This window comes from Mycobacterium sp. (genome assembly GCF_039583785.1).
In the GTDB taxonomy this organism is placed as follows: domain Bacteria; phylum Actinomycetota; class Actinomycetes; order Mycobacteriales; family Mycobacteriaceae; genus Mycobacterium.
Map to the genome: position 1 here is coordinate 1 of NZ_JAVKSG010000005.1, position 57,671 is coordinate 57,671.

41 protein-coding genes and 4 pseudogenes (1 of these 45 running past the window's edge) are annotated in these 57,671 nt (G+C 66.7%); 14 read left to right on the forward strand and 31 right to left on the reverse strand.

Annotated features, from left to right (window positions below; all coding sequences use genetic code 11):
- Nucleotides 1-508: 508 nt before the first annotated feature.
- The 4 genes and pseudogenes from ABDV69_RS03890 to ABDV69_RS03905 form a co-directional block, all read left to right on the forward strand.
- A pseudogene (locus ABDV69_RS03890) lies at nt 509-721 on the forward strand (IS110 family transposase); the annotation flags it as partial.
- 779 nt (nt 722-1,500) lie between these two features.
- Nucleotides 1,501-2,187 carry a reverse transcriptase N-terminal domain-containing protein gene (locus ABDV69_RS03895; protein ID WP_343572020.1) on the forward strand — a complete coding sequence of 229 codons (687 nt, stop codon included), beginning with the start codon at nt 1,501-1,503 and terminating at the stop codon, nt 2,185-2,187.
- Nucleotides 2,169-3,200 carry a group II intron maturase-specific domain-containing protein gene (locus ABDV69_RS03900; protein WP_343572021.1) on the forward strand — a complete coding sequence of 344 codons (1,032 nt, stop codon included), beginning with the start codon at nt 2,169-2,171 and terminating at the stop codon, nt 3,198-3,200. The genes ABDV69_RS03895 and ABDV69_RS03900 overlap by 19 nt, the downstream gene beginning before the upstream one ends.
- A gap of 86 nt (nt 3,201-3,286) precedes the next feature.
- Nucleotides 3,287-4,321, forward strand: a pseudogene (locus tag ABDV69_RS03905) (IS110 family transposase); the annotation flags it as partial.
- Between the two features lie 47 nt (nt 4,322-4,368).
- Here the strand turns inward: ABDV69_RS03905 and uvrA are convergent.
- From uvrA to ABDV69_RS03925, 4 genes are all read right to left on the reverse strand, one after another.
- The gene (gene uvrA / locus ABDV69_RS03910) at nt 4,369-7,287 is read right to left on the reverse strand and encodes an excinuclease ABC subunit UvrA (RefSeq protein ID WP_343572022.1); all 2,919 of its coding nucleotides are present in this window, start codon (nt 7,285-7,287) and stop codon (nt 4,369-4,371) included.
- Nucleotides 7,288-7,397: 110 nt separating this feature from the next.
- Nucleotides 7,398-7,793 carry a type II toxin-antitoxin system VapC family toxin gene (locus ABDV69_RS03915; protein WP_343572023.1) on the reverse strand — a complete coding sequence of 132 codons (396 nt, stop codon included), beginning with the start codon at nt 7,791-7,793 and terminating at the stop codon, nt 7,398-7,400.
- Nucleotides 7,790-8,035 (reverse strand): type II toxin-antitoxin system VapB family antitoxin, encoded by a 246-nt coding sequence (locus ABDV69_RS03920; RefSeq protein ID WP_343572024.1) that lies wholly within the window; start codon nt 8,033-8,035, stop codon nt 7,790-7,792. The genes ABDV69_RS03915 and ABDV69_RS03920 overlap by 4 nt, the downstream gene beginning before the upstream one ends.
- Before the next feature lie 61 nt (nt 8,036-8,096).
- On the reverse strand, nt 8,097-9,086 hold the full coding sequence (locus ABDV69_RS03925) for a hypothetical protein (protein WP_343572025.1): 990 nt from the start codon (nt 9,084-9,086) through the stop codon (nt 8,097-8,099).
- A gap of 152 nt (nt 9,087-9,238) precedes the next feature.
- Between ABDV69_RS03925 and ABDV69_RS03930 the strand changes: the two genes are divergently transcribed.
- Entirely contained in the window at nt 9,239-11,818 is a 2,580-nt protein-coding gene (locus tag ABDV69_RS03930) for an SEC-C domain-containing protein (protein WP_343572026.1), read from the forward strand.
- A gap of 15 nt (nt 11,819-11,833) precedes the next feature.
- On the opposite strand, the gene ABDV69_RS03935 is transcribed toward ABDV69_RS03930, so the two are convergent.
- From ABDV69_RS03935 to ABDV69_RS03960, 6 genes are all read right to left on the reverse strand, one after another.
- Entirely contained in the window at nt 11,834-12,130 is a 297-nt protein-coding gene (locus ABDV69_RS03935) for a hypothetical protein (RefSeq protein ID WP_343572027.1), read from the reverse strand.
- A gap of 122 nt (nt 12,131-12,252) precedes the next feature.
- Entirely contained in the window at nt 12,253-12,597 is a 345-nt protein-coding gene (locus ABDV69_RS03940; RefSeq protein WP_343572028.1) for a type II toxin-antitoxin system PemK/MazF family toxin, read from the reverse strand.
- On the reverse strand, nt 12,591-12,839 hold the full coding sequence (locus tag ABDV69_RS03945) for a ribbon-helix-helix protein, CopG family (RefSeq protein WP_343572029.1): 249 nt from the start codon (nt 12,837-12,839) through the stop codon (nt 12,591-12,593). Before ABDV69_RS03945 ends, ABDV69_RS03940 begins: the two co-directional genes overlap by 7 nt.
- 381 nt (nt 12,840-13,220) lie before the next feature.
- Nucleotides 13,221-14,666: a multicopper oxidase domain-containing protein gene (locus tag ABDV69_RS03950; RefSeq protein WP_343572096.1), complete on the reverse strand. Its 1,446-nt coding sequence runs from the start codon at nt 14,664-14,666 to the stop codon at nt 13,221-13,223.
- Between the two features lie 13 nt (nt 14,667-14,679).
- A complete protein-coding gene (locus ABDV69_RS03955; RefSeq protein WP_343572030.1) occupies nt 14,680-15,204 on the reverse strand; it encodes a DoxX family protein in 525 nt (174 codons plus the stop codon).
- Nucleotides 15,205-15,226: 22 nt separating this feature from the next.
- Entirely contained in the window at nt 15,227-16,507 is a 1,281-nt protein-coding gene (locus ABDV69_RS03960; RefSeq protein WP_343572031.1) for an amino acid permease, read from the reverse strand.
- Between the two features lie 72 nt (nt 16,508-16,579).
- Between ABDV69_RS03960 and ABDV69_RS03965 the strand changes: the two genes are divergently transcribed.
- Nucleotides 16,580-17,323: an ArsR family transcriptional regulator gene (locus ABDV69_RS03965; protein WP_343572032.1), complete on the forward strand. Its 744-nt coding sequence runs from the start codon at nt 16,580-16,582 to the stop codon at nt 17,321-17,323.
- On the opposite strand, the pseudogene ABDV69_RS03970 reads toward ABDV69_RS03965, so the two are convergent.
- Both ABDV69_RS03970 and ABDV69_RS03975 read right to left on the reverse strand, forming a co-directional pair.
- Nucleotides 17,294-17,623, reverse strand: a pseudogene (locus ABDV69_RS03970) (hypothetical protein); the annotation flags it as partial. The gene ABDV69_RS03965 and the pseudogene ABDV69_RS03970 overlap by 30 nt on opposite strands.
- 281 nt (nt 17,624-17,904) lie before the next feature.
- Complete coding sequence (locus ABDV69_RS03975; RefSeq protein WP_343572033.1) at nt 17,905-18,636, reverse strand: DUF5642 family protein; 732 nt, start codon at nt 18,634-18,636, stop codon at nt 17,905-17,907.
- Between the two features lie 244 nt (nt 18,637-18,880).
- On the opposite strand from ABDV69_RS03975, the gene ABDV69_RS03980 reads away from it, so the two are divergent.
- Entirely contained in the window at nt 18,881-20,245 is a 1,365-nt protein-coding gene (locus ABDV69_RS03980; RefSeq protein WP_343572034.1) for a sensor domain-containing protein, read from the forward strand.
- Nucleotides 20,246-20,254: 9 nt separating this feature from the next.
- Here ABDV69_RS03980 and ugpC read toward each other — a convergent pair whose 3' ends face one another.
- The 6 genes and pseudogenes from ugpC to ABDV69_RS04010 form a co-directional block, all read right to left on the reverse strand.
- Nucleotides 20,255-21,325, reverse strand: a complete 1,071-nt coding sequence (ugpC, locus tag ABDV69_RS03985; protein WP_343572035.1) for a sn-glycerol-3-phosphate ABC transporter ATP-binding protein UgpC — start codon at nt 21,323-21,325, stop codon at nt 20,255-20,257.
- Between the two features lie 3 nt (nt 21,326-21,328).
- Complete coding sequence (locus tag ABDV69_RS03990) at nt 21,329-22,171, reverse strand: carbohydrate ABC transporter permease (protein WP_343572036.1); 843 nt, start codon at nt 22,169-22,171, stop codon at nt 21,329-21,331.
- Nucleotides 22,162-23,073, reverse strand: a complete 912-nt coding sequence (locus ABDV69_RS03995; protein WP_343572097.1) for a sugar ABC transporter permease — start codon at nt 23,071-23,073, stop codon at nt 22,162-22,164. Before ABDV69_RS03995 ends, ABDV69_RS03990 begins: the two co-directional genes overlap by 10 nt.
- A 26-nt stretch (nt 23,074-23,099) precedes the next feature.
- Entirely contained in the window at nt 23,100-24,425 is a 1,326-nt protein-coding gene (locus ABDV69_RS04000) for a sugar ABC transporter substrate-binding protein (protein ID WP_343572098.1), read from the reverse strand.
- 145 nt (nt 24,426-24,570) lie between these two features.
- Nucleotides 24,571-24,657 (reverse strand): annotated as a pseudogene (locus tag ABDV69_RS04005) (hypothetical protein); the annotation flags it as partial.
- Nucleotides 24,658-24,665: 8 nt separating this feature from the next.
- Nucleotides 24,666-25,226: an isochorismatase family protein gene (locus ABDV69_RS04010; RefSeq protein WP_343572037.1), complete on the reverse strand. Its 561-nt coding sequence runs from the start codon at nt 25,224-25,226 to the stop codon at nt 24,666-24,668.
- A 212-nt stretch (nt 25,227-25,438) separates the two neighbouring features.
- On the opposite strand from ABDV69_RS04010, the gene ABDV69_RS04015 reads away from it, so the two are divergent.
- The 3 genes from ABDV69_RS04015 to ABDV69_RS04025 are packed head-to-tail and all read left to right on the forward strand — an operon-like array spanning nt 25,439 to nt 28,498.
- Nucleotides 25,439-26,710: a glycosyltransferase family 4 protein gene (locus tag ABDV69_RS04015; RefSeq protein ID WP_343572099.1), complete on the forward strand. Its 1,272-nt coding sequence runs from the start codon at nt 25,439-25,441 to the stop codon at nt 26,708-26,710.
- On the forward strand, nt 26,704-27,435 hold the full coding sequence (locus ABDV69_RS04020) for a class I SAM-dependent methyltransferase (RefSeq protein ID WP_343572038.1): 732 nt from the start codon (nt 26,704-26,706) through the stop codon (nt 27,433-27,435). Before ABDV69_RS04015 ends, ABDV69_RS04020 begins: the two co-directional genes overlap by 7 nt.
- Nucleotides 27,422-28,498 carry a prenyltransferase gene (locus ABDV69_RS04025; protein WP_343572039.1) on the forward strand — a complete coding sequence of 359 codons (1,077 nt, stop codon included), beginning with the start codon at nt 27,422-27,424 and terminating at the stop codon, nt 28,496-28,498. The genes ABDV69_RS04020 and ABDV69_RS04025 overlap by 14 nt, the downstream gene beginning before the upstream one ends.
- Here ABDV69_RS04025 and ABDV69_RS04030 read toward each other — a convergent pair.
- Nucleotides 28,495-29,172: a class I SAM-dependent methyltransferase gene (locus tag ABDV69_RS04030; RefSeq protein ID WP_343572040.1), complete on the reverse strand. Its 678-nt coding sequence runs from the start codon at nt 29,170-29,172 to the stop codon at nt 28,495-28,497. The genes ABDV69_RS04025 and ABDV69_RS04030 overlap by 4 nt on opposite strands.
- 61 nt (nt 29,173-29,233) lie before the next feature.
- Here ABDV69_RS04030 and ABDV69_RS04035 point away from each other — a divergent pair, with 61 nt between their 5' ends.
- A complete protein-coding gene (locus ABDV69_RS04035; RefSeq protein WP_343572041.1) occupies nt 29,234-29,830 on the forward strand; it encodes a TetR family transcriptional regulator in 597 nt (198 codons plus the stop codon).
- 73 nt (nt 29,831-29,903) lie between these two features.
- A complete protein-coding gene (locus ABDV69_RS04040; RefSeq protein WP_343572042.1) occupies nt 29,904-30,722 on the forward strand; it encodes a DoxX family protein in 819 nt (272 codons plus the stop codon).
- A gap of 45 nt (nt 30,723-30,767) precedes the next feature.
- Here the strand turns inward: ABDV69_RS04040 and ABDV69_RS04045 are convergent, their stop codons facing one another.
- The 6 genes from ABDV69_RS04045 to ABDV69_RS04070 all read right to left on the reverse strand — a co-directional run bounded on the left by ABDV69_RS04045 (nt 30,768) and on the right by ABDV69_RS04070 (nt 50,452).
- Complete coding sequence (locus ABDV69_RS04045; protein ID WP_343572100.1) at nt 30,768-31,241, reverse strand: gluconokinase; 474 nt, start codon at nt 31,239-31,241, stop codon at nt 30,768-30,770.
- Nucleotides 31,242-31,287: 46 nt separating this feature from the next.
- Complete coding sequence (locus tag ABDV69_RS04050; RefSeq protein ID WP_343572043.1) at nt 31,288-33,291, reverse strand: phosphotransferase; 2,004 nt, start codon at nt 33,289-33,291, stop codon at nt 31,288-31,290.
- A 27-nt stretch (nt 33,292-33,318) separates the two neighbouring features.
- A complete protein-coding gene (locus tag ABDV69_RS04055) occupies nt 33,319-34,824 on the reverse strand; it encodes a carboxylesterase/lipase family protein (RefSeq protein ID WP_343572044.1) in 1,506 nt (501 codons plus the stop codon).
- 19 nt (nt 34,825-34,843) lie between these two features.
- Entirely contained in the window at nt 34,844-37,459 is a 2,616-nt protein-coding gene (locus tag ABDV69_RS04060; protein ID WP_343572045.1) for an NAD-dependent epimerase/dehydratase family protein, read from the reverse strand.
- Nucleotides 37,460-37,462: 3 nt separating this feature from the next.
- Nucleotides 37,463-49,879 carry a type I polyketide synthase gene (locus ABDV69_RS04065; RefSeq protein WP_343572046.1) on the reverse strand — a complete coding sequence of 4,139 codons (12,417 nt, stop codon included), beginning with the start codon at nt 49,877-49,879 and terminating at the stop codon, nt 37,463-37,465.
- Nucleotides 49,880-50,113: 234 nt separating this feature from the next.
- Complete coding sequence (locus tag ABDV69_RS04070; RefSeq protein ID WP_343572047.1) at nt 50,114-50,452, reverse strand: hypothetical protein; 339 nt, start codon at nt 50,450-50,452, stop codon at nt 50,114-50,116.
- Nucleotides 50,453-50,595: 143 nt separating this feature from the next.
- Between ABDV69_RS04070 and ABDV69_RS04075 the strand changes: the two genes are divergently transcribed.
- On the forward strand, nt 50,596-50,934 hold the full coding sequence (locus ABDV69_RS04075; RefSeq protein WP_343572048.1) for an RNA polymerase-binding protein RbpA: 339 nt from the start codon (nt 50,596-50,598) through the stop codon (nt 50,932-50,934).
- 3 nt (nt 50,935-50,937) lie between these two features.
- Here ABDV69_RS04075 and ABDV69_RS04080 read toward each other — a convergent pair whose 3' ends face one another.
- From ABDV69_RS04080 to ABDV69_RS04095, 4 genes are read right to left on the reverse strand one after another with little or no spacing between them, the layout of a single operon-like run.
- Nucleotides 50,938-51,726 carry a polyprenol monophosphomannose synthase gene (locus ABDV69_RS04080; protein WP_343572049.1) on the reverse strand — a complete coding sequence of 263 codons (789 nt, stop codon included), beginning with the start codon at nt 51,724-51,726 and terminating at the stop codon, nt 50,938-50,940.
- Complete coding sequence (gene lnt, locus ABDV69_RS04085; protein WP_343572050.1) at nt 51,723-53,876, reverse strand: apolipoprotein N-acyltransferase; 2,154 nt, start codon at nt 53,874-53,876, stop codon at nt 51,723-51,725. The genes ABDV69_RS04080 and lnt overlap by 4 nt, the downstream gene beginning before the upstream one ends.
- Complete coding sequence (locus ABDV69_RS04090) at nt 53,869-55,473, reverse strand: amidohydrolase (RefSeq protein WP_343572051.1); 1,605 nt, start codon at nt 55,471-55,473, stop codon at nt 53,869-53,871. Before ABDV69_RS04090 ends, lnt begins: the two co-directional genes overlap by 8 nt.
- 22 nt (nt 55,474-55,495) lie before the next feature.
- Entirely contained in the window at nt 55,496-55,969 is a 474-nt protein-coding gene (locus ABDV69_RS04095; RefSeq protein ID WP_343572052.1) for an FxsA family protein, read from the reverse strand.
- Nucleotides 55,970-56,035: 66 nt separating this feature from the next.
- Between ABDV69_RS04095 and ABDV69_RS04100 the strand changes: the two genes are divergently transcribed.
- The gene (locus ABDV69_RS04100) at nt 56,036-56,731 is read left to right on the forward strand and encodes a dienelactone hydrolase family protein (protein WP_343572053.1); all 696 of its coding nucleotides are present in this window, start codon (nt 56,036-56,038) and stop codon (nt 56,729-56,731) included.
- 1 nt (nt 56,732) lies between these two features.
- Here the strand turns inward: ABDV69_RS04100 and ABDV69_RS04105 are convergent, their stop codons facing one another.
- The gene (locus tag ABDV69_RS04105; RefSeq protein WP_343572054.1) at nt 56,733-57,113 is read right to left on the reverse strand and encodes a PPOX class F420-dependent oxidoreductase; all 381 of its coding nucleotides are present in this window, start codon (nt 57,111-57,113) and stop codon (nt 56,733-56,735) included.
- Between the two features lie 401 nt (nt 57,114-57,514).
- A protein-coding gene (locus ABDV69_RS04110; protein WP_343572101.1) for a PIN domain-containing protein crosses the window boundary here: on the reverse strand, nt 57,515-57,671 show its final stretch. The gene runs 260 nt beyond the window's last position; 157 of the gene's 417 nt are visible here — the last part of the coding sequence; the start codon falls outside the window, past its right edge — the gene reads right to left on this strand; it ends in the stop codon at nt 57,515-57,517.

Below are 57,671 nucleotides of genomic sequence, written 5' to 3' on the forward strand. Positions count from 1 at the left end.
TGTTCGTCGAACTCCACCGAGACCACCTGCCACGGCACCGCCAGGCCCAGCGCCGCCCCGAACATCGCGTTCAAATCGAGCCCGTCCAGCAGACCCACCATCCCGTAGACCGCCCCCGGCAACACCACCAGGAATCAGCCCGCAGAATGCCTGAAGATCAGCTATACAGCCCACACCAAAACGGCGAGGAGCCGAAAATCGAGGCTAGCTTCTCAGGGGCTGCGCCCCGCCGTGGTGGACGAAAATGTGCCGGTGCTCGCTGGTTGGGTTCGCGGTTGTGTCAGCGGCGGCCCGGGGTGATGCTGATGGTGTGTTTCGGTCGACCCCGGTCGCTCTATGTTGCCATGTGAGCCCGCAGGCTAGCTTGGGGTGGAGGGCACATCTTTGTCCACGGGAACCGTGGAATGTTGCCTTCGAGCACGAGTGTCAGATTCCTGTTTCACTTCCGCCCTCCCCGAAACACCCTCCACAACAACGAGTTACGGTACATCGGATGAGGTGATGGGTGATGGATGTGGTGCACCCGCGGTGCGCGGGGATCGACTGCTCGAAGAAGGACGCCAAGGTCTGCATCCGAGTGCAAGGCCATGGCCGGCGGACCACCACGGCGACGGTGACGACGTGGGGGGCGATGACCAGCCAGATCCTGGCGTTACGTGAGCACCTGATCGCAGCCAAGGTGACCTGTGTGATCATCGAGTCCACCAGCGATTACGTGCGACATGAGGGTGCATGAGTGAAGTAGGAGGCACCGTTTGGAGGTTCGGTTGATGCCGTAGGTGTAGTACTCGGGCCAGTGCGTAAGGGCCTGTCTCCGCCTCGGCGTGCTCTGTGGGTGACTGCGGGGTGCGAAGCCCGGGGTTCAAAGCCGAAGCGGTTCCCGTTCCATCCGGGAGCCGTGGGCGAGGAGAAGACCGGCGGGAAGCGGGGTCGCTTCCCGGCTCCGGGGCGACATCCAGTTGTCCTGGGGTGATGGGTGAACGCGAGTGAACCCCTGATGACGCCTCGTGAAGGTGACCCCCGCCGATGGGATGTGTCAGCGGGGCCGTAGGGACTGGACGCTGGAAAGCGTCGGGTGCCGGCCGGAGGGTAATCGCCGGTCGGGAGCGCACCATCGTCCCCGGGGCAAAGGGGGCACCCTGCCCGGTCGAATCTTGTTCATGCGCAACATGACAACCCGGTTGGGGTCCGGCGGCCGGTGTCGCCGGTAGGCCAACCGTGAGGAAGGCGCAACTCCCCAGCGGGCGCAGGATGACCCAAGAAGCCAACGCCGACACGCCGAAAGGCGACGGGAAACCGCCAACCCCACGATCTGGCCCCTCCGCCGGATGGCTGGCGCATAACCGGTCGGATACGGGCGTGCTGCCCGGCCCGAAAGGGAGCTGACGTGGGTCGGGTGAGCCTGTGAAGACCAGACGATCGGAGACTCCAGAACCGATGGACAAGTTAGACACCGTGACGGTGAACGGACCTGAGGACGAGATCAGCGACTGGGACGCCGTGGACTGGCGCCGGGTCGAAGACGACGTACGGAGGCTGCGGCAACGAATCTTCACGGCGATGCAGGCGGGGGACCACAAGCGGGTCCGCAATCTGCAGAAACTGATGCTGGGTTCCCGCGCGAACGCTCTGCTGAGTGTGCGGCGGGTCACCGAGCTCAACGCTGGCCGCAAGACGGCCGGGGTCGACGGCAGGGTCGTGCTCGCGGGATGGGAAAAGGCCGAGATGGCCACCTGGCTGCAGCGCGACACCGCCACACGGCGGCCCCGACCGGTCAAGCGGGTGTTCATTCCGAAGAGCAACGGAAAACGGCGCGGCCTCGGGATTCCCGTGATTGCCGATCGGGCGCTGCAAGCGCTCACGGTCAACGCGTTAGAACCCGAATGGGAGGCCCGGTTCGAGTCCCGATCGTATGGGTTTCGGCCGGGTCGTAGCTGTCAGGACGCGATGCAGGCGATCTTCGTGACCGCTCGCGGCGCGACCTGCAAACGCCTGTGGGCGCTAGACGCCGACTTGGCCGCCGCGTTCGACCGCATCGATCATGCCCATCTTCTCGCGCAGCTCGGCTCGTTCCCCGCGAAGGGAATGATCGCGGCCTGGCTACGAGCGGGGGTGATCGATCAAGGTCGGCTCGCGCCGACCGAGGAAGGCAGCCCACAAGGCGGGTTATGTTCAGCCCGTTGCTGATGAACGTTGCCCTGCACGGAATGGAACAGGCCGCCGGAGTCCGCTACATCCGCACCGGCACCAACGCCGGCACGGCGCGGCCGGGCTCCCCAGTTTTGATCAGGTACGCCGATGACCTGCTAGCCCTGTGCCACTCGCGGGAACAGACCGAACAGGTCAAAGCGCAGCTCACGCAGTGGCTGCGACCTCGGGGTCTGGTCTTCAACGAGGACAAGACCCGCATCGTGCACCTCAATGATGGGGTGGACTTTCTGGGGTTCAACATTCGCCGCTACCGCAACAAGCTGCTGATCAAGCCGAGCAAGGCGGCCGTGAAACGGATCCGGGCACGGCTGACCGCCGAGATGCGGGCACTGCGGGGCCATAACGCCCAGATGGTGCTCATCCGGCTCAACCCGATCATTCGGGGGTGGTCGGCCTACTACCGGCACTGTGTGTCGGCCCGGGTGTTCAACGCGCTGGACAATCATGTGTGGAAGCTCACCGATAAGTGGGCGAGGTTTACCCATCCGCACAAGGGACGACGTTGGATCGTGTCCCGCTACTTCGGTGCGTTCAACCGGTCTCGGCGTGACCGCTGGGTATTCGGTGACCGCGATAGCGGCGCCTACCTGGTCAAATTCGCTTGGACGGCGATCACCCGGCACACCCTGGTCAAGGGCTGGGCGTCCCCGGACGATCCCGCTCTAGCCGACTACTGGGCGGTCCGGCGCCGCCGCGGGAGACCCCCGCTGGACCGGACCCGGTCGTGGTTGATCGGCAAGCAGCGCGGGCGTTGCCCGCTCTGCGGTCAGCTGCTGCTGCACGCTGAGGTCGAGCCGCGACATCCCGACGAGTGGGAGCAGTGGATCACTGCTACCGCCAAGGCGATCCGCCGTCAGGCGATCGTCGTTGATTCGGGGTCAGAGTCAAGGGGTTACACCGCGTTCCGTCTCATACACACGCACTGCCGAAGCCGTCACCCAGACCGCATCGGCGTGCACCAGCACTCTGCAGTCGTCTCGACTGAATAGCCTTCGGGCTTGCTTGAGCCGGTTGCCTGGAAAGCGGGCACGGCCGGTTCTTAGGGGGCTCCGGCGACGCGCCGGAGCTACCCGACTGGAAGCCGTTCTACTACCTGCTCGACGACGAACTCGACGTCGTGCTGGTCAACGCCGCGTCGGTGCGCAACCTACCGGGCCGCAAGACCGATGTCTCCGATGCCGCGTGGCTGGCCGACCTGGGCGCCCACGGGCTGGTGAAGGCGTCGTTCGTGCCTCCGGCTCCGATCCGGGCGTTGCGGGATCTGACGCGCACTCGCACCGTGATCACCCGAGAACGCACCCGGGAGGTGCAGCGGTTGGAGAAGCTTCTTGAAGACGCCGGGATCAAGTTGTCTTCAGTGGCCTCCGACATCACCGGTGTCTCCGGGCGGGCCATGCTGGAGGCGCTGATCGCCGGGCAACGCGATCCCGCGGTGCTCGCCGATCTGGCTCAGCGTCGGATGCGGTCGAAGATTCCCGCGCTGACCGATGCACTACAGGGCCGCTTCAACGATCACCATGGGTTCATGGCGCGACTGTTCCTGGACCGCATCGACGCCCACACCGCCGACATCGCTCGACTCGATGAGCGGATCGAGGAGGCGATGGAACCTTTTCGCCCGGCCCGGGACCTGCTGATGAGCATCCCGGGATTCTCCCGAATCGTGGCTGAAGTATTCCTCGCCGAAACTGGCGCCGACATGAGCGTCTTCCCCACCGACGGACACCTGGCATCCTGGGCCGGAGTCTCGCCTGGTTCCAACGAATCCGCCGGCCGAGTGAAGTTGACCAAGACCCGACCAGGAAACCGCTACCTCAAGGGCGTCCTCGGAATCGCCGCGCTCTCGGCGGCCCGATCCAAGAACACCTACTTTTCGGCCAAGTACAAACGCATCGCCACCCGACGTGGCCCGATGCGGGCCATCGTCGCCGTCGAACACGCCATGATCATCGCCGCCTACAACATGCTCACCAACGGCGACTTCTACCGCGACCCCGGCGCCGACTACTACACCGTCCGCCAACCCGCCCGCACCAAAGCACGGGCGATCGACCAACTCGAATCCCTCGGCTACCGAGTCACCCTGGAACCACTCACCCAGACGGCCTAGCCCACCCAAGTAGCCGGGTCACCCGTTGTGGTCACCTAATTTTCATGTCAGGCGCTGACGTTGCGGCGCTTGGTCACTCGCTTCGCGCTGCGGGCCGCGGGCTTGCCGGTGTCGGCGAGAATTTCCGCGAGGAACTTGCCGGTGTAGCTCTCCGGCACCGCGATGACCTGCTCCGGGGCGCCTTGGGCGACGATGGTGCCGCCCCCGGCGCCGCCCTCGGGGCCCATGTCGATGATCCAGTCCGAGGTCTTGATCACGTCCAGGTTGTGCTCGATCACGATCACCGTATTACCTTTGTCGACAAGCCCATTGATGACATCCAGCAGTTTGCGGATGTCTTCGAAGTGCAGGCCGGTGGTGGGCTCGTCGAGGATGTAGACGGTGCGCCCGGTGGAGCGTTTCTGTAATTCCGAGGCCAGCTTCACCCGCTGCGCTTCACCGCCGGACAGCGTCGGTGCCGGCTGGCCCAGCCGCACGTACCCGAGGCCGACGTCGACCAGCGTCCGAAGGTAGCGGTGGATGCCGGTGATCGGCTGAAAGAATTCCGCGGCCTCCTCGATCGACATGTCGAGGACTTCGGAGATGGTCTTGCCTTTGTAATGCACCTCGAGGGTTTCGCGGTTGTAGCGGGCGCCGTTGCACACCTCGCAGGGCACGTACACGTCCGGCAGGAAGTTCATCTCGATCTTGATGGTGCCGTCGCCGGTGCAGGCTTCGCAGCGACCGCCCTTGACGTTGAACGAGAATCGGCCCGGCTGATAACCGCGCACCTTGGCCTCGGTGGTCGCCGCGAACAGGGTGCGAATCTTGTCGAAGACACCGGTGTAGGTGGCCGGGTTGGACCGCGGGGTGCGCCCGATCGGTGACTGGTCGACCCGCACCAGCTTGTCGACATGGTCCAGCCCGGTGACCCGGGTGTGCCGGCCCGGGACATGCCGCGCGCCGTTGAGCCGGTTGGCTAGCACCGCGGCCAGGATGTCGTTGACCAGTGTCGACTTGCCGGAACCCGAGACGCCCGTCACCGACGTCAGCACGCCGAGCGGGAACGTCACATCGATGCCGCGCAGGTTGTGCTCGTTGGCGCCCACCACCGTGAGCTGCCGCTTCTTGTCCACGGGACGCCGAATCGTTGGCGCCGCAATGCTTTCCTTGCCGGAGAGGTACGCCCCGGTGATCGAATCCTTGTTCTTGAGCAGGTCGGCATAGGTGCCGCTGTGCACGATGTGTCCACCATGCTCGCCGGCGCCGGGGCCGATGTCGACGACCCAATCGGCATGCGCGATGGTGTCCTCGTCGTGCTCGACCACGATCAGCGTGTTGCCCAAATTCCGCAAGCGGGTGAGGGTTTCGATGAGACGACGGTTGTCGCGCTGGTGCAGGCCGATGGACGGCTCGTCGAGCACGTACAGCACACCGACCAGTCCGGAGCCGATCTGGGTGGCGAGCCGGATCCGTTGCGCCTCACCGCCGGACAGCGTGCCCGCCGCTCGCGACAGCGACAGGTACTCCAGACCGACGTCGAGCAAGAAGCCCAGCCGCGACTGGACTTCCTTGAGCACCTGCCCCGCGATCGCCTGTTCGCGTGCACCGAGGGTGAGGCCGTTCAAGAAGTCTGAGCAGTCCGCGATCGACAGCTCGCAGACCTCGGCGATGGACTTCGCGCCGCGCTCACCGGCGGCCAAGGTGACGGCCAGGATCTCGGGCTTGAGTCGCGTCCCGTTGCACACCGGGCACGGGACGTCCCGCATGAAGCCCTCGTAGCGCTCCTTCATCAGCTCCGATTCAGTCTGATCCAGCTTGCGCTCCAGAAACGCCAGCACGCCTTCGAAGTCGGCGTAGTAGGACCGGGTGCGGCCGTAGCGGTTGCGGTAGCGGACATGCACCTGCTCGTCGCAGCCCTCCAGAATCGCCTTGCGTGCCTTGGCCGGAAGCTTGCGCCACGGCGTGTCGACATCGAACGCCATCGCCTCGCCCAGGCTGGCCAGCATCCGGGTGAAGTACTCCGAGGTGTGGCCCATCGACCAGGGCGCCACCGCGCCCTCGGCCAACGTCCGATCCGGATCGGGCACCACCAGTTCGGGGTCGACCTCTTTGCGGATTCCCAGCCCGACGCACTCCGGGCAGGCGCCGTACGGCGAGTTGAACGAGAACGACCGCGGCTCCAGGTCGTCGACGGCCAGTGCGTGCCCGTTGGGGCAGGCCAGCTTCTCGGAGAACCGCTGCTCACGGTTGTGAGCGTCGTGCTCCTGATCGACGAACTCCAGCACCACGATCCCGTCGGCCAGGTTCAGCGCGGTCTCCACCGAATCCGTGAGCCGCTGCTTGGCGCCGGCCTTGACGGTCAGGCGGTCCACCACCACCTCGATGTCGTGCTTCTCCTGCTTCTTCAGCTTCGGCGGATCGGTGAGCGAATGGACCACCCCGTCGACCCGGACCCGGCTGTAGCCCTGCGCGTTGAGCTTCTCGAACAGGTCGGCGAACTCGCCCTTGCGGGTGCGGACTACCGGGGCGAGCACCTGGAAGCGGGTGCCCTCGGGCATCACCAGCACCTGGTCGACGATCTGCTGCGGCGTCTGCCGGGCAATCCGCTCGCCGCAGACCGGGCAGTGCGGTGTGCCGGCCCGGGCATACAGCAGACGCAGGTAGTCATAGACCTCGGTGATGGTTCCGACGGTCGAGCGCGGGTTGCGGTTGGTGGACTTCTGATCGATCGACACCGCCGGCGACAGGCCCTCGATGAAGTCGACGTCCGGCTTGTCCATCTGCCCGAGGAACTGGCGGGCGTAGGCCGACAGCGACTCGACGTAACGCCGTTGACCCTCGGCAAAGATCGTGTCGAACGCCAGCGACGACTTTCCCGAGCCCGACAGCCCGGTGAACACGATCAACGCGTCGCGTGGCAAATCAAGATCGACACTGCGCAGATTGTGCTCACGCGCACCCTTGACGATCAGGCGATCAGCCACGCTGCCCCTTTCCTTGCCTCGAAGCGGTCACTGCGCACGGCGCATCCCATGCTATGTGCCCACACCGACAAGCAGTGCCGGAGCCGTAGCGCGGCTCTAGCCAATCACCATTAGTCCAGCGCCGTTTGGACGCCGGTGTGCCCAAAGTCGTTGCCTTTCCATAGCAGCGGCTCGCGTCGGTCGATCGCCAGCGCGTAGGAGATGCAATCGCCGAAGTTCAAACCCGCGGGGTGGCCGCTGCCTTTGCCGAAATCCGCGTACGCCCGGCGGGCCAGGCGTGCCTGATGCTCGGTCACCGGCTCGATGATGAACTCGGCTTCTGCGATGAGTTCGTCCAGGCCTCTGCTGATGACCGGGTCGCGCTGGGAGTCCAGGACTATCCCGCATTCGAGGTAGCTGACTGCAGACAGCCTGCGCGCATCGGCAGTGGCGATGGCCTCGGCATAGACCGCGGCGTCGTCCTCTTCCCTCAGAATCGCGATGATCGCCGACGTGTCGACGATCACGCCGGCAGGCCTCGCTCGTCATACAGCAGCGCAGCGTGGTCGAGCCGATTGGCCTCCGGGCTCATCCGGCTCGCGGTCTTATGGCCGATGGCCAAGAGCCGGGTGGTGAGTTCGTCGCTCTGCAGTCTGGCCAGACGCTCGTTCACCGCAGTCGCCACCGCCTGGGCTTGAGATTCACCGGTGATCTTCGCGATCTGCTTGACCGCCTGGTGCACGGACGGATCTTTGATGTTCAGCGCCACATTGGTACCTTTCTACCCCGGCTATGGTACCATCATCGCAGAACACGGCCGGCCACGGCGATCAGGCTGATTCAGCATGGTCTTCGCGCACCAGATCGCACGCCGCGACGAAACGTCCCCACTCCGCGCTGCGTGGACGAATCGCGCAATCGCTCACAGCATCGTCGCTGACCACCAGACCGGGCCCAACAGGGGCCAACAGCTCGGCGAGTTTGACAATTTGGCCTGCCGGACTTTCCGTGAAGCGCTGATGCACCCTGTCGAAGATCCATTTCCGGGCGCTGTCGATACCGGCGGCCAAATCCAACTCGGGAAGCCGCAGAGCCCCCTCGCATCGAATCAGCTGTTCCTCGAAGCGATCTTCCCAGCACTCGGTATGCCACCCGCTCCATACGTCGGGAAGGGCCTGGAAAACGCCCATGGTGTCGGCTGTTTGCCAGGCTCCTAACGTCTTTCGGGACACATCAATATGAACGCCGCCCTCAGGGATCTTGCCCAGCGTCAACCTTGTGACACCACGGCCTGGCAGCATATTGAGCAAAGCAGGCCCGTGCCATGCCTTACTGAGGTGCCACCACAGCGGCCACAGCCGAAGTCGTCCCTCGGCGTCGGCGACGGAAACCAAATGGCACAAAGCGTTTCGATCCCGGGACAGTCGCACCGCTGGCCTCCTGTCCCAGGTGCGGGGCGGCAACTCGGCGCCGACATATCCGGCGAGTTCAGCGGTTCCGTCGTACGCCCAGCCGACCGAGTAATCGCGCCATACCGTGGCGAGCGCACTCATCAGGGCCCGGCGTTCACACATCTGAACCATCAGTTCTTCGCCGAAGAACAACACCCGGCGACGATCGAGGTCCACCACCGCGCCGCCGTCGGCCCAGAGCGGGTCGACCCACTGGTCCTTGGCGCACCGTCGAAGCGACTGTGCGTACCGCAGCGCGAACTCCGGGCCGGCGATCAGCGCGTCCAGCATGCGACAGCCCGCCCAATGCGAGTAGTAGAGCTGCCAATCCTGATCTTTGACGATGACGAAGTTCGCTCTGTTTCCCATATCCGCCCCTTGACACGCGTTGACGCAGTCTGAAGATCTCGCGTCGCTTGGCCACAGTCTGCGTCGAGGGTCCGACACGAGCGGTTCATCAGCGAGCCCAGGCTCGTGGCCGACGTCGCGGCCCGGACTTGGCCCGGCATAGGGTGCTCATCGTGGCGCAACCGATCGATCCGATGCGGACCCTGGCGACGATCCTGGCCGAACACGGACCCTTGCACGAGGGCGACATCGCACGTCTGTTGCAGGATGCCGGCGTGACCGATCCGGACGCCGTCCTGGGCACGCTGCGCCTGGAAATCGATTGCCGCGCAGCACAATTAGATGACGACCGATGGGTGTGGCTGCCTGCGCTGCTGGCCGGGCGGGTGTTCACCCACCGGCTCGGCGCGAACGAGGCGGCCTACGACCTGCTCGCGGTGACCCCGGACCTGGACCCGATCGCCACGCTCTGCGAGCACGAACAGTACGGCCGGCTCGCCGACGGGTCGGCGGTGCAGATCGCGTTGGCCGGGTTCGACGACGAGCTGCTCGAACAGCGTGACATCCCGGACGTCGCGGTCGACCCGGGCGGGGCTCTGCTGCTGGAGCCGGGCACGCTGGCCGCGTTGGGAGCCGCAGCGGGCGACCTGCTCGGGGTGCGGCTGACCGCCGACGGCCTCGCGTTCGAGCTGATCGGCGCAGCCATGCCCGGTGCGGACGCCGGCTTCGGCGCCCGGCTGGCGGACCTGCTCGACCCCGACCAGCCGAGGTTCTTCGCCGAGGCGGTCTGGACCGTGTGCGTCGCGGATCCGGCGGTGTTCACCGAGCCGCTGGCGCCACTGTGCGAGATCGCCGACCACCACGGTCTGGCGCGTCACGGCGAGTGGCTGGCGCCCGCCGGGTTCGACTTCGACGGGTGGCGCTTCGACCGCGGGTGCGCGGTGCTGGCCCAGCGCCACGATCTCGACCCCGACGACGCATTCGCGCTGTACACCCTGATCAAGCTGCACGAGCGGATGGCACTGCTGCTGCTTGGTACCGACGCCGACGAACTGCCGCAGGACATGGTGCCCGAAGCCGACGAGGACGCGACGAATCCCGGGATCAACCCGATCCTCGAGCTGGGCGGTGAGCTCGGCGGCGCGATGGCCGACCCGATGCTGGCGCGGCTGCTGGTGGCCGAGACCGTCGACACCGACCCCGACGGGGCGGCCGCGCTGGGCCTGTTCGCGGAGACGTTGGAGCCGAAGGTGCCCCGGGCGGCGCGGGTGGCCTTGCGTTGGCTGCGCGCCGTCGCCCACGAGCGAACCGGCGATATCGACGCGGCCGAACGCGAGCTGCTGGCGGCCGAGTCGATGAATACCGACTGGCCGCTGCCGCTGCTCGATTTGGCCCGGATCGCCTCCGATCGCGGCGACGCCGAACGCGGGCTGGCGCTACTGCGCCGCGCCGGCGCCGACCCCGACCACCCGCTGGTGGAGCTGTTGGAGCGGCACCGCGCCCAGCCGCGCCGCGACCTGGGCCGCAACGAGGCGTGCTGGTGCGGGTCGGGCCGCAAATACAAGAAATGCCACCTCGGCCGCGAGGAACTGCCGCTGGCCGAGCGGGTGAATTGGTTGTACGCGAAGGCGTGCCACCACACGTTGGCCAGCGGCTGGACCGACCTGCTGGCCGAGGTGAGCTATGAACGCTCCCGGTATGCCGACCCCGACGACGGAGACGACGCGCTGGCCGCGGCGCTGGCCGATCCGCTGGTGCTGGATGCGGTGCTGTTCGAGGGCGGCGCGTTCGAGGAGTTCCTCGAGGTGCGCGGTTCGCTGCTGCCCGACGACGAGCGGCTGCTGGCCCAGCAATGGCTGCTGATGGAACGGTCGGTGTTAGAGGTCGAGCAGGTGCGGCCCGGCCAGGGTGTGACCGTGCGCGACGTGCGCACCGGCGACACCCACGAGGTGGTCGAGCGGACGGCCAGCCGTCAACTCCAACCCAGGCAACTGGTGTGCGCCCGCGTGTTGCCCACCGGGGACGCCATGGTGTTCTTCGGCGGTATCGAACCGGTCGCGCTGCACGAGCGTGACCCGCTGATCGAGCTGCTCGACGACGAACCCGACCCGGTGACGCTGGTGGCGCAGCTGACCCGCCGGTTCGCGCCGCCGACGCTGGTCAACACCGAGGGCGAATCGCTGGCGATCTGCGGGGCCGGCGTGCGCATCGGCGACCCGGCCGGGATCGCGGGCGCGCTCGACGAGGCCTACGACCGGGTCGACGGCGAGGAGCCGCCGCAGTGGTTCGAGCACGTCATCACCGACGGCCTGCAACGGATCCGCGCCACCCTGGTCCTCGACGGCGACACGCTGCGCATCGAGGCCAACAGCGAACAGCGGATGGATCGCGTGCTCACCACGCTGGCACGCCTCGACCCGGCGATGACGGTGCTCGACGACGAGCGTCGCCCCGTGCGCGACGCCCGCGAGGCGGCTGCGCTGGCCACACAGCTGCCGATGACCGGCGCGGGCGCGCTCGATCCCGACGACCCCGAGGTGGCCGGCTTGCTCGGCGAGTTCATCCGCGAGTACGAAACCCGCTGGCTCGACGAGCCCATCCCCGCGCTCGACGGGAATACACCGCGCCAAGCCGCCGATGACCCCACCCGGCGCGGCGACCTGCTCACACTGCTGGACAGCTTTCCCGCCGGCGCGGCCGCCCGCGGCGGTATGGACGCCGACCGGCTGCGCGCCGCGCTCGGTCTGCGGTAGCCGACCGGGCGGCGTTCACGCCGGAAGCGTCGCGCCGATCTCGACGGCGAACTCGCGGAATTGGTCGTGGCCGGACTGTTCGGCGAAGCCTTCCCAGGTGTCGGCAACGCGCAGCATGCGCGCGAGCACGACGGCCAGCGAGGGTTCCTGCATCGCGACGGGGCCGTCACCGTAGCGGGTCCAGCCGTGCCGGGACTCCCACCGAATCGACTGCGGTACAGCGGTTTCGGCGAACGCCTGAAACCCCTGGCGTTGCCACGTCGAGGTCCACAACGCCGCCGCCACCATCCGCTCTACCCGGCCAAACGTCACAGCCGCGGCAGGCTCCGCTACCGTCGAACACGCACCGTGACCAGTTGACTATTGCGAGTTGCACTGGGCTACATAATAATTGGAGGTATAACCCATCGCAGCGATCTCGACTGCCATGGTGGTCAGACGTCCAGAACGCGACGGAGTCCACGGTCGACCTCGTGCAGCAGGCTCGACGGTACATCGCCAACTCGCTCAGTGAGGTCAGTCTTGTTGAGCGTGACGAGCGCCGTGACGTTGACAACCGAATCACGTGGGAGCCCTGTCACGGCCGCGGGTAAGAACACGTTGCCAGGCATCGTCGCCAGTGCCGTGTTTGAGGTGATTACCGCGGCGAGCACAGTGGCGAGGCGACTGGCGTTGTACGGATCGGCCTGGACTACCAGCACCGGACGCCGCTTGGCGGGGCGGCTAGCGGATGGTTGTCCGAGGTCAGCCCAGTAGATATCAGCGCGGCTGATCACCACTCATCGTCCAGGGCATTCAACATCCGGCACCCGGTCGCCACGGCGTCGGCAGCCGCCTCGTCGGTGTCATCGAGGCGCGCTAGGGCATTGTCGATCTGGCCAGTCAGCGATTGGGCATCTAACTCGTCTAGGTAACGCTGCGCAGCTCGGGTGAAGAACTCAGACCGACTCATGCCAAGATCGCTGGCACGCCGGCAGACCAGGTCGAACGTGTCGTCAGGGAGGGAAATAGCGGTTTTCACGAGGTTAGTATAACCCGGTATAACCAGAGCGGACGCAGCTGATGTGGCCACCTCGAGCAACCTTGTCGCGACACACACGGCAGGCCCGGGTCCGATGCACAACGCGCACCTGTCGAGCACGCCCCGTCTGAACCGTTCCGGGCTGGTTCGTGAGACTGGCTGCCCTGGTTCGTGAGACTGGCTGCCCCGGTGAGCAGTGGCTGCGTCGCGATTTACAGCCCGAATTGCTGCAAGGGCAGCGGGTGCTGGTCCAAGACGGCCCTGGCGTTGATTCGCTGCGGGCTACTCGATCAACCAAACACTCCCAGCCTATCCGGACAGCGGTTCCGGCTTCTGCTCGGCGAACTGGGTGTGTCGCTGGCGGGTCAGCAGATGGCGCGGCTACGTCGTGTTGAACAAGGTCATGAAGCCGTAGTCCATGTGCAGTTGTTGGTGGCAGTGCAGCAGGGAAAGGTCCAATTGGTCTGCGGTGATGTCGAATTCGAGGCTTTGGTAGCCGCCGAGCATGACAACGTCTTTGTGCAGTCCTGCGGTGGGGGTTCCGGCGATGTGGGTGATTTCGAAGGTGTGCCGATGCAGGTGGATCGGGTGGATGTCGTCGGTGGCGTTGCTCAGCCGGAACCGGTAGCGACGACCATGAGCGAGGTCGAATTGTGCTGTGCGGGAGTTCATGTCGAAGGCTTTCCCGTTGAGTGTCCAGACGTCGAAGCCGTCCTGCTCGGCGTTGCGTTTCTCGATGAGCAGCTCGATCGTCTGGGCGGGGGCTGTCGTGGTGGCGCCGGGTTGAGTGAAGAGGCGGTAGTCCCAGGTGAATTTCGGGGGCGGCGCCCATCGGGGTTCGCCTCTGCGGCCAGCGTATTCGACGACTATGCCCATGCCGTTGCCGCGGTCGTCGTCGGATACGTCGCCCAGTATCCAGACGCCGGGGTTGCTCATGTGCACGATCGCAGAGATCCGCTCGGCGGTACCGAGCCAAAGCACCGGAACCGGAGCGGGTTTGGGCACCGGATTGCCGTCGAGAGCCACGACGGTGAACGTGTGCCCGGGCAAGGCCAGGCTGCGGTTCTCGGTGGCGCTGCCGTTGAGCACATGCAGCAACACCCGTTCACCTTCGGCGACTTTGATGGGGTCGCCGTGGCCGAGCATGCGGCCGTTGACCGCGAACGCCTCGTAGCCGACCTCAAAGCCGTGCGGCTTGCCCGCGGCCAGGGAGGCGGCCATCGCTTTCTCGCCCTTGTCGCGCAGCTCGGGAATGGGGTCTCCGGCCAGGAAGCCACCGGCCATGTCCCCGGCGGCGCTGAAGGACGGCTCGAATTCCTTGAGGGTCAGAAAGATTTCCTGATCGTAGTCGCCAGGATTGCGTTTGGGTTCGATGTACACCGGACCGACCTGCCCGGTGTATTGGCCCAGGCTCAGATCAGAGCCGGGCACGACGTGGGTGTGGTAGAAGCGAAACCCCGATGGCCCGGGGGTGAGCGTGATGCGCCGCATCCCGTGCGGGGGAATGTAGGGGGTGCCTTCCTCGGCTGAGCCGTCGATGTCCGCGGGCAGGGTTTGGCCGTGCCAGTGCAGCTGTTCGGGTGTGCCGGTGTCGTTGTGGACGTCAATGGTGACCGGTTTACCTTCAGTGAAACGCAGCAGGGGCCCCGGGAACTGCCCGTTGTACAGAGTGGTTGACACCACCTTGTCCGGGGCCAGCTCCACCAGCCCCGGGCCGATCCGCAGCGTGTAATCAGCAGGGCCACTGGCATTCTGGCGACTACATGCGGCCAATAGCGACCCGGCGCCACCGGTGGCCAGGGCGGCACCAGCGGCGCTCCAGGTCAGGAATCGGCGCCGGTCAATGTCCACGTGTTGCTGCCTCCTGGCCTGTCGCGGAGTCGGTTGGGGCAAAACCGTCGGTGAGGTAGTGGTCCAGCGACCAGGTTCCGCCGCCAATCAACAGCAGGAAGATGGCGCCGCACAGTTGGGCGATGTCCAGGCGGGCCTCGTGCAGGAAATCCCAGCAGCCGTGTTCACTCTTGAACAGGGCCGAGCCTGCCCACAGGATCGGTAATTTCGTGATCAGCAGCGCCCCGGTGATGTTCACGATCATCGGCGCCGCCGCCACCCGGGTCAGCAGCCCGGCCAGAATCAGCACGCCGCAGCCGATCTCGAACACGCCACCAAGGACTGCGAAGAACTCCGGTGCCGGGATACCCGCTTTCCTGAACCGGCCCACCCCGAGCGAGTCGGGGCGCAGGAACTTCAGCACGCCCTCACCGGCGAACACCAGCCCGACATAGAAGCGGATCAACACCGTTGCCGCCGGTGCGTTAGTGCGGCACACCCGGTGCCACCACGCCGCGGTCGTCGACGTGGTCATCAACGAAACTTCCTGTCGATCATCACTTTTCCACCGGCTCGAGGTGGGGACGGCGGATGGCGTAGGCGGCAGCGCCGGCTGTCAGGACGGCCGCTCCGGCCAGGATCGAGGCGACCGGCAGCGCGAACGCAATCACGATGCAGCCCACCAGACCGACAACGGGGATCATGCGCGGCGGCCGTCCCTCGTCTGCGTTCAATGTCCAGGCCGAGGCGTTGGCGACCGCGTAGTACACCAGCACCGCGAACGAGGAAAACCCGATCGCACCGCGCACATCGGCCGCCGCCGCCAGCGCCGCCACGACCACACCGACCACCAGCTCGGCACGGTAAGGCACCCCGAACCGCGGATGCACCACCGCCAGAGCGGGCGGCAGATGCCGATCTCGGGCCATCGCGAACGTGGTCCGAGACACCCCGAGAATCAGCGCAAGCAGCGATCCGATCGCCGCCACCACCGCACCGGCCCGCACGATCGGGGCCAGCCAGCCTGCCCCGGCCACCTGCACGATCTGTACCAAGGGGTCCACCGCCACGGAAAGCCGCCGCGGGCCAAGCGCCCCTAGGGCCGCCATGGCGACCAGGGTGTATACCACCAACGTGATCGCCAGCGCGAGGGGAATGGCCCGCGGGATGGTGCGGGCCGGGTCACGGACCTCTTCACCCAGCGTGGCGATACGCGCGTATCCGGCGAACGCGAAAAACAACAGCCCCGCCGCCTGCAACACCCCGAACACCGAACCACCAAACACGCCCAGTCCCGAAACGTCAACGCCGGTGCTGCCCCAGGCGGTCACCACGACCGCGGTCAGCACCACCAATACCACCGCCACGATCAGCCTCGTGAGCCACGCCGACTTCTGTACCCCGAGATAGTTGACGGCGGTCAGTGCCACCACCGCGGCCACCGCGACCACGTGCGCGTGCGCGGGCCAGGCGTACACGCCGACGGTCAGCGCCATCGCCGCACACGAGGCGGTCTTGCCGACCACGAACCCCCACCCGGCCAGGTACCCCCAGAACGGGCCCAGGCGCTCCCGCCCGTAGACATAGGTGCCGCCGGAAGCCGGATAGACCGCCGCCAGCCGCGCCGACGAGGTGGCATTGCAGTAGGCGATGACCGCCGCCACCGCCAACCCAACCAGCAGCCCGGCCCCGGCCGCCTTGGCGGCGGGGGCCAACGCCACGAATATGCCGGCCCCGATCATCGAACCCAGCCCGATCATCACCGCATCGAACACACCCAACTCGCGGCGCAACCCGGCAGCCACGGCTGGATTCGGCTCGACTGGTTCGTCGGACATCTCAATCCTCATCGGCACACGACGCTCGATATCGATCAACTGAATTTGATGGATATCCCGTATTCTCTGATCATGACAGCGCCATGTCAATCAGTGCCCGCCTTCATCCAGCTCGCGGCCCACCCGCTGCGGTGGCAGCTGATCACCGAACTCGCCGGCAGCGACTACCGAGTCCGCGAGCTGGCCGCCCGCACCGGTCAGCCCCAGAACGTGATCTCCTATCACCTGCGGATGCTGCGCGACAGCGACCTGATCACGCGCACCCGCAGCAGCCACGACGGCCGCGACAGCTACTACCATCTCGACCTGCAACACTGCGCCGAGCAGCTCGCCGCGGCAGGCCCTTCCCTGCACCCGGCACTGCACATGAAGCTCTCTTCGTCGGCAGGTCGGCCCGATCCGGGCGTATCAGTGCTGTTCGTGTGCACCGGCAACAGTGCTCGCTCGGCAATCGCCGAAGCACTCCTACGTCATCACACCGGGGGACGACTCCAGGTCACCAGCGCCGGGACCCGACCCCGAAACCGCATGCACCCCAACACCACCCGCGTGCTACGCCACCAATACGGCATCGACATCGAAGGGCAACAACCACGCCACATCAACGACATCGACACCACAGACTTCACCTACGTAATCACCCTGTGCGACAAAGCCCGTGAAAGCTGCCCAGACTTCGCCGACCACCCCGGCCGCATCCACTGGAGCATCCCAGACCCCTCCACAGCCGGCAGCTACCCGGCATTCGAGTGCGCCGCCACCGACATCAACACCCGCATCCATTACCTACAAGCCGTGCTGAGCCGCCGGAGTTGACCCAACCGACCAGGGGGGGCCGAGCACCCACGAATCCGCGAGTAGTTCCAGCAACTGCCCGTCCGGATCGCGAATCATCGCCGACTGATCCGACACCGTGCCCTCGACCACCGACCCGCCGAACCGATCCACCGCAGCAAGCACCTCGTCGAGGTCGGACGCCGACAACGACAGGTGGGTGAGCCCGACCTGATCCATCACGCGATCCGATCCCGCGTGCAGCACACGATGGGAGTAGCCGAGCAACTCGAGCACCAGGCCGTCACGAACGAGATAGGTCGCGTGCAATCCGATAACATCACTGGCCGCTCTGAGGATTCTTCAGCGGGAAAGGGTCGTCGGCGAAATTGATCTGGCCGCCGGATTGGCGACCGCGGTCTGCGCTCGGTCGTCCAGGCGCGGCCGGAAGGAATCGTGGTCGGCATCTCCGCGACCACCCCGGCGGCGCGGTCGACCGACCGCCGGGCCCGTTGAGATGGTCGTCGCCCCGGTGGCTTCCTGCGCACTGGGTGTGCTCGCAGACGCCGCTTTCGGCCGATATGAAGTGTGCGGATTTCATGGGCGAGCCGGCTTCGATCACGTTACGGCGTCCGCAGCGCGTTCACGGCCTTGACCAGCATGCCGCTCAAGAGGTCTTCCGCATCAGGATTTCCGGGCAGAATGCCCTCGGACGTGACGGCCACAGTGTCGCTGAGAAACGCAGCGAACACGAAAGACTTGGGTGCGCCCCGGGCAGGTGTGGCGATGGATTCGGTGGTGACGACACCATCGATCGCAGGGCCGGGCTGACGAGTCACCGTCGAGACCACCAGTCGTCCGGCTATTCGCTGGGTCAACGAGACTTGTTCACAGCCCTTCGGGACGATCGTCTTGCCCAGCGGTGAAGGCGAACTCACAGCGCCGACCAGGATCGCTCCCCGGCCGACGCCGCCGATCATGGTGTACTGCGCATCCTGGGGTGCTCGTACCGGCTGGAGGACCGATCGGCACAACGGAGGGTCGACCTTCACGATGTCGCCCACACCGACAGCGAAGAATCTCTCGGCGTCGGGCCCCAGCGTCGCCACGTCGGTCTTTTGGACGCGGTCGAAGCCCGGCGGAAACTGGTCCTGCAACTTGCCGAGCTGACTGATGTCGTAATAGTGCGCCTGTTGCGGCGGCTGACTTTTCGGTGCGGGCAGCGAGGGTGGCTGCGGCGCCACGTCGGACGAACTCACCGGCGTTCCGTCGATGGCGCGTGTGCATCCTGGCAGCACGCCGATCGCGACGCCCAGCATCACGGCGCAGGCGAGTGATCGTCGCGGGTAACCCATCACGACGCAAGTTGCCGCCAAATCGCCGCTGCTCCTTTCCCGTTTGACTGCCATGCATGCTGGTCATCGGCAAAAGTACTGCAGATACGGGCCGTCACGGGCGAATCATGGGATTCATCGCTGTCGTCGCGGCGCTTCCAAAAGTCGCAGGTGACCTACTGCATACCTGTTCGATCGCTACCAACCAGCAGGCTAACATCAGCCTGACCGGCTACCGGCATCGGAGAAAGACGAGAGGAACTGCATGCCGCATCGTCAATGGCGCCACGTTCTGGTAGCGGTCACCACCGCGGCAATGGCGTTGACGCTGGTGGCGTGCGGTAATCAGACACCCTCATGGTTTCCGCTGCATCCGCAGAAATCGTCGAAGACACCTGCTCCAGACGCAGAGCCCGGGACGTCACCGTCACCTCCACAACCTCTGCTCGCCAACAACATCAAAACCTTGATATTGCCGACCGAAGATGTCGACGAGATCAGCGGCCTGCCGCTCGAAGACAGATCGCAGTTCGATTCGCCCAGTGCCTCGGCAAGCGACTACAGCAAACCGGAGTGCGCGCTGGCTTTGGGGATTACCAAGGACGCACTTGGGGACGGCGAATTCACCGCTTACCGTTCAGTCCGAAACCAGGCGTCGAGAGATGACAGCCTTATCGGGATGTTTTCGCAGAATGTCGCGACTTTCGAGACGCCCGGCAAAGCCAGCGAGATTTTCCACAAAGCCTATGCATCATTGGGTCGATGCAATTCCACCACGATTGCCGCGAAAAACAATTCCGCTACCTGGAAGATCCTTGCCCGTGGCCCGTTCAACGGCGATACGGTGACATTCGGCGCCCTACAGTTCACCGACAAGGATCAACCCCTTGGATGGCGCTGCGACCACCAAGCTCACGTCAAGAACAACGTCATTGTCGAGGCTTCGATGTGCGCATGGGCGAACGGCGCACCCGCCGCGACGGCCGCTGTCGACCAAATCAGCGCCCGGATTCCACCCCCGGACACGCCCGCCCCGCCGGCGCCGACAGACTTTCTCGCGCCCAACAAGATCAAGTCTCTGATCGTCGGCGTCCCAGAGGCAAGCAAGATCCTCGGCGCCAACCTCGGTGACAGCAGCACAGTGCTGTATCCACCGGCTCCGCGGGACCTCGGCGACAAGTCGAACTGCAGTGTGTTGGAGGGTCCGGATGCGAATTCTTTCGGACCCGACGTCGACTACACCGCATATCGCGGTACTGATTACCGCGAAGCCAAAGACAATTACCAGCACATCGTCGACCAACAAGTCGCTACCTACCTCGACGCCCAGACCGCGTCGCACTACTTTCACGACGCATTCAAAAGTGTCAACGGATGCGACGCGGCGACCGTGCCGGGCGAGACAGGAGGCCATAACCAGTTTCAACTGCAGGTCCCGAACATCACCGACGACAGAGCGCTCTGGACAATCACCGGGATAACCAACGGTCAACCAGACGCGTGGCGGTGTGCATTTAATGTCCGCGCACAGAGCAATGTCGTGTTCGTCGCCAAGGTCTGTCAGAATGGCGATCCGGCCGATATCGCCAGTCAGCTCGCCGACCAAATGGCCGCCCACATCCCCAAGTAGGCGATCGCGCTACGACAATCGGCGGCCGTCGACACTGAAGAAATGCAGGTGCGCCGGCTGCGGATGCAGGCGCACGCGAGAACCACGGCTCGGCGGGTTCTGCCCGTCGGCGCGCGCTACGATCGGCTGCGCGAACGTATTGTCACCACGTGCAATTCGTCCGTACAGATAGGCGTCCGCACCCAGTTCCTCGACGACGTCGATCTGCATCTCGATGCCGCTTCCGCCGACGTCCAAGTGCTCCGGCCGGATGCCTATCACCAGTTCGTTGGTCGCAGAGCTGATCTCACGCGGCAGCGGGATCGACCAATCGCCCAGCGCGGCGCCGTCGCCGACAACCGGCACCGTCAAGAGGTTCATGGCCGGCGAACCGATGAACTCCGCTACGAACAGGTTGACGGGTTTGCGGTACAGCTCACGAGGCGCCGCGCACTGCTGCAGGACCCCGTCGCGCAGCACCGCGACGCGGTCCCCCATTGTCATCGCCTCGACCTGGTCGTGCGTGACGTAGACGGTGGTGGTTCCCAGCCTGCGTTGCAGTCCGGCGATCTGGTTGCGAGTCTGCACCCGTAGTTTCGCGTCCAGGTTGGACAGCGGTTCGTCCATCAAGAACACCTGCGGCCGACGAACGATGGCGCGTCCCATGGCAACGCGCTGACGTTGGCCGCCGGACAGGTCCTCCGGTTTGCGATGCAGGTAGGGCTCGAGGTCCAGCAAGCGCGCCGCGTCCAAAACCCGTTCACGAATCTCGCTTTTCGAAAGCCCCGCGATCTTCAGCGCGAAGCCCATGTTCTGCGCGACCGTCATGTGCGGGTACAACGCGTAGTTTTGGAAGACCATCGCCACGTCACGGTCTTTGGGATCGTCGTCGGTAACGTCGCGGCCGCCGATGATGATGCGCCCCGAGTCGACGGTCTCCAACCCGGCGATCATGCGCAGCGACGTGGTTTTACCGCATCCGGATGGCCCTACCAGCACCACGAACTCGCCGTCACCGACACTGAGGTCCAAGCGGTCGACTGCTGGGCGATCCGCGCCGGAATAGCGGCGGGTCGCCTGGTCAAATGTCACCAATGCCATGCGTTACCCACCCAGTCCGGTGACCGCGATACCGCGGATGAATGCGCGTTGCGCCACCGCGTACAGCAGGAGCAGCGGCAACAGAATCAGCACGGATGCGGCCATCAGCACCGGCCAGCGGGCTGAGTATTCGCCCTGCATCCGGACCAGACCAAGAGTGAGGGTCGCGATTCTGTTCCGCTGAATCATCAACAGCGGCCATAAAAAATCGTTCCAGACGTTGACCCAGGTGAGCACCGCCAACACCATCACCGCGGGCTTGGCGTGCGGGAGCAGTATGCGCCAGTAAATCTGCCACGGGGAGCAACCGTCGAGGATCGCGGCCTCTTCGAGTTCGTCGGGAAGTGTGCGGAAGAATTGCCGCATCAGGTAGGTCCCGAATGCGCTGCCGAACAACCCCGGAACGATCATGGCCCACGGTGTGTCGATCAGTCCCGCAACGCGCATCAGGATGAATTGTGGAATCACCGTCACGGTCAGGGGCACCATCAACGTTCCCAAGTACAAGACGAACAATGTATCGCGGCCGCGAAAACGTAGCCGTGCGAACGCATATCCTGCCAGTGAACAGAAGAACACCTGGCCTGCGCTGACGCAGGCGGCATATAGCACCGAGTTGAAAAACATTCGCCAGAAGGGCATGACCGCGAACACATCGCGGTAGTTGGACCACTGCGGATGCGCGGGAAACAGCGTCGGCATGGTCACCTCGCCCGCGGTCTTCAACGACCCCGCCACCGCCCACAGAATCGGGAACAGCGCGCACGTCGCGATCACCGTCAGCGTGACATACAGCGCAACACCGCGAAATACGTTGGGCTTCAACACTCGTCCCGCTAGGCCCACGATCGCTCCTGCTGCGCCGTTCGACGCCGACCCAACCGCAATTGCACAACGGTCAGCACCAGCAGGATCGCGAACATCACCCACGCCAGCGCCGCCGCATACCCGAATTCCAGGAAAGCAAAAGCGTTCTGAAACAACATGATGCCCAGGACGTAGGTCGCCGTTTCCGGCCCCCCGTTGCGCCCGGTCAGAACGTAAACCAGATCAAATGCCTGGAATGCATGGATGATCGAGATGACGACGACGAACGAGACCGCGCTACGTATCAGCGGCACGGTAATCGAGGTGAACTGGCGCAACTCTCCCGCGCCGTCGAGGCGTGCGGCCTCATAGAGGTGGTCCGGGATCCCTTGCATGGCGGCCAGCAGAATGACCGTCGCGAAAGGCACGCTGCGCCATACGCTGACGATGCACAACGAGGCCATGCCGTACTTCGGATCGACCAGCCACGGGATGGGGCCGATGCCGATCCAGCCGAGGAGGATGTTGAGCAGGCCGTTGTTGGTATTGAACACGAACTGCCAGACGACGGCCATCACTACTGACGACATCGCCAACGGTACGAATATGACTGTCCGAAATAGCGCAATCCCCTTGATTTTTCGATTGAGCACGCCGGCCACGGCGAGGCTGATGAACACCGTGGGGACGACGGTACCCACCGTGTAGACCACGCTGTTGCGCAACGCGATGCGCAGCAACGGATCTTCGGTGAAGAGGCGGCGATAGTTCGCCAGGCCGACGTACTCGGCCGGGCTGAACATATCCCAGTCGTGGAAGCTCATATAGAGCGAGAAGCCGAGCGGAAACACCATGAAGACCGCGACCGCCGTCACATTCGGCGCGACGAACAGGCGACCAAACCTGGCACGGCGCGCGGACGGCCCCCGCCTGCGGGGCACGTCCGCGCGAGTTGCGGGAATCGGTGTCATGACGTCCGGAGCACCTCGTCGATCTTCGGCGTCAGTTCGCCCGTCAGCGCCGTCGCCGGCCGCGAACCCCGCAGCACCGGGCCGAGGTTGCGGTCCAGCAACGCGACGACCTTCGGCCAGACCGGAGTGACGGGCAACCCCTCGGAGTGTGCCGGGCCGCCGATCAGCACTGCAATGTTACTGATTCTATTGTGCACCTTGGCAAAATCGGGCGATCGAACCGCCGACCGCAACGCTGGGACAAACAGGCCCGTCTCACCGATCACCGCCTGCCCCACCGGTCCGGTGGCGAATTTCACGAACTCCCACGCTTGGGCTTTGCGGGGACTGCTGGAGGCGATGGCCAGCCCGGTGGTACCGATATTCGAGCGCGCGGCAAGCCCTTTCGGTCCGGTCGGCAGCACCGCGATGTCGAAATCCAAATCGGCGGCCCGCACCAGGGTCTGATACCGCCAGTGCCCGCCGAGCGCCATCGCGGCTTGACCCGAGGTGAACAGGTCGGTCTGTGACATCGACTCCGATTCCGACGCGGTGGGCGCAACCCGGTACTTGTTATTCAGATCGGCATAGAACTGAATGCCGTCGATGAACGCTGCGTGGTCGAAATTGAGATGCGTTGGGTTCATTCGCGGATTTGACCATGGCACTCCGTTGTTCATTCCGAACAACAACGCCGAGTAATAAGGGACCCAAGTATCGACAAATCCCCACTGGCTGACCCGGCCCGACCGGTCGCGCTTGGTGAGCGCCTTTGCCGCAGCGAGGAATTCGTCAAAGCTCCACGGCTCACTCCATCGCCCGGGCGGTGGAGTGACACCGGCCTCGGCGAACATCTTCTTGTTGTAATACAAGAAGGTTCCCGACCACTGCTCCGGAAACGCATACTGCCCACCGCCATAGGAGAATGTCTGGTACATCGACGGGACGCTGTCCGAGCTCAGTTCCGCGTCGAAGGTCTTGTCGCGCGCCAGCATGGTGTTGAGGTCGAGCAGCACGCCCCGTTCAGCCAGACCTGAGTAGGTGAATTCCCACGCCATCAGCACATCGGGGCACTTGCCACCGGCGCAATAGATCGACACGTGCTGCAGTGCGTCGGGGCCGGACAACAATGTTCGTACCTTGATCTCGGGATGTCTGCGCTCAAAGGCGTCGATGACGCGCAACCGGGCGTCGGCCTCTTCGGGGTTGGCGGCGAAGAAGAACGTCAGCGCATCGTCGTCGGCGGAACCGCAGGCAGCGGGCAACAGCGCTACCGACGCCGCGCCGATCGCGCCGGCACCGCGGAGCAACGTCCGCCGACCGAAGGGTCTACCGCGATTGATGCTGGTGTTCGTGGCGTGTCTCCCGTGCTGGATACGTGGTTCTTTCGTAGTCGACCCGGCTGTGCTGTTCCAGGGTGCCTTTCCGCGCACATCACCGCGGAAAGTAGCGCACCCGCCCAACCCCGCTGCCACGGCGGCCAACGTCGGTGAACAGGCCGACCCATCCCCGACGATCATGCGCCGCGGCGGCCTCCGGCGATCGCTCAACCGCTGTCAGCAACGCCGAGTCCATCGCGCCCGTCACCGGCTTCTCACAGTCTCGACACCGGCCGCGCGCAACGCCTTCAGGGCCGCCGCGGTGGACTTCTTGTCCACCCCTACCGTCAGGTCGAGCAGCACGCGAGTCGCCAAGCCCTGCGCCGCAGCGTCTTCCGCCGTCCGGCGGACACAGTAGTCGGTGGCGATACCGACGACGTCGAGTTCGTCGACGTGACGTTGTCGGAGCCAGTCGCCCAGCGGGGTCCCCCGATCGTCCAGCCCGCTGAACCCGCTGTAGCCCGCGTCGTAAGCGCCCTTGCGAAAGATGGCCTCGAACCGGCCGACATCGAGGCCGGGGTGAAATTCCGCGCCGACAGTACCGGCGCGACAGTGCGGCGGCCATGACGAGAGGTAATCCGGATGCTCAGAGAAATGGTCGCCGGGATCGATGTGGAAATCCTGCGTCGCCACCACATGGCGGTACTCGGCGTCGCCGGCAAGGTAAGCATCGATGGCACCCGCCAGGGCCGTCCCACCGGCGACGGCCAGCGAGCCGCCCTCGCAAAAGTCTTTCTGAACGTCGACGACGACCAGCGCGCGCATGAGACCACGTTATCGCCGACAGAGTCCGTGCCCGCGTCCCCGCCATCGTTCGGCTCGGCAGCATGGGCAAAGTTAACGCCGCTAGCTGCGCGTTGCATCAGGTAGTTTGTCAAACTATAGTCCAGACACGTGTCCAGAAAGTTCGTTGACGCCTCGCCCGAACGGTTCACCGTACCGAACTGCTGCACCTGCAGCCCGGATCGGGCGTGAGCATGCGGATCGCGTTGCTGTCCTATCGCAGCAAACCGCACTGCGGTGGCCAGGGAGTTTACCTCCGGCATCTCAGCCGGAGTCTGGTCGATCTGGGACACCACGTCGAGGTGTTTTCCGGTCAGCCCTACCCCGAGGAACTCGACCCGCGGGTGGTGCTGACCGAGGTACCCAGCCTCGACATGTATCGCGAGCCCGACCCTTTCCGCATACCGCATCCACGGGAGATCCGGGATCGTATCGACCTGCTCGAATTGGCAGGGGTGTGGACCGCGGGCTTCCCCGAGCCGCGCACCTTTAGCCTGCGGGCCGCGCGCCTACTGGCCGATCGGCTCGACGATTTCGATGTGGTGCACGACAACCAGAGCCTGGGTGTCGGGCTGCTGAAGATCGCGGCCGCCGGCCTGCCGGTCGTCGCGACCGTGCACCACCCGATCACCCGCGACCGGGTGGTGGATCTCGCCGCGGCGCGTTGGTGGCGCAAGCCGTCGGTGCGTCGGTGGTACGGCTTTTTGGCGATGCAAGAGCGGGTGGCTCGTCGCATCCCCGAGTTACTGACCGTGTCGTCGTCCTCGGCGACCGACATCACCGCCGACTTCGGCGTACGCCCGGAACAGCTTCATGTGGTGCCGCTGGGCGTGGAGACGGACGTATTCGCGCCGTCGCCGGAACCGCGCGTCGCGGGTCGCATCATGGCAATCGCCAGCGCGGACGTGCCGCTCAAGGGTGTCGGGCACCTGTTGCAGGCGATCGCCAAGCTGCGCCATCACTATGACCTGGAATTGCAACTGGTCGCGAGGCTGGAGCCCAACGGCCCCACCGAGAAGCTGGTCGCTGAGCTGGGCATCACCGACATCGTGCACATCTCCAGCGGGCTCACCGACGATGAATTGGCGCGGCTGTTCGCATCCGCTGAAATCGCTTGCATTCCCTCGCTTTACGAGGGCTTCTCGCTTCCGGCTGTGGAAGCGATGGCGAGCGGGACGCCGATCGTGGCCAGCCGCGCGGGCGCGTTGCCCGAGGTGCTGGGGGCCGACGGCGGTTGCGCCCGGCTGGTCCCGCCCGGCGACGTCGCGGAGCTGACCCGAGTGATCGGCGAGCTGCTGGACTCCCCCGGCGAGCTCAAACGACTGGGTGCGGCCGGTCGCCGTCGCGCTGTCGAGGTGTTCAGCTGGGAATCGGTGGCCGCGCAGACTGTGGGGGTCTACGAGCAGGCCATCGCGCGCAATGCGGCGATCAGCGATGCCAGCCCGGTGGTGGGCGAGCTGTGCTGACAGTCGATTTCGACCGCCTCGGCATTGGCGCCGGCAGCAAGGTCATCGACATCGGCTGCGGTGCGGGCCGGCATAGCTTCGAGGCGTACCGACGCGGAGCCGACGTGGTGGCCTTCGACCAGAACGCCACCGAGCTCGGTGACGTCGGCACGATGTTTCGCGGCATGGCAGCAGCCGGAGAGGTGCCGCCAGCTGGTCATGCCGAAACCGTCGTGGGCGACGCGCGGGCGTTACCCTATCCCGACCAGACCTTCGACTGCGTCATTGCCGCTGAAGTCCTGGAACACATTCCGGCCGACGACGCAGTGATCATGGAGTTGATTCGAGTGCTCAAGGTCGGCGGCGCGTTGGCCGTCACGGTGCCTCGATGGCTACCCGAACAGGTCTGCTGGCTACTTTCCGACGAGTACCACAGCAACGAGGGCGGCCACATCCGCATCTACCGGGCGAATCAGCTCCGACGTAAGATCGCTGAGCGCGGAATGACTTTCACTCATAGTCATCACTCGCATGCGTTGCACTCGCCGTTCTGGTGGCTGAAATGCGCCGTAGGTGTCGACAAGTCGGACCATCCCGCCGTCGCCGCCTACCACAAGCTGCTGGTGTGGGACATGATGCAGCGACCGTGGGTGACCCGGGTCGCCGAATCGACCCTGAACCCCTTCATCGGTAAGAGCGTCGCGTTGTATTTCGAGAAACCGGTACCCGCCGTTGAGCTGGTCTGACGTTCCGGGCGTCGCTGGCGTCCTTTCCCCCGAGCAATGCCGCCAGACGGCAGAATCGATTGCTTCGCTGCAATATTCGTCAGGCGAGATTCCATGGTCCGACGGTGGCCACACCGACCCGTGGGACCACGTGGAATGTGCGATGGCGCTCACGGTCGCCGGCCTGATCGAACCGGCGCGACGCGCCTTCGGCTGGTGCCGTCACCAACAGCGCTCGGACGGGTCCTGGCCGATCCAGCTGCGCGCGGGCGTGATCGAAGATGCCAACAGCGACAGCAACTTCTGTGCGTATGTGGCGGTCGGCGTCTGGCATCACGTGCTGGTCACCGGAGACCGGGTATTTGCGACGTTGATGTGGCCGACCGTGCGCGCCGCCATCGACTTCGTGCTGGATCTGCAGCTCGAGGGTGGCGAAATTTGCTGGGCGCGTGGTTCTTCGGGCCCGCTGAAAGAAGCTTTGTTGACCGGTTGCGCGAGTATTTTCCACAGCATTCGTTGCGCGCTCGCGCTGGCGAATCTGATGGACGACCCGCAACCCGAGTGGGAGCTTGCCCTCGGCCGGTTGGGCCACGCGATCGCGGTCCATCCCTCGGCGTTCACCGAGAAGCCACATCATTCGATGGACTGGTATTACCCCATCCTCGGCGGCGCGCTACGCGGGCCCGCGGCGACGGCACGAATCGCCGACCGGTGGCACGATTTCGTCGTCGACGGACTTGGCATCAGGTGCGTCGACGACCGGCCATGGGTGACCGGCGCGGAAACCTGCGAACTGGTGCTGGCACTGGATGCGATCGGCGATCGGCGGTCGGCACTGACGCAATTCGCCGCCATGCAGCATCTGCGGGAAAGGGACGGCTCGTACTGGACCGGGTTGGTCTTCAGCGACGGGAAGCGTTGGCCCGTCGAGCGCACGACGTGGACCGGGGCGGCGGTGATCCTGGCCGCCGACGCATTGTCATCGACTACCGCGGGCAGCGGCATCTTTCGCGGCGCCGATCTGCCGCGCGGCCTGGAGAGCGACTACGACTGCGAGTGCGCGGCCAGCCAGTCGGATCGCTAAACCGCAGCCCCGGCTTCGCCGGCGGTGCGCTCCAGCACTCGCATCGAGCCAGTCCCGGACTTTTCCGTAAAAGCGCCGCTTTGCACGGCACGGCAGTAGATCTCGTACGGCGGCCGCCCGCCGTCACGCGGATCGGGAAACACATCGTGAATGATCAGCGCTCCCCCTGCGCTCACCCACTTCGCCCAGCCGTCGTAGTCCTTGCGCGCGGCCTCCGCGCTGTGGCCGCCGTCGATGAAAAGCAGTTGCAGCGGCGTGCGCCATCCCTGCGCCACCACGGTCGATGTGCCGACCACCGCCACCACGTTGTCGTGCAGTCCGGCTTCGTCGAGCGTGTGCCGCAACGTGGGCAGGGTGTCGAAACGTCCGGTGACAGGGTCGACCAGTGACGTGTCGTGATACTCCCGCCCGGGCTGATGCTCCTCCGAGCCGTGGTGGTGATCGACGGTGTAGAGAACGCTGCCGCGCGCCAGGGCGGCCGCACCCAGCAGGACAGTCGACTTACCGCAGTACGTCCCGATTTCCACCCCGACGCCACGGTCGAGGTAGCGCATGGCCACGTCGTGCAGGGCGTGGCCCTCATCAGCGGGCATGAAGCCGGTCACCCGGTCGGCCAGTGCAAATAACCGGCTGGTCAGCTCGTCGTAAGCGGCGCGGTCGGAGGACGTTGTCATCCCCTGCACGGTAACGCATCCGGTTGCCGCACCCCGGACCGGTGTAGTAGTGTCCGGACACGTGTCCAGCCCGGTAGCTCGGGAGTCGACCAGACGACGCCTTTCCGCCAAGCAAGCCGACACCGTCGACCGGCTGGGCAACGCCGCAATCGGAGTGCTGCGCCGAGAAGGCTTCTCCGGGTTGACGATTCGTATGGTCGCCGCGGAGGCCGGTGTTGGCGCGGCGACGGCGTACACGTACTTCTCCTCGAAAGAGCACCTCGTGGCGGAGGTCTTCTGGCGACGGTTGGAGTCCAGTCCCGTTGCGCCGACTGACTCGCCTGATCCGACGGGGCGGGTCATCGCCGTGCTGCGCCAGATCGCGCTGCTGGTTGCGGACGAGCCGACGCTCGCCGGTGCGGTCACCAATGCGTTGCTCAGTGCGGACCCTGAGGTCGAGCATCTGCGGCTCCGCATCGGCCGCGAAATACACCAACGCCTGCTCACCGCCCTGGGCGACGGACATCAGCCTGACATAGTCGAATCACTCGAGCTGCTGTATGCCGGAGCTTTGGTGCGGGCCGGCATGGGATATGCGTCCTATACCGCGATCGCCGATCGGTTGGAGACGTCAGCGCGACTGCTGCTGGGTGTTGTTCCCGCTCCCGGCGCGCCGTGACGCTCGCCCGCCGGGCTCGTAAGCGGCTTCTCAGGCCGGTTTGCGTGGCGCCGAACCTGGGAACACCTCCACCATGTTGATTCGTCGAATCGCGCGTCCCCTGCTGTCCGCGGCATTCATCGGCCAAGGTGTCGAGTCACTGCGCAATCCCGCGGTTTCGCTGCCAGCGACGGAGCCAACCGTCGCTGCGCTGCGCCAACTGCCGAAACCCTACGGAGACAAGGTTCCGTCCAACCCCGAGACAGCCGCGAGGATCAACGCGGCCGTTCAGGTCGCAGGTGGTGTATTGCTGGCCACCGGCAAAATGCCCAGGGTCGCCTCGGCGGCGCTGGCGTTCACCGTGATACCGGGCAGCCTTGGCGGGCACCTGTTTTGGACCGAGATCGACCCGGAACGCAAAGCGCAGAAGCGGCGCGACCTGCTCACCGACCTGAGCCTGCTGGGTGGGTTGATCATCGCAGCAGCCGACACGGCGGGTAAGCCGTCGTTGGGATGGCGCGGAAGGCAAGCGGCGGCGCGCATGTCGGAGGCGGTGTCGTCAGCGCTGCCGGGCGACGGCTCTGCCGACTCGCTGCTCGATTCCGAGCTGGCCGACCGAATCGCCCACGGAGTCCACGTCGGCGCCGAGCGCGGCCGCGAGCTCGCCAGCACCGCCGCCGAGCGAAGTGCGCCGCTGGTCGAGACAGCCCGCAAGCGCGGCGAAGAACTTGCGCACGAGGCCGCCAAGAGAAGCGCTCCGGTCATCAAAAAAGCCCGCAAGCGGGCGCGTAATCGCGGCGCCCAGCTGGCCGAGATCGCCCGCGACCGCGGCGGCGAACTGGCCGAGCTGGCACGTGATCGAGGAGACGAACTCGCTCACCGCGGGCTGGCCAAAGCGCGACGCCAGCACTGATCGACACCATCGACGGAGTTGGTCAGGCAGGCCGCACCCAGGTGGTCAAAGCCTGAGATCTAAGAACTGGACGAACTTTTCGACAATCGCGTCGACGCTCTGCCCGACGTCGACCGCCAGACCGCGCTCGTCGGCCGCCAACGGTTCCAGCGCGTCGAATTGCGAGCGCACCAACGACGAGGGCATGAAGTGGCCTGGTCGACCGGCTTGCCTGCTGCCGATCAGCTCCGGTGAACCGATCAGCTGCAAGAACTCGATATCTGTTCGGTGCGAACGTAATTGGTCGCGGTATCGGCGCTTGAGCGCAGAACAACTCATGACACCGTTGTCGTGGTCCGCCAGCCACTGACCGACGGCGGCCAGCCATGGATAGCGGTCGTCGTCGCCCAGGGGAGTACCCGCGGACATCTTCGCGATGTTGCTCGCCGGATGAAGGGTGTCGGCGTCGGCGAATGAGACACCGAGACGACGCGCCAGCGCAATGCCGACGGTCGATTTGCCAGCGCCCGATACACCCATCACGACGATCGATGTGCCTGCCGGACAGCGTCTGTCAGCGGACACGTCACTGCGTGGACAAGTTACGGTTCCACTCCAGCCAGCCGACGCCGGTCCGCCCGTCGGCGGTGTGCACCGTGGCCCAGACCCGCGGGAATTGGCTGATCCGGCCGTCCCTGGCGACCAGACGCAGCGGCGCATGTCCACGCACATCGACGGTCGCGGTGATATCACCGGGCGCGAAATTCAGCGTCGCGCCGACCGGCAGTCCGACGGCATCGAATGTCTCTGTGCGAGCGATTTTCTGCAACTCGTCGACCGCGCCACTGCCGCCCTGGAGGTAGCCGACGCTGATCGGCGGAACGCCCGATATCGACAGGTCCACCGCGTGCAGGTGGGTCCCGTCATCGAGGTGCAGCGCGCTCCAGAGCCAGTCCATGCTCCACCAGTCCCGTACCCCCCAGGAGTGATCCCGCTGCCCTGGTACCGCGTCGAGGACATAGCGACGGCCGTCCACAGTGACGGACCCCGTTACCGTGCAGGGTATTTCGTAGCGGGTGGTCATCCGGTACCGGTAGGGCGTGCCGTCGGTGGACCATTCCAGATCGAGCGCGACATCGACCGGATCGCCCTGTTCGGCCCGCAGCAAGGCAGCCGGGTGTCCGAAAGACTGACCACGCCCGTGCACCGCGACCCGATAGGTGCGCAGTGGGTCGACGGCGGAGTGAGTGAACTCGATCGCACCGGTGCGGACCGTCCACGGGTCGGCGGGCAGCGGAACCTCGAAGTCGACCAGCGCGACCGTGGGCAGGTCGGGACCGCACAGCAGGGCATTCAGCCAGGCCGTCTGCTGGTTGGGAATCAGGCCCAGACGCACCCAACCGCCCAATCCCTGTGCAGCATCGACGAAGTCGGCATACCAACTTTCATTCCACAGTGGCTCGTCGGCTGGGGCGTGGGCCGACTCGTCGTCGTTCGACGGGCGCAGCGGCTCGACGGCAGCGGGTGTGGGCAGGATCGCCAGCGCGTCGGTGTCGAGAACGTGCTCGCAATGACGTTGCAGCATGGTCATGAACATCGCATCGCCACGTTCGGTGCGTTCCACCAACATCGACGACACGATGGCCATCATCACCCCGAAGAAGCTCTGCCTGCGCACCCCGTCGCGAACATCCGCGAGGCTGATGGGGGCATCCGGCCCGAGCGCGCGGTGGTAGCCGTCGAGCAGTGCGTCGTAGCGTTCGCGACGGTCCGCAACCGGTAATGCGCAGCCGAGAAAATAGGCCAGGTCGGTCATGGCCGGGCCCCAGCTGACCGTCTGCCAATCGACCACGGTCAGTGGACGTTCGGCTCCGTCGGCGCCGAAGAGCAGGTTGTCCAACCGGTAGTCGCCATGGACCAACCCGTGGGTGCGGTCGCCGGCCGAATCCTCCGCCAGGTAACCATCGAATCCGCCGACCAGACGCTCACAGACCATCCGGTGCTGCGGAGAGATCCGGTGACCGTAACGATCGACGAAGCCGGCGAACAACGCTGTGATCAACGCCTGGTCGATCGGCCCGTCGCGGTTGAGCCATGCCGCGTCGGCGAGCGTGGCGTCACCCAGCAGCGGGCCCTGCAGGCGGGCCAACTCGGTGACCGCCGTGTACGCCTGCGCGGTTGTGGCGCCGCGGATTTCATCACCGACAACGGCCGGGTTGGCGTCGCCGAGCAGCACGTCGAAAATGCCGGACTCCGCGTCGAAGGCAGTGTGGTAGCACGGCGCAACCGGACCGTGCAGACGCGGAGCGATGTCGCGGTAGAAACGGACTTCACGCTCGTAGAGTCCCAGCGTCATCCCGGTCTGACGGCTCGTCGGATCGGTGGCCGCGACCTTGAGCACCACCGACTCCGGTCGATCGGCGCCTGCGTCGGCGTAATTCAGCTGGACCCGGTAGCACTCGCTCATCTGGCCCGTGCCGATACGCTCGGCGGTGAAATCCGCGATGGCTCCCGCGCCGATGGCAGTGGTCAGCCAGGCAGCGGTGAGATCAGCCGGGCGTTCAACGACGTTGTCGGTGTGCGGTGTCATGACCCGTCCACGTAATCACATCGATCGTCATCGCGCCAGCGAAAAGCCTTCCCACGCCCTGCGACGTTCGGGATGCGGATCGAACTCGAGATGGGACTTGCGGTCGAACACCATCACTGCGCGGTCGGTGGCCGGGTAGGCCGGCCAGTCGTCGCCCGGGTTGCCGGTGCGACTGAATGACCGCCAGCGCCTTTGTACTTCGCGGGTCACCCGCATCGCGGAGCGTCGATCGACGGGCGCGGTCAGCAACGCCCCGAGCTTGGTCCGGTAAAAGCCGAAGACCGCGAGCAACTCGGTGGCGTGCGTGGCCCCCAGACCGGACCAGCGCAGCGCGCGGGGTGCGTAGTCGTACCGGTACATGTAGGTGGGCGCATACCTGCCGTGCGCTTCGGCCATCCCCCACGCCGCCGAGCCGAAAGCGAAATCGCCACCCAACCGAATGCAGGCCGATCGCTCGGGGTAATCGGGGTAGGCATCGGTGATGCGTGCCCGCTCGGCCGGTTCAACGTCGGCCAGCAGTACTTCGATCATCGGCTCGTTCGTCGGCAACAGCTGCAGGAAGCGCGTGAACAATCGGCCTTCGTCTGCGTTGGTGCCCACGATGAGCGGCACCCGGTGCGCCTTGCCCTGCCGCATCGCGTCGACCGGTTCCAGGGGCAGCACGTCGTCGCCGAAGACGGGTCCAATGGGAAACGCGCCCAACATGTCTCGCACACCGTCCTTGATCAGACGATTCTGCGCGGCCACCAGTTCTGCGGGTGTCGCCTTCATCAGCGCGTCAGTCACGTGATCCACGGGGCCGCCGAGTATCGCGGCGAACCGCACGGCGAACTCCGCGGCGACGTCGGTTGAGCGCGTCATGCCACTGGCTGGACTTTCCGAAATCGCTTGAGCGAACAGGCCTTCGGCGTCGGGTGCGGCCAACAGCGCAGCAACCGCATGGGCACCGGCGCTCTCGCCGAACACCGTCACGTTGTTCCGATCGCCGCCGAATGCCGCGATGTTGTCCTGGACCCAGCGCAGCGCCAGGAGCAGGTCGCGCAGAAACAGGTTGCTTTCTATGGTGACATCCGCCGTCGACAGCGACGACAAATCCAGGCAACCCAGCGCGCCGAGCCGATAGTTGACCGAGACGTAGATACAGCCGCGCTTGGCCAGCGCCACCCCGTCGTAGATCGGCGTGGCCGAGCTGCCCAGGATGTATCCGCCGCCGTGAATGAAGACCATGACGGGTAGCGGCTCGTCCGACGCCAGCTCCGGAGCGACGACGTTGAGGGTGAGGCAGTCCTCCCCCATCGGCTGAAATTTACCGACACCGAGAACCGTGTAGCGATGCTCTTGCGGTGCGCATTTGGTGAAGCCGTGGCAATAACGCACACCGCGCCAGGGCTGGGCCGGCTCAGGGGCCCGAAATCGCAGTGCACCCACCGGCGGACGGGCGTAGGGGATTGATCGCCAACGGTGAACACCGTCGCGGGTGAAACCTTCGACGGTGCCCGCGGTAGTACTCACGCGGACAGTGTGTTCGTGCATCACCCGACGGTAGCGAACGTCAGGTGATGTCGCTCGGCAGGTCCGGTTCGATGACGTCGATGGTCCCGGCCGTGCCGTCGACCTCGATGAGTGCTCCGGGCCGAAGGCGTCGCGTCGCGTCGTGCACATCGACCACGCACGGGATACCGAATTCACGGGCCACCACGGCGGCGTGCGACATGGGTCCGCCCAGTTCGGTGACCACGGCGCCCGCGTAGGAGAACGCGGCCGTGTAGCCGACGTCGGTGACCTCCGCGACGAGTATCTCACCGGCTTCCAAGTCGTCGATGGTGTCCGGCCGGACGATCCGCACCCGCCCGCGGACCCGCCCGCCGCTGACGCCGGCGCCGGTCAGCGTTTGGCCGGCGGACAGCACGGATGCCGCTACGGTTGCCGGCCGCCAACCGCCGCTGAAGATCGCCGGCGGGGTCACGCCCGCGAGCCTGCACTGCTCGGCGCGACGGCGTGCGACCACCGCCGCGGGGTCGACGGGCAACGCGTCGAGTTCGTCGACGAGCAGGTAGAACACGTCGTCAACGGTATCGAGCACACCCGCACTCGTGAGCCTGCGTCCGAGCTCACGAAGTAGCTTGCGCAACAACCAGACCGCGCGCACCATACGATCGCGACGCACTTCGCGAACGCGAACCTGCTGAGCGGCAAGGAAAGCCACCGGTCGGGAACGCAGCGGGATCACCCGACGGTCTTTCTCCGGACGGGCCTGCGCATCAACGGATTTCGAAACCATGCGGAGCAGCAGCTCCGGGTCGTCGGCATAACTGGACGATCTCATCTCCAGCTCCGCCGGACCCCGGTGTCCGAACAATTCCAATTCGGTTAACACGTTCTGGTGAAACTCCGGGGCCTGGACAGCCAGGTCGGCGAGATGGTCACCGGGGCCGGCCAGAATGCGGCTCACGTTGGGATCGCGTCTGGCCGCATCCGCCAGTCGATACACCATTTTCAGCGGTCCGGCACTGGCCAGTTCCTGGCCGACCGGCAGGACAATGTCGCGTCCGTTCAAACCGCGCAGGATCGTGCTGAGCGCGGCGAACGACAAGAAGGAGCCCATCGACAGTACCCAGCCGGCAACGACGTGGTCGCGCGCAAGCAGGATCAGGCTCTGGAATCGCGGCTCGGTGAGCTGCGAAAGATCGCCGCCCGCGAGCTCTTCCAGCCGGTCGACGTCGGCGACGAAGTCGCGGGTGTCGGGACCCGCGCCGACGACCAGGCCGGCCAGGTTGACCCCGAACACGCCCAGGTTGCGAATAGTGCGCAATGGCCCTGCGGCGCTGCGTGCCTCGCGCGGCAACTGCTGGTCACCGTGTATCGGCATGGACGCCACACTCGGGCCGAAGTACTGGCTCTGCCGGACAACCGTCCCCGACTTGACGAATGGCACCACCTCGGCCATGTAGTGCGCGGTGGTGATGGCTCCGTAGAGGCGGTGGGCGAACACTCCGACGGTGCGAGTGGCCATCTCGCGCTGGATCAGTCCGCCGGGCCGCAGACGTTGGGCGATCACCGCACCGCCGGCGCGCAGTCCTTTGACCGTCACCGACGCCGACGACGGCGAGAACGGCCCCGGCAGTGCCTCGGACAAGTTGGTCGCCAGATACGTCGGGAATCTGGGATCGATCGGGGTGTCGAACTCGCCGTTGGCGCCGTCCGGGCCGGCCATCACGGTCGTCTTTCCGTCGGCGGTCGGGATGTCGACCGCCGGGATGTCCTGCACGTGGGTCAGCCGCCACGGCAGCGATGTCAACCGCTGGCCGACGCTCACGCGGCCGCGTACCGCCAAGGCGACGTCGTCCAGGCATTCGCGTCCGGTCCAGGCCGGGGTGTAATTCCATTTGTTCTGCAGCACAGCGATATCCAGCGATGGCGCGCTGAGTAGCAGATCGAGTTCGGCGGCGGGGCCGAGCCTCCGGAACAGCCGCGACACCTTTGGTCGCCCGAGCGACTGGGCAATCGCATCGACGGTGAGCTCACCGGGTGCGGCAAGGTTCACCGCTCCGCTGCCGATGCCCGGATCGAGCGTCGCGCGGATGAAAACCCGGTGCGCATCGTCGGAGTGCACTGCTTGCAGCGTCCGATCCGGGGTATCCGGCAGGAAGGCACCCGCCAGAGCCAGCCGCACCCAGTTGTCGACGCCGCGACCGAGGATCGCCGCACTGCGGATCGTCACCCACTCGGCGCCGCTTGCCGCAACCATTTCTTCGGCCCTGGCCTTATCCAGCCCATAGGCCGACACCGGCTGCAGCGGGTCGGCTTCCGACCTGAAGTGCCCGGGGCCGTAGACCAGAGCCGACGACGCAAAGACGATGCGGCGGATACCGCTACGAGCCATCGCGTCGAGCACGTTGCGGGTGCCACCGACGTTGACCTCGCGGTCCGCGGGGCGAACGGCGGCGGGGTTGGTCGCCCAGGCACAATGCACGACGACCTGCGCGCCGGCCACCGCGCGCCGCACGGTGGCGGCATCGCGAATGTCGCCCGGCACGAAGGCCGCACCGCTCGGCCAGCTTTCGGGCCGCCGCCGGGCCAGACCGACGACGTCGTGGCCTGCGCTGAGCAGTCGCAGGGCCACGCCCCGGCCGACTACTCCGCTGACCCCGGTGATGCCAACCCTCATCGGCTAGTCGTCTTCGTCGAGGAATGCAGCATTGACCAGGTCGTCGAGATCCATTGCTGCGAGGTCTTTTTCCTTCTTCTGCTCGGTGTCGGCGCCGTCGGCCTCGTTGGCCAGGCCCAACAACAGGTCCAGCACCCCGGCCTGCCGCAGTCGCTTGACCGGGATGGAAGCCACCACGCGCTGAATCTCCGCTTCCCCGGGAGCCGCTTTGGGTGCCACTTCGACCGAGACGCCAACCAACTCCTGATAGAAATAGCCGGCCAGGGCCGCGGAGTTCGGGTAGTCAAAGATCAGCGTCGGCGAAAGCGGCAGGCCGGTGGCGGCTTTGAGCCGGTTACGCATTTCGACGGCGGTCAGCGAGTCGAAGCCCAACTCCTGGAACGCCTTGTCCGGGTCGACGGCCTCCGGGGTGCTGGTGCCCAGCACCGTCGCGATGTGCGAACGCACCAGGTCAAGCAGCACCGCCTGCTGCTCGTCCGCCGGCAGACCGTCCAGGCGTTGCAGCAGAACGGACCTCGACTTGGCGGCCGCCAACGAGTCGTCGACCTGGCGACGGGCCGGCGCGTTGATCAGGTCGACGAACATTGGCGGCAGGGTGCCACCGTCGAACTTCTTCCGCAGGGCGGCGGTGTCGATGTGGGCGGGCAGCAGGACAGGCTCATCGATCACCATCGCGGTGTCGAGCAGTTGCAGTGCCTGCGTCGAGGTCATTGCCACGATGCCATCGCGGGCGAACCGGGCGAAGTCCACCGCCCCGAGTTCGCCGGTCATGCTGCTGGTCTGGTCCCACAGACCCCAGCCCAACGAGATCGCCGGCAGGCCACGGGTCCGCCGGTACACCGCCAAGCCGTCCAGGAAGCTGTTGGCGGCGGCGTAGTTGGCCTGCCCCGACGATCCCACCAGGCCGGCCATCGACGAGAACATGACGAAGGTCGCCAGCTTCGAATCCTTGGTCAGCTCATGCAGATTCCACGCAATGTCAACCTTGGAGCGCAGCACCGCGTCTACCCGTTCGGGGGTCAGTGACGTCACGACTGCGTCGTCGAGAACACCGGCGGCGTGGATCACCGCCGACAACGGGTGCTGGACCGGGATGTCTTCCAGCACCTTGGCCAGCGCCGCGCGGTCGGCCGCATCGCAGGCGACGATCGACACTTCGGCGCCGCCGGCAGACAGTTCCGCGGCCAATTCAGCGGCGCCGGGCGCATCCGGGCCGCGTCGGCCGATCAGCAGGAGGTTGCGCACCCCGTGGTTGGCGACGACGTGCCGCGCCAGCGCCGAACCGGCCATGCCGGTGCCGCCGGTGATCACCACCGTGCCCGGCGCCAGGACACCCCCTGGCTCGGTCGGCACAGTCAGCACCACCTTGCCGATGTGCCGAGCCTGGCTCAGGTAGCGCAGCGCCGCAGGCGCCCGCCGCACGTCGAAAGTCGTGACCGGCAGCGGCCGCAGCGTAGCGTCCTCGAACAGCATTGTCAGGTCGGACAGCATTCGCTCGATGTGATCCGCCCCCGCCTCGAAGAGGTCGAAGGCGCGGTAGCGCACGCCGCTGTGCCGTGCGGCGACCTCGCCGGCATCTCGGATGTCGGTCTTGCCCATCTCGAGGAAAAACCCGCCGGGCGCGAGAAGGCGCAGCGAGGCGTCGACGAATTCGCCGGCCAGCGAGTCCAGCACCACGTCCACTCCGCGGCCACCGGTCGCTGCGTGGAATTTCTCCTCGAACTGCACCGAGCGCGAATCGCCGATGTGGGTGTCGTCAAAGCCCATCGCCCGCAACGTGTCCCACTTGCCCTGGCTGGCGGTGGCGAACACCTCCAGTCCAAAATGCCGCGCCAACTGCACCGCCGCCATCCCGACCCCGCCCGCGGCGGCGTGAATCAGGATGCGCTGGCCCGCCTTGACGTCGGCCAGCGTAGTCAGCGCGTAGTAGGCGGTAGCGAAGACCACCGGCACGGTCGCCGCCTCGGTGTACGACCAGCCCGACGGCATGTCCATCAGCAGGCGCGCATCGGTGATCGCCACCGAACCGGTGCCCTCGGGGAACAGCCCGGTCACCCTATCGCCGACCGCGAAACGGCTGACATCCCGGGCTGTTTCGATCACGACACCGGACGCTTCGACGCCCATCACGGCGTTCTCGTCGGGATATAGACCGAGCGCGATCATGACGTCGCGGAAGTTGGCCGGCATGGTGCGCACCGCAACCCGTACCTGGCGCGACTCCAGCGGCGCGTCAGCATCCGGAATCGGTTCGAGCACCAGGTTTTCGAAGGTGCCCTTGCTGGACATGCCCAGCCGCCAGGCCCCGCCACTTGGCAGCACCAACAGCGCGTCCACCGCTCGACTGCCATGCACCCGACCGGTGAGGACGGTGTCGTTCCGCACCAGCAGCTGCGGCTCACCGGCCGCGAGAATCGCGGCGATCGTCGTATCACTGAGTGGCGCATCGGAATCCACCAGCACGAACCGACCCGGATGCTCCGTCTGCGCGGAACGCACCAGACCCCACACGGCGGCACCGGCCAGATCGGTGACGTCCTCCCCCGGCCTCCCGATCGCGCCGCGCGTCGACACCACCAGCGTTCCGGAATCGTGTTCGCCGAGCCATGCCTGCAGCGCAGCCAGCGCCGCGTGGGTGCGCCGGTAGGTCGAGCCCAGTGCATCGTCGTCGGCGGGCTGCGATTCGAACACCTCGTAGGACGGTGTGTCGGTGTGCGATCCGGATGCGGCGGGCGCCCAGACCACTTCGAAGATCCGGTCGGGACCCGAGCCCGAGACAGCGGCCATCAACTGTTGCCGCGACACCGGACGCGCCACCATCGATGCGACCGAAAGCACCGGGAGTCCCAGCGCGTCGGCCAATTCGACGGTCACCGACGACGGGCCCGACGGTGCGATCCGCGCCCGAACCGAGGACGCGCCCGCCGCATGCAGCGCAACACCCTGCCACGAGAACGGCACCAGGACGCCGTCTTTGCCGTCGCGGTCGGGCTCAGTCACGACGATCACCGCGTGCAGTGCGGCATCGAGAAGGGCAGGGTGCACGCCGAATCCGTCCGGCGACACTCCGGCGTCGCCGGGCAGCGACACGTCGGCGAATATCTCGTCGCCGCGTCGCCACATCGCGTTCAGCCCTTGGAACGCCGGGCCGTATCCGTAGCCGCGTGCGGCCAGCCGGTCGTAGAGCCGGTCGATGTCGACCGGTATCGCGCCCGGCGGTGGCCACGCGACCATGTCGGCACCGGACTCCGCGGCGCCGGGTCGGACGACGCCCTCGGCGTGCAGCGTCCAGCCCGAATGGACGTCGCCGCGGGAAAGCACCGACACCGCACGGCTACCCGATTCGTCGGCAGCGCCGACCACGACTTGCACAGCCACCGAACCGGTCGCCGGGATCACCAGCGGCGCCGCCAGCATCAGCTCGTCGACCACCGAGCAACCGACCTCGTCGCCGGCGCGGATCGCCATCTCGACGAAGCCGGCCCCCGGGAAGATCACCACACCGCCGACGGCGTGATCATTGAGCCAGCCCTGCGACTGCGCCGACAGCCGGCCGGTGAGCACCACCCCGCCGGAGGTCGGCAGGTCCACCACCGCGCCGAGCAGCGCGTGCTCGCTGGGCACCAGTCCGAGGCCTTCGGCGTCGACCGCGGCATCGTCGGCGGACAGCCAAAAGCGGCGTCGCTCGAACGCGTACGTCGGCAGTTCGACGAAACCGCCACCGGGCAGCGTGGCCCGCCAATCGACGCCGACACCCGACACGAACGCCTGCGCCAGCCCGGTCATCAGGCTGTTCGGTTCGGGACGGTCGTTGCGTAGCAACGGAACCGACGCCACCTCGGCATCGACGAGCGATTCCTCGATCGACGAGGTGAGGCCCCCACCGGGGCCCACCTCGATGAAGTGGCCGGCACCGGCCGCATTCGCGCAGCGAACGCTGTCGGCGAACCGGACCGCCGCGCGGATGTGCTGCGTCCAGTAGTCGGCCGTCGCGAAATGATCGCCGGCCAGTTCACCGGTCACGTTGGAGATCACCGGGATAGTGATCGGGTTCACTGCGAGTTCCCTTGCCGCTGAATTGAATTCGCTGATCATCGGCTCCATCAGCGGTGAGTGGAACGCGTGCGAGACCGCGAGTCGGTGGACCCGACGGCCCTGTGCGCGCAATTGCTCGGCAATGGCATGCACCGCAGCCTCGTCGCCGGACACCACCAGCGACGACGGTCCGTTCACCGCGGCGATGCCGACGTTCTCGGTCAGCAGCGGGCGCACCTCATCCTCGGTCGCCTGCACAGCGACCATCGCGCCGCCGGCCGGCAGCGCCTGCATGAACCGGCCGCGCGCGACCACCAGCAGCGCGGCGTTCTCCAACGACAGTGCGCCGGCGACGTGCGCCGCGGTGAGCTCACCGACCGAGTGGCCCATCACGAAGTCGGGACGCACCCCCCAGGACTGCAGCAACCGGTAGAGCGCAACCTCGACGGCGAACAGCGCCGGCTGAGCGAATTCGGTTGTGTTCAGCAGGGCTTCGTCGTGACCCCAGATGACTTCGCGCAGCGGGCGCAGCAGGTGGCGGTCCAGCTCACCGACCACGGTGTTGAACGCTTCGGCGAAGACCGGATAGGTGGCATGCAGCCCCATGCCCATACCGAGCCATTGCGAACCCTGGCCGGGAAACACAAAGACAGTCTTGCCGGGCAGCGCGGTGCCGGTGATCACCGACGCACTCGGCCGACCATCGGCCAGGTCAGCCAGACCGGTCAGCAGTGGGTCGCGGCCGTCGCCGAGCACCACCGCACGATGCTCGAACGTTGTGCGACCCGCCAGCGACCAGCCCACGTCGGCAGCTCCCAATTCGATTCGGGGACTGATGAATCCGGCCAGTCGCGAGGCCTGCGACTCCAGCGCCGCGGTCGACTTGGCCGACACCGCCCACGGAATAACCGCCGACGGCGAGATCGGCGTCGCCTCAGCGGTCGGCTCGAGCGGGGGTGCCGACTCGATGATCACGTGCGCATTGGTGCCGCTGATGCCGAAGGACGACACGCCCGCCCGGCGCGGCCGACCGCCGGCCGGCCAGGGCTGCTGATCGGACAGCAGTTGCACCGAGCCCATCGCCCAGTCCACATACGGACTGGGCGCATCAACGTGCAAGGTCGCCGGCAGCACCTCGTGGCGCATCGCCAGGATCATCTTCATCACCCCGGCGACACCCGCGGCGGCCTGGGTGTGACCCATGTTCGACTTGATCGATCCCAACCACAGTGGCTTGTGCCGATCCTGCCCGTAGGTCGCCAGAATCGCTTGGGCTTCGATCGGATCGCCCAATGTGGTGCCGGTGCCGTGGCCTTCGACGACGTCCACGTCGGCGGGACTCAAACCTGCGCTGGCCAGCGCCGATCGGACCACGCGTTGCTGCGAGGGGCCGTTGGGTGCGGTCAAACCGTTGGAGGCGCCGTCCTGGTTGATCGCAGAACTCTTGATGACCGCCAATACCGGGTGCCCCAGCCGCTGCGCATCGGATAGCCGCTCCAGCACCAGCATGCCGCCGCCCTCGGAGAATCCGGTGCCGTCGGCGGCCCCGGCGAACGCCTTGCAGCGGCCGTCGGTGGAAAGTCCACGCCAGCGGCTGAATTCGATGAAGATGTCGGGTGTGGCGTTGATCGTCACACCGCCGGCCAGGGCGAGGTCAGACTCCCCAGACCGCAGCGACTGTGCGGCCATGTGCAGGGTCACCAGCGACGTCGAGCACGCGGTGTCCACCGACACCGCCGGGCCTTCCAGGCCGAGCACATAGGACACCCGGCCGGACGCAACGCTGGACAGCTGACCGGTCAGCCGGAAGCCTTCCACCGGCTTGGCCGAGAACATCCCGTAGCCCTGGGTCATCAGGCCGGCGAACACACCGGTTGCGCTGCCGCGCAGCGTGGTCGGGTCAATTCCGGCCCGCTCCAATGCTTCCCAGGTCAGCTCCAGGAACATCCGCTGCTGGGGATCCATCGCCAAAGCTTCGGACGGTCCGATGCCGAAGAAGGCCGGGTCGAAGTCGCCGACGTCCTCGACGAAGCCGCCGGTGCGGGTGTAGCAGGCGCCGGCCACGTCGGGGTCGGGGTTGTACAGGTTGGCCAGGTCCCAGCCGCGATCGCGCGGGAAGTCGGTGATGACGTCACGGCCTTGGATGACCATGTCCCACAGGTCTTCCGGCGAGTTGACCCCGCCGGGGTAGCGGCAGGCCATGCCGATGATCGCGATCTGATCGTCACCGGTGATGCGCACGGCGGACACGCTCTTGACTTCCTGAGGCACGCCGGCGAGCTCAGTGCGAAAGTACGACGCCAGCCGGCTCGGGGTCGGGTAGTCGAAGATCAGCGTCGGCGAAAGCGCCAGCCCGGTGGCGGCTTTGAGCCGGTTGCGCATCTCGACGGCGGTCAGCGAGTCGAAGCCCAGCTCCTGGAAAGCCTTGTCCGGGTCGACGGCTTCCGGCGTGGTGGTGCCCAGCACGGTGGCGATGTGCGAGCGCACCAGGTCCAGCAGCACCGCGTGCTGCTCGTCTTCAGACAAGCCGTAGAGGCGTTGCGCCAGAGCAGACTTGGACTTGCTGGCGGCCAGCGAGTCGTCCACCCGCCGACGGGTAGGCGCATTGACCAGGTCGAGGAACATCGGGGGCACCACGGCGGCGTTGGCCCGCAGTGCGGCCGCATCGATGTGTGCGGGCAGCAGGAAGGGCTCGTCGACGACCATCGCGGTGTCGAAGAGCGCAAGCGCGGCGGCTGACGACAGCGGCTTGACACCGGTGCGCGCCAACCGGGCCCGGCCCGCGTCGTCGAGTCCCCCGGTCATGTCGCTGGCCTGCTCCCACAGACCCCAGCCCAGCGAGATCGCCGGCAGGCCGTGCGCCCGGCGGTGGGCAGCCAGACCGTCCAGGAAGCTGTTGGCGGCCGCGTAGTTGGCCTGCCCCGACGACCCGACCAGGCCGGCCATCGACGAGAACATCACGAACGCCGAGACGTTTGAATCCTGGCTCAGCTCATGCAGATTCCAGGCGGCGTCGACTTTCGCCCGCAGCACCGCATCCACCCGCTCCGGTGTCAGCGACGTCAGCACCGCGTCGTCGAGCACACCGGCGGCGTGGATCACCGCAGACAGCGGATGCTGAACCGGAATATCGGCGATCACCTTGGCCAGGGCGGCACGGTCGGCGGCGTCACACGCCACCACCGACACCTCGGCCCCGGCGGCCGTCAGTTCTTCCGTCAACTCCGCAGCACCCGGCGCGTCCGGACCGCGGCGACCGAGCAGCACCAGCTGCCGCGCGCCGTGATTGGCCACCAAGTGGCGGGCCAGCGCCGCTCCAACCATGCCGGTGCCGCCGGTGATCAGCACCGTGCCCAATGTCCACGAGTCCGGCATGGTCAGCACGACCTTGCCGGTGTGCCGGGCCTGGCCGAGGTAGCGCAGTGCGGCCGGCGCGCGCCGAATGTCGAAGGTGGTCACCGGCAACGGACGTAGCACGTCGGCGTCGAAGAGTTCGGCGAGTTCCAGCATGTACTGGTGCATCCGGTTGCGGCCGGGTTCAAACAGGTCGAAGGCGCGGTAGCGCACGCCGGGATATTCCTCGGCAACCTTCCCTGGATCGCGGATGTCGGTCTTGCCCATTTCGAGGAACACTCCGCCGCGCTTGACCAGACGCAGTGAGGCGTCGACGAATTCACCGGCCAGCGAGTCGAGCACGATGTCGAAGCCGCGGTCACCGACGATGGCACGGAATTTCTCTTCGAACTCGAGCGTCCGGGAGTCACCGATGTGGTCATCGTCAAAGCCCATGGCCCGCAATGTGTTCCACTTCGGGCGGCTGGCGGTCGCGAAGACTTCGAGCCCGAAGTGCCGCGCCAACTGCACCGCGGCCATGCCCACACCGCCGGTTCCGGCGTGCAGCAGCAAACGCTGGCCGGGCTTGACGTCGGCGAGGTGGACGAATGCGTAGTAGGCGGTGGTGAAAACAGCGGAGATGGCCGCAGCTTCGGCGTACGACCAATCCGACGGCATCGGCAGCAGCAGCCGGGTGTCGCCGGCGACCACGGTGCCGCTGCCGTCCGGAAAGAAGCCGTACACGTCATCGCCTACGGCGAATTCGGTTACCCCCGGCCCTATTTCGACGACAGTGCCGGCCCCCTCGCCGCCGATCAGCGCGTCGTGGGTGAACATGCCCAGCGTGATCATGATGTCGCGGAAATTGGTCGAGATGGAACGTAGCGCGACGCGTACCTGGCCAGGTTCCAGCGGCGCGCCGGCGTTGGGCACCGGTTCCAGTTGCAGGTTCTCGAAGGTGCCCGCGGTCGACAAGCCCAGCCGCCACGGCCCGTCGGCCGGCGGTACCAGTAAGCCGTCGACAGCGTTGCTGCCGCGTACCCGCGCAGTGTAGACCGTGTCACCGCGAAGCAGAACCTGCGGCTCACCGACCGCCAGCACTTGCGCGACCGTCGAATCACTCAGCGGACCAACGGAATCCACCAGTACGATGCGGCCGGGATGCTCGGTCTGCGCCGACCGCACCAATCCCCACACCGCGGCGCCGGCGAGATCGGTGACGTCCTGGCCGGCCAGTCCGACCGCGCCGTGGGTCGACACCACCAGCACGCCCGACTCGTGGTCGGCCAGCCACGATTGCAGCTTCGCCAATGCCTCGTGGACTCGCTGATAGCTCGCTGTGACGGGATCGCCTGCTGCAGCGGTGGATTCGAACAGCTCGTACGCCGGCATCTCAATGCGCGAGGAGGACGACGCCGGCGACCAGGCCAGCTCGAAAAGCTGATCGCCACCGCTGCCGGACATCGCCGCCAGCAACTGCTGCTGCGAGATCGGCCGGGCAACCATCGACGACACGGTCAGCACCGGCAGCCCCAGCCCGTCGGCCAGTTCCACCGAGACCGCCGACGGACCCGACGGCGCAATCCGAGCCCGCACCGACGACGCCCCCGCCGCGTGCAGCGACACGCCCTGCCAGGAGAACGGCAAAGCCAGCTCAGCGCCGCTGGCGCTGAGCTGGCTGACCGCGGCCGCGTGCAACGCCGCGTCGAGGAGCACCGGATGGACGCCGAATCCGCTCACGCCGCCGGCCGCCTCCGGCAGTGTCACCTCGGCGAAGAACTCGTCGCCGCGTCGCCACAACGCGGTCAAGCCCTGGAATGCCGGGCCGTACTGGTAACCGCGCTCCGCGAGCCGCTGATAGCCGTCGGTCACGTCGACGGCGGTCGCGCCCTCGGGCGGCCACACCGACAGATCCGCGAGGGGCTCGACCGGGGTGGATGACAGGATGCCGGTCGCGTGGCAGTTCCAGGTGGACTCCGCAGTCTCTCTGGAGAACACCGACATGCTGCGCTGACCGGATTCGTCGGCGGCGCCGACGACCACCTGCACTGCCACCGCACCCGACGCCGGCAGCAGCAGTGGCGACTGCAGGGTGAGTTCGTCGACTCTGGCGCACCCGACTTCGTCGCCGGCACGGATCGCCAACTCGACGAAGCCCGCGCCGGGGAAGACGGCCACGCCGGAGACGGCGTGATCGGACAGCCAGCCTTGGCTGGCCGGCGACAGTCGGCCGGTCAGCACCACTGCGCCGGAGTCCGGCAGTTCGACCACCGCACCCAACAGCGCGTGCTCGCCGGCACCGAGCCCCAGGCCGGCCGCGTCCACCGCGGCTCCATCCCCCGAGAGCCAAAAGCGCTTGCGCTCAAAGGCGTACGTCGGCAACTCGACAAAGCCGCCCGCGGGCACCGCGGCGCGCCAATCGATCTTCACACCCGAGACGAAGGCCAGGGCGGCCGAACTGAGGAAGCGTTGCAGGCCACCGTCTTCGCGGCCGAGCGTCGGCACCACGACAGCGTCGACCCCGCCATCGGACGCGGTGTCTTCCACACCGGCGATCAGCGCGGGGTGCGGGCTGGATTCGACGAAAGTCCGGTAGCCGCTCCGTGCTGCGGCGCGCACCGCAGAAGCGAACTCGACGGTCTGCCGGATGTTGCGGAACCAGTAGTCGGCGTCGAGGCCGGCGGTGTTCTGGACGGCGCCGGTGACCGTGGAGAAGAAGACGGTACGCGTCGACTGCGGCTCGATGTCGGCCAGCGCCTCGGCGAGTTGGTCGCGGATCTCGTCGACGGCGACGGAGTGCGATGCGTAGTCGACGTCGATGCGGCGGGCCCGCATGTCACGTTCGGCGCACAGCGCGACGATCTCGTCGAGCGCGGCTGCCGCACCGGAGATGACCACGGCCGACCGGCCGTTGATCGCGGCGATGCTGACTTGATCGCCGTAGGGCGCCAACAGTTCTCGTGCTCGGTCGGGCCCACAGGCCAGCGACGCCATCCCGCCGCGGCCGGACAGCGCCAGCAGCAGTTTGCTGCGCAGCGTCACCACGCGGGCGGCGTCGCGCAACGACAGGGCGCCGGCGACGTACGCCGCGGCGATCTCGCCCTGGGAGTGGCCGATGACGGCGTCGGGACACACGCCGATCGAGCGCCACAGTTCGGCCAGCGAGACCATCACCGCGAACAGTGCGGGCTGCACCACGTCGACGCGGTCCAGGCCCGGGGCGCCGGGTGCGCCACGCAGCACGTCGATCAACGACCAGTCCGCGAACTCGGCGAATGCCTGGGCGCAGGCGTTCATCTGCTCGGCGAAAGCCGGTGCGGCGTCCAGCAACTCGATGCCCATGCCGACCCACTGCGAGCCCTGACCAGGGAACACGAAGACGGTCTTACCCGCGGGAGCGGCCTGGCCGGTAATCACCGACGCGCCCGGCAGGCCCTGCGCCAGTTCGCCCAGGCCGGCCAACAACTGGCCACGGTCGCCACCCAGCACCACCGCCCGATGCTCGAAGGTCGATCGCCCGGCCAGCGACCAGCTCACGTCGGCCGTGTTCAATTCCTCACGGGCGCCGACGAATTCGCTGAGACGCCGGGCCTGCGCCGACAGCGCCGCCGCGCTCTTGGCCGACAACACCCACGGCACCACCGACGGTGGCGGGGCCGCGCTCTCGGCCGGCTCGACCGCCGGGGACTCCTCGATGATGACGTGGGCATTGGTGCCGCTGATTCCGAACGACGACACCGCGGCGCGCCGGGCGCGACCATGAGCAGCCCATGGCTGCGACTCGGTGAGCAGCGACACCGATCCCGCCGTCCAATCCACATGCGGGCTGGGCACATCCACGTGCAAGGTGGTGGGCAGTACCTGGTGGCGGATGGCCTGCACCATCTTGATCACACCGGCCACGCCGGCAGCGGCCTGAGTGTGACCCATGTTCGACTTGATCGACCCCAGCCACAGCGGCGTGTCGGCGCGGTCCTGGCCGTAGGTGGCCAGCAGTGCCTGGGCTTCGATCGGATCGCCCAAAGTCGTTCCGGTGCCGTGGCCTTCGACCACGTCCACCTCGGCCGCGCTCAATCCGGCGTTGGCCAGCGCGGTGCGTACCACCCGCTGCTGGGACGGGCCGTTGGGGGCCGTCAACCCGTTGGAGGCGCCGTCCTGGTTGACCGCGGTGCCGCGCACCACCGCGAGCACCCGGTGGCCCAACCGCTGCGCGTCGGAAAGCCGCTCCACGACCAGCATTCCGCCGCCCTCGGACCAGCCGACGCCATCGGCCGATCCCGCGAACGGCTTGCACCGGCCGTCTGGCGACAAGCCGCGGTGCCTGCTGAATTCGACGAACACTGTCGGGGTGGCATTGACGGTCGCGCCGCCGGCCAACGCGAGGTCGCACTCCCCGGACCGCAGCGACTGCACCGCCATGTGCAGGGCCACCAACGACGAGGAGCACGCGGTGTCCACCGACACCGCCGGGCCTTCCAGCCCGAGGACGTAGGCCACCCGTCCGGTGGCCACGCTGGAGGTCATCCCGGTCAGCCGGTAGCCCTCGATCTCTTCGGCGAGCATGCCGTAGCCCTGGGCGATGATACCGGCGAAGACTCCGGTGGCGCTGCCCCGCAGCGAGGTCGGGTCAATTCCGCCCCGCTCCAACGCTTCCCACGACAACTCCAGCAGCATGCGGTGCTGCGGGTCGGTGGCCAGCGCCTCGCTGGGCGCCACGCCGAAGAACCCGGCGTCAAATCCGGCGACGTCGTCGACGAACCCGCCGGAGCGGGCGTAGCACTTGTGCGGGGCGTCGGGGTCGTCGTCGAAGAGTCCGGCGAGGTCCCAGCCGCGGTCGGTGGGGAATTCCGACATCACGTCACGCTTGTTCGCGACCATATCCCACAAGCTGTCCGGCGAATCGACGCCGCCGGGGAATCGGCACGACATCCCGACGATGGCGATCGGTTCACCGGAGCGCTCCAGCAGCGCACGGTTCTTGATCTTCAGCCGCTCGACCTGGACCAGCGCTTTACGCAACGCCTCGGTTGCATGCTGGAGTTGGTCAGCCATCTCGTTACCCCTCGCCTAGCGTCGGTCGTCGCTCAATGAAGAAATGCGGCCCTGGATGAGGAGCAGCGTCACGTGCCGCGCGGATGGCGGCTTGTCTGCTGTTCGGCCCGAGAACCTCGTTGGCGGGCGCCGACTCGCCCACCCCGCCCATGACCTGGCCCCGCACCTGCTTCCGGTGCCCAGCGATCCATGGCGAGACTGTACCCGCCACCAGTGAGCCGATCCCAAGCCTGGTCAGCGCCACCCGTCGGCGGCCGCGGCGGCCCGCATCAGGGCGTCGCAGAGTTCGCGGAGCTCTGCGGTGCCGGCACCTTCGTCCAACGCGGTGGCCACATCTTCGGCCGCGCATCGCACCTGGTAGACCCGGTCGGACAGGTCAGCGGCCTCGTCGGCGGAAAGCACCACGGAGTCCTCGGGCAACGATGCGCCCGGCCCGCCGTTGATCGAAGCCCGTTGCTCGTAAGCGCGTTGCCGGCACGACTGGCGGCAGTACCGGCGGCGCCGACCCAGCCCGCTGTCGGCGATGTCTCGGCCGCACCAGCGGCACGGCTGCGGGCGGTCGCGGCGTGTCACGGGGCCGACTTTAGTCGGGGTGCCGGTTGAATCCCGGTATCATGAAAAGCCGGGTCGCCCGGCATGCCCGGGAACTTCACCGCTTCGCGGGACGTTGTTCAAGGGCAAAGCCGCTGAGAAGATACTAAGAGGAGTGCCAACCAATGGCTGATCGCGTCCTGAGAGGCAGTCGCCTTGGAGCCGTGAGTTACGAGACTGACCGCAACCACGACCTGGCGCCGCGTCAGGTCGCGCGCTACCGCACCGACAACGGCGAGGAATTCGAGGTTCCGTTCGCCGACGATGCCGAAATCCCCGGCACGTGGCCGTGCCGTAACGGCATGGAGGGCACCCTGATCGACGGGGATCTGCCGGAGCCGAAGAAGACCAAGCCGCCCCGCACCCACTGGGACATGCTGCTCGAGCGACGCTCGGTCGACGAGCTCGAGGAACTGCTCAAAGAGCGTCTCGACCTGATCAGAACCCGCCGTCGCGGCAGCTGACGCTTACTGCTTGACCGGTGTGGGACGTTGCCGGTGCAACCGTCCGTCGATCCCCCACTGCGCGACCTTGACGACGGCTTCGCGGATGTTGGATCCGCTCATTTTTGACACGCCCAGTTCACGCTCGGTGAACGTGATCGGCACCTCGGTGACGACGAATCCGTTGCTGATCGTGCGCCACGTCAGATCGATCTGGAAGCAGTAGCCCAACGAGTCGACCCGGTCGAGGTCGATCTTCTCCAGCACTTCGCGGCGGTAGGCGCGGTAGCCGGCGGTGATGTCGTGAATGCCGATCCCGAGCGCCAGCCGGGCGTAGGTGTTGGCCGTCCAGGACAGCGCCCAGCGCCGCTTCGGCCAGTTCTGTACGTTGCCGCCGTCGACGTAGCGCGAACCGATGACCAGATCGGCGCCGCCGTCGATGGCCTCGAGTAGCAGACGTAGCTGCTCAGGTGCGTGGCTGCCGTCGGCGTCCATCTCGACGAGCGTGGTGTATCCGCGGTCGAGCCCCCAGGCGAAGCCGGCCAGGTAGGCAGCTCCGAGGCCGTCCTTGACGGTGCGATGCATGACGTGGATCAGGCCGGGGTTCGCCGCCGCCAGGTCGTCGGCCAGTTGCCCGGTGCCGTCCGGGCTGTTGTCGTCGACGACCAGGATGTGGGCGTCGGGGCGGGCCGTGCGCAGCCGCTGCACAATGAGCGGGAGATTCTCCCGCTCATCGAAGGTGGGGATGATCACCAGGGTGCGCAGGCTGGGGCGATCGCCCGCAACCCGGGACACCGGATCGCCGGTGCTCATAAGTCTCCTTTTTCAGGCCGCTGAACAAGTTCGCGGGCGGTATCACGAGTGTCGTCGTCGAGCTCGGGGTCAGGTGACCGGTCGTCCCCGTCGGCCACCACGTCGTCGCCGGGCGGATCGTCGTCGGAGTTCACCGGCGCCGGGCCACCTCTGTTTGCCAGCTCCGACAGCCGTCGGTGGATATCCGCGAACCATCTATTGTGCAGCATCGCGGCCAACAGGACTGCCAGAGCCGCCACGACCAGCACATATTGCACGATCGGGCCCCAGTTGGCGGCCGGGGTCAGCGATGTCTTGAGGCGGACCTGGTCGTCCAGGTAGGCCGGCGTGAAGAACTGGGTTCGCTGTAGCTCACGGCCATCCGGTGCGACGACGGCCGAGATCCCGACGTTGCTGGAGACCAGCGCGTAGCGGTCCAGCTCGACCGCGCGCAGCTTGGAGAACGCGAGCTGCTGTTCGCTCATCGTCTGGTTGAAGTTGGCGTTGTTGGCCGGCACCGCGAGCAGCTGGGCACCGCCCAGGACCGAGTGCCGCAGCGCGCGGTCGAAGCTGACCTCCCAGCAGGTTGCGATTCCGATCGGGATTCCACTGGCCCGCACGACACCGGAACCCCTGCCCGGCACGATGTAACCGGCCATGTCGGCCATCCCGGACAGCTGGCGGAAGAAGCTACGCCAGGGCAGGTATTCGCCGAACGGCTGCACGATCCGCTTGTCATGCCGGTCGCCTGGACCCGTCTTGGGATTCCAGACGATCACGGTGTTCGTCTGAGCCGGCGATTCGATGGTCCGGTTCGGGACGTCGAGCACCGTGCCGACCAGAATCGGCACCCCGATCGCATCGACAGCTACTGAAATCTCCTGCGCTGCATCAGGATTGGCGATCGGATCGATTTCCGATGCGTCCTCGGGCCAGACGACGAAGTCGGGCTGTGGCGCGCGACCGGCACGCACATCGTCGGCCAGCCTCCGGGTTTCACGAACGTCGTTGCCCAGCACCGCGAGGCGCTGCGCGTTGAATTCCAGGCCAAGCCGGGGCACGTTGCCCTGCACCACGGCCGCGGTGACGACGGGTTCGTTGCCGGAGCCGGTGCCGGACTGGCGGACCTGCGGCCAGACGGCAGCGGCAAGGAAGAACATCAGGCAGATGCAGAACGCCGGCAGCAGAACCTTCGGCGGGGCGTCGGCGATTCGGGCCTGTTCAGCAGTCTGGCGGCGGTGCGATGCCCGCCACCACGACACCGCCTCCATCACGAAGGCGGCGGCGCCGCAGCCGGTGAGCACGATCGCCGACGAGACCAGCGGGACGCCGCCCAGCCGAACGAGTGGCAGAAACGGCCCGGACGTCTGCCCCGCGGCCACCACACCCCAGGGAAAGCCGCCGAATGGAATCGTGCACTTGAGCCATTCCTGCGCCGCCCACAGCACCGCGAACCAGATCGGCCAGCCGGGAAGCCGCCGCACGGTGACGGCCGCCAGTCCGAACAGCCCCGGGAACACCGCGCAGAGCAGCACCAACGCGAGCAGCGGCAGGGCACCGACCAGAATGCTGATCCAGCGGATGAGCGGCAGATAGAACGCCACGCCGAACAGTAAGCCGTAACCGAAACCACCGAAGGGCGTGGTGGCGCGCCGGGTCAGCACCCATGACAGCACGGCAAAGGCCGGGACGGCGGCCCACCACCAGTTGAATCTGGGGTAGCTCGAGCACAGCAGCAGGCCTGCGACGATCGAGGCGCTCAGCCGCGTCAGCCTCGGCCGCAGCCACCGGCCCGCCTGAGGCACCCGTTTGCGCGTTTCGCCGGCCAGCCATGCCAACAGCACCGAGATCAGCCGCACCAGTCGCTGCCACAGGTGCGTACCGATCCGGATGACCTGGCCGGGTAATTCCGCGACCCGGTGGTGGGGCGCGTCAGGCGTCTCGGCAGCCCTGCTCGCCGGCTTGAGATCGCTCAGGGCGTCGTCGATGTCGTCATGATCGGGTTCGGCGTGCGGGATCGGCGGGATCTCCCCGGTCACCGCGGCTGCCGCCGGGACGGGCATCCCACCGGTGACGGCCTGGCCGTCCTCGACCGCGTCTGTGATCGCGGGAAAGACTTCGGTGGTCTCGGCAGGCTTCGAGGGCCGAATCCGCCTGATGCCCCTAGGCATGGATCACCGCGCCTCGATGGACCGTCTGCCGGCAGCGGGGCAACGGGGCGGTCGCATCCAGCCGCGGCAGTGCCGGTACCCGCGATCGGGAGTCGGTCGACCATCGGCGCACGGCATCGCTCGGCGCGCTGGCTTCGAATTCGTCGACATCCCAGACTGCGTAGGACGCGGGGGCACCCGGGACCAGGGTGCCGGTCAGTGCGTCGCCGGCGCCGCAGGCCCGCCAGCCACCACGGGTTGCGGCGGCGAACGCGGCTCGCGAAGAGATCGAACTGTCGGGGGTGTGGTGGCTGACGGCCGCCCGGATCGTTGCCCACGGATCGAGGCCGGTCACCGGGGCGTCGGATCCGAACGCGAGGGCCACGCCTTGGGATGCTAGCAGCGCAAACGGGTTCAGACGCCCGGCTCGATCGATACCGAGACGACGGGCGTACATGCCTTCACGACCGCCCCAGAGCGCGTCGAAATTGGGCTGCACGCTCGCCATCACTCCCCAGGCGCCCAGCTTGGTCGCCTGTTCGGCGGTGACCATCTCGAGGTGCTCGAGGCGGTGACCACAGCGGGCCACGGCGGGCACACCGAGATCGGCGACCACCTGCTCCAGGGCGGCCACGACGCTGCCGACTGCGGCGTCGCCGATGGCGTGAAAACCGGCCGTCACGCCGGCTTCGGTGCACGCCCGTAGGTGCGCGGCGATGGCGTCGCCGTCCAGGTAGCACGTCCCGTGGTGGCCGGCTGCGTCGTCGTACGGGTCGCGCAGCCAGGCGGTGCGCGACCCCAGGGCTCCGTCGACGAACAGGTCGCCGGCCAGCCCCGCCGCGCCGGTCCCGGTGAGGAGCTCGCGCGCCGCAGCGGGGCTGGTGACTGCCTCGCCCCAGTAGCCGATCACCTCGACGCCGTGGTCGAGGGCGCGTAGTTGTTGCCAGTCGTCCAGACCGCCGATCTGCGGGCCGGCGCATTCGTGCACGGCGACAATCCCATTCGCCGCCGCGGCATCCAGCGCAGCCAGCCGGGCCTCGGTACGTTGCGCGTCGGTCAGTAGGTCGCGCGCGGCAGCGCGGACCCGGTGGTGCGCGTCGGCCACCAACGGCCGCTGCCCGTCGAACCCGGTCGTCGACGCCAGGCCGTCGACGCGCTGGCGCAGACCGGTGGACGCCAGCGCCGAGTGCACGTCGACCCGGGCCAGGTAGGCAGGCCGACCATCGAGGACCGCGTCGAGGTCCGTGGTGCTCGGTGCCGCGTTCTCCGGCCACGACGACTCATCCCAGCCGTGACCCCAGATCGGCTCGCCCGGGTGAGCGGCCGCGTAGTCGGCGATCAGCTGCAGGCAGTGCCGCAACGACGTGGCGGTCCGCAGGTCGAGGCCGGTGAGCGTCAGCCCGGTCGCGGTGAGATGGACGTGGCTGTCGACGAATGCCGGGGCCACGAAGCCACCGGCGAGGTCGACGACATCCGCGGCGGAGAACTGGTCGCGGGCCACGTCGTCGCTGCCCAGCCACACCACGATGCCGTCGCGCACCGCCATCGCGGTGGCGCCGGGATGGCTGGGGCTGTACACGTGGGCGTTGAGCAGCAGGGTCGCCGGGACATCAGTCACGCCGAAAAACCTAGGGGTACGGCTAGTCGGACCGCGGGGCGGGCGGGCCGACTTCGCTGACGCCGATGACCTCACCGTCGATGTAGTCGGGCCGCGGCGCGCGGTTGGCTGCGCCGACGCCGGAGACGGTGATCAGCGGGATGCGGCGGCCGAGACCGCGCACGACCATCGCGCTCAGCAGCGGGCGGACGGCGATCCGGGTCGGCGGTAGCACCAGCAGCAGCCCTGCGACGCTGGTCAACAGCCCGGGCAGCACCACGAGCAGGGTCCCCAATGCGACGGCCATGCTGTCGGCGGCCAGCTTCGGCTGGTCGGCGCGCAGGCCCGACCGCAGCCGGTTGAGCTGCAGCTTGAGTTGCCAGCCGGCGAGCGTGAGGCCCGCGGCGAACGCGGCCGCCAGCAGCAGCAGGGTCCATCCGAGCCCGATCGTCGACGCCAGCGCCACCACGACGGCAAGCTCGGCGACGACGTAGACCACAAACAGTCGCGACACCATGAACTGGCAACGTTGCGGAGGGCCGCCGGAGTTCCGCAGACCGCTGCCGCGCGGTTAGATGACGTGGTGACAACAATCGATATCGACACCCCGACCGGCCCGATCGACGCCCTGCTCGACATCCCGGAGGGCCCAGGACCGTGGCCCGGCGTGGTGATCATCCACGACGTGATCGGTTACGCATCGGACAAGGAGTCGATCAACAGCCACGTCGCCGCGGCCGGATATCTGGCGCTGACCCCGAACCTGTTCGCCCGCGGGGGCTGGGCGCGCTGCGTCACCAAGGTGATGCGCCAACTGCTCACCAAACAGGGACAGGCACTCGACGACGTGCTGGCGGCCCGCGACCACCTCAAGGCGCTGCCGGACTGCACCGGCCGGGTCGGCGTCGCCGGATTCTGCATGGGCGGACAGTTCGCACTTGTCATGTCGCCCAAGGGTTTTGACGCATCCGCACCGTTCTACGGCGCGCCGCTCCCCCGCCACCTCAGCGAGACCCTGGACGGAGCGTGCCCGGTGGTGGCCAGCTTCGGCGCCCGCGACCCGATGGGCATCGGGGCGCCCAAGAAGCTGCAACGGGTGCTCGACCACAAGGGGATCACCCACGACGTCAAGACCTACCCGAAGGCCGGACACAGCTTCGCCAACAACCTTCCCGCGCAACCGCTGCTGCGCATCGCCGGATTCGGCCACAACCAGGAAGCCACCGAGGATGCGTGGGCGCGAGTCTTCGCCTTCTTCGGCGAACACCTGCACGCCTGAATCAGGCGGGCCGCAATTCCAGACCGACGTTGTCGGCCATACCGCCGCGCCACTTGCTGAACACGGTGAACAATCGACCGACGATGCCGTACTCGTTCACGATGGCGTCGTAGACCACCCCGGTCTGCGACTTGTCGAGGATGGTCGCGGTCGCGTCGATGGGCTCGCTCTTGGGATTCCCGCGCCTGTCACAAATGGCCAGCGTAACCCGCGAATTGTTGCGAATTCGCTTGACCTTCCACGACTTGGCCTGGGTAATCACCAGCAGACGGTCGCCGTGGTTGGCGGCCCAGATCGCCGTGGGTTTGGGTCGACCGTCCTTGGTGAACGTGGTTAGCAGGACATATTGCGCCTTGGCGACATCTGCGAAGCTCGGGACCACGGCTTCAGTCTAAAGGCGTATTGGTGGGGTCTTGCTGGCGGGTCGCGAAGCCAACCCTCAATTTTGAGGCCAAGCGTCACGACCAACCTCGCGCAAAATGCACGACAATCTGTCATATGAGCACGCTGACCATTCGCACGGATCCGGACGTGGAACGGGCATTGACGGCGCTAACCCGCGGCGGCGAGGCCGGCTCACGTATCTGTCGATATTGAAGCTCTCCGCAGGAAGCCCGCGATTTGCTTTCTAATTGGAATCCGAGCCGACGGGGGCTCATTAGTTGTCCGGTTGCTGACAAGTCGGAAATCTACCCGCTCCACCGGTGCTGGCATGTCAACGAACGCCTGTTCATGATGTAACCAACAGCCTGCGTGAAACGACCCCGCCGGCACCGGGGGGATTTACGGAAGGAGAGTGAAGGCCTCGATGTGGCACGGACGGACGATGGTGAAGTGACGGCGGTCGACGGTCGCGATCTCATTGATGCCTAACCGTTCAGCAATGGTCACCACGGAGGCGTCGACGGCGCCAAGCGGCAAGTCTCGGTACCGCGCAACA

Coding starts and splice junctions, on each gene's coding strand:
- ABDV69_RS03965 (WP_343572032.1), top strand. CDS start 16,580: ATGACAGCGCCATGTCAATCAGTGCCCGCCTTCATCCAGCTCGCGGCC.
- ABDV69_RS04075 (WP_343572048.1), top strand. CDS start 50,596: ATGGCTGATCGCGTCCTGAGAGGCAGTCGCCTTGGAGCCGTGAGTTAC.
- ABDV69_RS04055 (WP_343572044.1), bottom strand. CDS start 34,824: ATGCACGAACACACTGTCCGCGTGAGTACTACCGCGGGCACCGTCGAA.
- lnt (WP_343572050.1), bottom strand. CDS start 53,876: ATGCCTAGGGGCATCAGGCGGATTCGGCCCTCGAAGCCTGCCGAGACC.
- ABDV69_RS04080 (WP_343572049.1), bottom strand. CDS start 51,726: ATGAGCACCGGCGATCCGGTGTCCCGGGTTGCGGGCGATCGCCCCAGC.
- ABDV69_RS03975 (WP_343572033.1), bottom strand. CDS start 18,636: ATGGGTTACCCGCGACGATCACTCGCCTGCGCCGTGATGCTGGGCGTC.
- ABDV69_RS03925 (WP_343572025.1), bottom strand. CDS start 9,086: ATGGGAAACAGAGCGAACTTCGTCATCGTCAAAGATCAGGATTGGCAG.
- ABDV69_RS04030 (WP_343572040.1), bottom strand. CDS start 29,172: ATGACAACGTCCTCCGACCGCGCCGCTTACGACGAGCTGACCAGCCGG.
- ABDV69_RS04065 (WP_343572046.1), bottom strand. CDS start 49,879: ATGGCTGACCAACTCCAGCATGCAACCGAGGCGTTGCGTAAAGCGCTG.
- ABDV69_RS04095 (WP_343572052.1), bottom strand. CDS start 55,969: ATGGTGTCGCGACTGTTTGTGGTCTACGTCGTCGCCGAGCTTGCCGTC.
- ABDV69_RS04050 (WP_343572043.1), bottom strand. CDS start 33,291: ATGACACCGCACACCGACAACGTCGTTGAACGCCCGGCTGATCTCACC.
- ABDV69_RS03900 (WP_343572021.1), top strand. CDS start 2,169: ATGTTCAGCCCGTTGCTGATGAACGTTGCCCTGCACGGAATGGAACAG.
- ABDV69_RS04060 (WP_343572045.1), bottom strand. CDS start 37,459: ATGAGGGTTGGCATCACCGGGGTCAGCGGAGTAGTCGGCCGGGGCGTG.
- ABDV69_RS03960 (WP_343572031.1), bottom strand. CDS start 16,507: ATGTCCGACGAACCAGTCGAGCCGAATCCAGCCGTGGCTGCCGGGTTG.
- ABDV69_RS04015 (WP_343572099.1), top strand. CDS start 25,439: ATGCGGATCGCGTTGCTGTCCTATCGCAGCAAACCGCACTGCGGTGGC.
- ABDV69_RS03980 (WP_343572034.1), top strand. CDS start 18,881: ATGCCGCATCGTCAATGGCGCCACGTTCTGGTAGCGGTCACCACCGCG.
- ABDV69_RS04010 (WP_343572037.1), bottom strand. CDS start 25,226: ATGCGCGCGCTGGTCGTCGTCGACGTTCAGAAAGACTTTTGCGAGGGC.
- ugpC (WP_343572035.1), bottom strand. CDS start 21,325: ATGGCATTGGTGACATTTGACCAGGCGACCCGCCGCTATTCCGGCGCG.
- ABDV69_RS04045 (WP_343572100.1), bottom strand. CDS start 31,241: ATGGGTGTATCGGGCGCTGGCAAATCGACCGTCGGCATTGCGCTGGCG.
- ABDV69_RS04040 (WP_343572042.1), top strand. CDS start 29,904: ATGTTGATTCGTCGAATCGCGCGTCCCCTGCTGTCCGCGGCATTCATC.
- ABDV69_RS03955 (WP_343572030.1), bottom strand. CDS start 15,204: ATGACCACGTCGACGACCGCGGCGTGGTGGCACCGGGTGTGCCGCACT.